The organism is Citrobacter sp. wls613, from assembly GCF_005281195.1.
In the GTDB taxonomy this organism is placed as follows: domain Bacteria; phylum Pseudomonadota; class Gammaproteobacteria; order Enterobacterales; family Enterobacteriaceae; genus Citrobacter; species Citrobacter gillenii.
Genome location: NZ_SZXN01000063.1, coordinates 1 through 53,588 on the forward strand (window position 1 = coordinate 1; position 53,588 = coordinate 53,588).

Here is a 53,588-nt window from a genome sequence, read left to right on the forward strand (position 1 = left end):
ATAAAACACTATCAATAAGTTGGAGTCATTACCACCAGATTGAATGCAATTGCCTTATTTATATAACGATATATGGGTTTATATATACTAAAAATGCCTGAGAACGAGACTATCCTTTCTAACCACGACGTGTTTACCTTGATTTACCCGCTATCGCCTACTTCAAATTCATGAAGAACTGGCCTCCTCTTGCGATTCTCATACGCTTCTCCTAACTTCTTTTGTAGCGAATTATGATATTTTGTTACTATAATGTGAATAATATTCGGCTATATATCTTCTCCATATCATAGATATTCCCTGTTGAAAAATTCTACTTCTAAATAAATACCAAATAAAACCGTCATCACTTTCATTTTTTTGATCAGCACCGTACTCCCAGCATAACGCTACGAGTTAATTATTCCATCAAGCCAGAAGGAAATAGTGGATGATAATAATCACTGCTATTCATATTTTAAAACTATGAATAGGGGATTTTAAAATGTTACTTTATTAAAATTTTTACTAACAACGTGACGAACTTCAAATTTTAAACATTAATATTCTTGCAAGATAGCCAATAGTCCACTACTTAAATCACTACTAAGATTTCGGAAACAGATTTTATTACAAATGAGTACAAGGAGTTTTTATGTCCACCGAGTTCATGGAAAAATTAAATATTCTAGCTTCAAAAATAAAACAGCAATCAATGGCGATTGAAACCGAAGAAGCGACGAAGAACGCATTTGTTATGCCATTTATTAACAATGTACTTGGTTATGATGTTTTTGACCCTACGGAAGTTATTCCAGAATTCGTATGTGACGTAGGAACAAAGAAAGGTGAAAAGATCGACTATGCTATTTTAAAAAATGGTGAAGTTCAGATCTTGATTGAATGCAAGAAGATTGGCGAGCCACTCAATATCAATCATGCCTCACAACTTTTCCGCTATTTTCATGTAACCAATGCCAGAATTTCAATCTTGACAAATGGGCAAGAGTATAAGTTTTTCACAGACTTAGATGCTCCAAACAAAATGGATGAGAAACCATTTCTCGAAATCAATCTTCTTGATTTAGATGAAATGATTGTACCAGAAATTAAAAAGCTAACTAAATCAGCTTTTGACTTAGAATCCATACTTAACGCAGCTGGTGAGTTAAAGTATGTCAGCCTAATAAAAAAACATCTTCATGCTCAAATGAGCAATCCCGAAGAGGATTTTGTAAAATTCTTTGCATCAAGAATCTATGATGGAATGTTGACACAAAAGGTTAGAGAAACCTTTACACTATTAACAAAAAAAGCAGCAACGCAATATATTAATGCTCAAGTTAATGAAAGATTAAAATCCGCCATGGGTGGGAATGTCATTCAGACCCAAGAACTCGCAATATCCGAAACAGAAAATGAAATAGATACAACAGTTAGCATAACTAAAGATGAAAGCGACATTATCACCACAATGGATGAACTTGAGGGATTCCATATCGTCAAAGCTATTACGCGAGTGGTAATAGATGCACCAAGAATAATGCATAGAGATACGAAAAGCTATTTCGGTATTTTGATTGATGATAATAACAGAAAACCACTCTGTCGCTTGCATTTTAATCGAAATCAGAAATATATCGGTATATTTGATATAGAAAAAAATGAAACACGTCATCCTATTGAATCACTAGATGACATTTATAAATTTAGCAATGAGCTGCAAGCTACGGCAGCCTTGTACAATTGAAAATAGGCAGCATTACTACTGCCTATTTATTGTATTAAAACAGCCCCAGCGGTTTATCAGAGTAGCTCACCAGCAGGCACTTGGTCTGCTGGTAGTGGTTCAGCATCATCTTGTGAGTTTCCCGCCCGATACCCGATTGTTTATAGCCGCCAAACGCCGCATGTGCCGGGTAGGCATGGTAGCAGTTGGTCCAGACGCGTCCGGCCTGAATACCACGTCCCATCTTGTAGGCCAGATTACCGTTACGGCTCCAGACGCCGGCACCCAGTCCGTATTGGGTATCGTTGGCGATCTCCAGCGCGTCTTCCATAGTTTTAAAGGTTGTGACCGCCAGCACCGGGCCGAAGATCTCTTCCTGGAAAACGCGCATATTGTTCTTGCCGTACAGGATGGTTGGCTCGAGGTAGTAGCCCTCTTTTAACTCCCCATCCAGCTGCTTACGCCGCCCGCCGGTCAGGACATCCGCCCCTTCTTTCTTACCGATATCAATGTAGTTCAGAATGGTTTCTAACTGCCCATGCGAGACCTGCGCGCCCATCTGCGTGACGCTATCAAGCGGGTTACCGCTGCGGATACTCTCCACACGGCGAATGGCTCGCTCCATAAAACGTTCGTATATAGATTCCTGCACCAGCGCACGACTCGGGCAAGTACACACCTCGCCCTGGTTGAAGGCAAATAGCGCAAAGCCTTCCAGCGCCTTGTCAAAGAACGCATCTTCCTCATCCATAACGTCGGCAAAGAAGATATTCGGCGACTTGCCACCCAGTTCCAGCGTGACAGGGATAATATTCTGTGTGGCGTACTGCATGATCTGCTGGCCGACTTCCGTCGATCCGGTAAACGCCACTTTCGCAATGCGTTTTGATGTCGCCAGATATTCGCCGATTTCTCCGCCTGCACCGTTGACCACGTTCACCACGCCCGGTGGCAGCAAATCGCCGATAACTTCCATCAGCAGCAGCACCGACAGCGGCGTCAGACGAGCTGGCTTCAGCACCACGCAGTTACCCGCTGCCAGGGCCGGCGCCATCTTCCAGCTCGCCATCAGCAACGGGAAGTTCCACGGGATAATTTGCCCGACTACGCCGAGCGGTTCATGGAAATGATACGCCACCGTATCGCTGTCGACTTCACTGATCCCCCCTTCCTGGGCTCGAATACAGGAGGCGAAATAGCGGAAATGGTCAATGGCCAGCGGCACATCTGCCGCGCTGGTTTCGCGGATTGGCTTACCGTTATCCCAGGTTTCTGCCGTCGCCAGCAGCTCCAGGTTTTGCTCCATGCGATCGGCAATCTTGAACAGGAGCGCAGCACGATCCTGAACGGACGTATGCGCCCATTTATCTTTGACTTTGTGCGCAGCATCCAATGCCAGGTCGATGTCTTTTTTGCCGGAAGAGGCCACTTCGCACAGTAACTGCCCGGTGACCGGCGTCAGGTTCTGGTAATACTCACCGTCCACCGGTGCCACCCAATCGCCGCCGATAAAGTTATCGTATCGGGCTTTTAACTTCAGGGGATAACCATACTCGCCGGGATGAATACGCGTTGAAGGGGGGTTATTGGTCATGACCGTCTCCTTGCTGTAGGGGTACTACAAAGGTAGACGGGACTGGCGAATTATTCGCCAGCCATTTACTGCTTTACGACAGATGTCACGGTTTACATTGCCGCGCGATAGATCGCCATGATTTCCTCATGCGTCGCCTGAATCGGGTTGGTAAAACCACAGGCATCCTTCAGGGCGTTGGTCGCCAGAATAGCAAAATCTTCTTCCTTCACGTTCAGGTCGCGCAGGCCTGCCGGAATTACCACTTTCTGCGCCAGCTCACGGATCGCCGCGATGCAGGCCTCAGCGCCTTGCGCTTCGCTCATATCCGCCACATTCACACCCATTGCAGCCGCGCAGTCACGCAGGCGAGCCGCAGCAACCTTGCTGTTGAACACCTGAACATGCGGCAGCAGGACGGCGTTGCACACCCCGTGCGGCAGGTTATAGAAACCGCCCAGTTGGTGCGCCATTGCGTGAACGTAACCCAGAGATGCATTGTTAAAGGCCATACCGGCAAGGAACTGCGCGTAGGCCATGGCTTCGCGCGCCTGCGCGTTACTGCCCTCTTCCACGGCAACCGTCAGATTTTCAGCAATCATCGTTACCGCTTTGAGTGCACAAGCATCGGTAATCGGCGTGGCAGCAGTGGAAACATATGCTTCAATGGCGTGGGTCAGCGCATCCATACCGGTGGCCGCCGTCAGAGACTTCGGCATACCGACCATCAGCGAGGAATCATTTACCGACAGCAGCGGGGTTACGTGCTTATCAACAATCGCCATTTTAATGTGGCGTTCTTCATCAGTGATGATGCAGAAACGGGTCATTTCAGATGCCGTACCCGCCGTGGTGTTGATGGCAATCATCGGCAGCTGTGGTTTTGCAGAACGGTCAACGCCTTCGTAGTCACGAATGTCGCCGCCGTTAGCCGCCACCAGCGCAATGCCTTTCGCACAGTCGTGTGGTGAGCCGCCGCCCAGGGAAATAACGCTATCACACTGGTGTTCTTGCAGAAGTTTCAGACCCGCCGCAACGTTGCTGGTAGTTGGGTTAGGATGTGTACCATCAAAAATAACACTGAAAATATCACGTTCCTGTAAGGCCTTTTGAATATCGCCCGCCATCCCTAATTGGGTCAGCATGGCATCCGTCACGATTAACGTACGACGGAATCCATATTCCGCCATTGTATTCATGGCATCCTTCAATGCACCAGTACCGATTACGTTCACAGATGGGATAAAAAATGTTGAAGCAGCCATTGTACAATCCTTAATTACTCTAAAGAGGTAGGCAGCATACGTGTGAAAATCCCATCAAAATATGATCGTGGTTGTTATTTTAATAACACCAGAAATTAAAAAAGCACATTAGGTTTAAAATCTAATGTGCTTATATAAATCAACCGCTATTTTGTATTACTTCATGTTTTCTATGAATTAATTGTGTCATTACTTTTCGGGAAACAGTAATGCATCGCGTAATAAATGATCATTTCCCCGGCGACGGGTAAACCCAATACGGTCAAAATATTCCAGAATTTGGATAGCCAATTTACGTCCCACATTCAGCCTGTCGCGGAAATCAGCGGCACAGGTTGATCCTCTTTCCAGATCCAGTTCGCGGATCATATTGGCAAAAGCCACGATGCGATCGTTACGATAATAGCGATCTTTGACGATCGCGGTAATGATGCCCTGCTGCGCTGCCTGCCGTAGCGCCAGACGCATGGCCTGCTCATCAGTGCCCGTTTCTTTCGCCAGGTCCCGCACCCACCACGGCTCATCGCCGAAGAGAGGCTCAACTTTTTGCCAGATGGCCTGCTGCTCATCGCTAAAGCCGGCCTTATGGTCCGGTAAATGCAGCCAGCCATGGTGGCTATGGATAACGCCGCTATCGCGCATTTTTTCGATCAGCAGCAGGACCAGCGCTTCGTCTTCCATCGGCAGCGCCATGCGCCGCAGACGCTCACGCCCCGGTCCCGGCTCATCGCGATGCTGCTCGTGGTACGTCGCCAGCGTATCCAAAATTTTACGCTGCCAGCGGGCGGCGACAGAGGCATTCAACAGGCTATATCCAGCCTGAATAAAACCATGTTGCTCAATCAACGGGCGCATCCCGTCGCCGTTAAGCTGGCGCGCCCATGCGAAATCGGGGATGTTCACCGCGCCACGCGTCAGATGCACTGCCAGCGCGTCGCCGTCATTCTGTGCGTTTTCCAGCGCCGATAGCCACTGCAGATACTCCGGTTTACGCTTGCCACGACGCGGCGGGTTGAGCGTCACCACGCGTGCACCCGCAAGCGTCGTGCGGGCAGAAATATCGCGCAGCACCAGTCTGTCGTTATCGGCCAGCCACAGCGGCGTATCAAACACCAGCTCCGCCAGCGTCCCTTCGAGCAGGGAAATACGCCCGGTCACGTGGCTGGCCGCGTGGTGAATATGCAGCGGTTGCCACTGTGTCAGCGGGGCGGCGTGCTCTAAAGAGACAATGACGCGGGTCAAGGCATCCGGCGGTGCATCGGACAACAGCCAGTCACCGCGGGTGAGCTGTTCTTTCTCCGCATCGCCAGCAATATTCAGGGCAATACGCTGCCCGGCATGAGCGTACTCAGTGGCCTGGTTTTGCGCATGCAGACTACGCACGCGCATCGGTTTGTTGACCCCAGTCAGCCACAGCGTGTCGCCAACGTTCACTTCACCACTGAGCGCCGTGCCGGTAACTACCAGGCCCGCCCCCTTCACCGTAAAGGCGCGGTCAATTGCCAGCCGGAAGGTGTGATTGCGGGCCAGCTCTCGCGCAGGCAGCTGCAGCAGATGCTCACGTAATGCATCAATACCCAGCCCTTCACTGGCGGCGGTCACGAAAAGTGTCGCCCCGGCAAAACCAAAGTTTGCCAGCGTTGACTGCACCTCTGCACGCACGTCGTCAATACGCGCGTCATCCACGCGATCGGCTTTGGTCAGCGCCACGGTGAGCTGCGGATTGCCCGTCAGTTGCAGGATCTGCAAATGCTCCCGCGTTTGCGCCATCACGCCATCATCGCAGGCCACCACTAACAGCGCGTGATCGATGCCGCCGACGCCCGCCAGCATGTTGGACAGAAACTTTTCGTGTCCGGGAACGTCGATAAACCCCAGCACGCGGCCATCCGGCTGCGGCCAGTAGGCATAGCCCAAATCGATGGTCATGCCACGTTTTTTTTCTTCCGGCAGACGATCGGCATTCACACCGGTAATCGCCTGTAATAACGTGGTTTTTCCGTGGTCAACGTGTCCGGCTGTTGCAATAATCATTTCAGCATCATCTCCATAAACCGGGGCTCGTCTTCAAGACAGCGCAGATCCAGCCATAAGCGGCCATCATAAATTCGCCCAATGACCGGCACCGGTAGCGCGCGCCAGCGGGCAGCCAGGGCCTCAAGGCGGCTACCGCGCCCGTCATGCGGGGTAAAGGTTAATGCCGCGCTGGGCAGTCTATCAACCGGTAGCGAACCACTGCCAATCTGCGACAGACAAGGCATCACGTTCAGTGCAAACTCGCCGCCATAATGTTGTTCGAGCTGTGCCTGTAAGCGTTGTGCCTGTTCGCGGATCGCCTCTTCCTTACGGGTGAGCAGGCGCAGCGTGGGTAATTTTTCCGCCAGTGCTTCCGGGTGTAAATAGAGCCGCAGCGTGGCTTCCAGTGCCGCCAGGGTCATTTTATCGGCCCGCAGCGCACGTTTCAGCGGATGACGCTGCAGCCGGGCAATCATCTCTTTCTTACCGACGATAATTCCGGCCTGCGGCCCCCCCAGCAGCTTGTCGCCCGAGAAGCTGACCAGGCTAACACCCGCGGCAATCAACTGCTGCGGCATCGGCTCCTTGGGTAAACCGTACAGGCTGAGATCCACCAGCGAGCCGCTGCCCAGATCCGTCACCACCGGAATATCCAGCTCATGACCGATCGCCGCCAGCTCGGCTTCATCCACCGTTTTGGTAAAGCCTTCAATGCTGTAATTGCTGGTATGCACTTTCATCAACAGACCGGTATTTTCATTCACTGCCTGACGGTAATCGCTGGCGTGCGTCCGGTTAGTGGTACCGACCTCATGTAGAACGCACCCGGCCTGGCGCATCACGTCCGGAATACGAAATGCGCCGCCAATTTCCACCAGCTCACCGCGTGAAACCACCACCTCTTTACCATTGGCGGTTGCAGCCAACATCAGCAGCACCGCTGCCGCATTGTTATTAACGATGCAGGCATCTTCGGCTCCCGTAATGCGACACAACAGGTCCGCCAGCGCACGATCGCGATGCCCACGACCGGCGCCGTCGAGGTCATACTCCAGCGTCACCGGCGCGTGCATCACCTGCATCACCGCCTCAATCGCTTCTTGCGCCTGCAACGCACGACCCAGGTTGGTGTGCAGCACCGTACCCGTCAGGTTGATGACCGGACGCAGCGCGCTGTGCGACTCGCGTTCCAGCCGGGCGCTGGCTTCTTGCGCCCAGTCGTCACTCCACGCCGGGAGCGCCTGCGCGTCGCGAATCGTTTCCCTGGCTTCGTCGAGCATATGGCGAAGCAGCTCCACCACCCGGGTATGGCCGTGAGACTCACGTAAGGCAAGAAAGGCGCTATCGCGCAATAAACGATCGATCGCAGGAAGCTGGCTGTAGAGTGAACGCATGTCGGTTGTCATGAAAGGGCCTGGCTGTTGGTGGCCCTCTCCGCCGGGGAGAGGGATAGCAATATGGGGGGATTGTACCGTGAGTTTGCTCAGGCGGACATAATACGCATCAAGCCTTTGGCGGTTCTGTGCGGGCAAAGCTCTCACGCTGAAAGAGCGTTTCCACCAGTTTGACCAGTCGCGGTCGGTCAACACACCAGCCGGGTGCGACGCGGCGGAAATTGAGATAACCCACGGCGCAGGCGATGGCGATGGTGGCCAGATTCACCGTGTCCGTTTTCAGGGTACCGTCTGCCAGATAGCCTTCCAGCACATCCAGGCTGCGGGTAATTTTCTCACGCTGGCGCAGCAGTTCGATTTCTGACTGCTGTGCGGCTGGCCGGGCCTGTTCGCGTACGGAGACAAGTCCAGCATCCATAATACCGTCCGCCAGCGCTTCAATCTGACGCACCTTCAGCGCCGCCAGCGGATCGCGCGGTAACATGGCTGGCGCAATATCCAGCAGCTCAATGTATTCGGCGATGATTGGCGAATCGAACCAGTACTCGCCCTCATCGGTGACCAGAGCGGGTACTTTTCCTAACGGATTGTAGCGCGCCACGCCGTTTTCGGCGTTGTAGGGAAGTTCATTAACGAATTCGAAGGTGATGCCTTTTTCCAGCAACAGAATAGAGATTTTTCGCACAAAAGGGCTGGTGTAGCTGCCAATGAGTTTCATGCCGTGTCCTTTTTGCCAACAAAAATATCAGTATGGCTCAGGCCACGGCAAATGGCAGGTGACGACGGTCTCAATGATCCAAATAAAGGTAATGCATCCAGCTGGTCATACGCAGCAGTACTTTACGCATCACCGACACGTGGGCGAAATGGTCGGAGTAAACCGCCACTTGGGCATAAATGCCGTCCGGTAAGGCGTCAACTTCGGCATTCGGCTCCAGTTCAATCGTTGCCAGCACGCCATCGGTACCCGGCACCACCGTTAAGGACTGCAATGCGCCCTGAGCCTGATAAGAGCCTCCCGGCACAACCGGCAGAATGCTGGTCAATTTACCGGAGAAAACCTGGCCTGGTAGCGCATTAAACACCACTTCCGCTTCATCGCCCGGTTCAAGACGCAGCAATGAGTTCTGGCGGAACTGGGCCACAATCTGGCGTTTCTGTTCCGGAATAAAGACCATCACCGGTCGCAGAGGCAGCGCAGCGGCATAGGTCCCCGGACGGATCAGCACCTGCGTGATATAGCCATTACTTGGCGCACGCACGACGGTCTGATCCAGATTGTATTTGGCTTCAGCAAGCTGAGCACGCAGAGAAGCAACCTGCGACTGCTCACCGTTAACCATGCTGTCTAACTGACTTTGGATCTGGGTTTGTTCCGCAACGGAGCCTTTCACCAGCGCATCTTGTGCCAGGTAGTTTTGGCGGGCGTTGTCGATGTCGCTTTCAGAAAACGGGTTAACCTTCGCCTGGCTGCCTTTCAGGTAGCGTTGATAATCTTTATACAGACGATCGCGCTCGGCAGACACTCGCGTGGTGTTGGCGACCGCTTCCGAAAGTTGCGCTTTTAAATTATCGATATTGTGCGTTGCGGTAACCAGGTCGGCCTGCAGCCTGTCGACGCGCGCCTGGTAGCGGCCTGGATCGAGTTTGAACAACACCTCGCCTTTTTTAATCAGCTGATTATTTTTATCGGTAACCTCACTCACAATCCCCGTAACCTGCGGCGTAATTGGAATGGAGATCACCGCTTTTTGCGCAGTGTAGGTATACGGGTGGTTATAGTTCATTAATAAAATGAGGCCCGCAACAATAAACACGCCACCTAAAGCTGCGGTAGCAAGCGTCCATTGGTTTACCGGGATACGGAATATCTTAAAGATGGCCCAGGCAAATGCCACGTAGGTCAAAACAATCAACAGATCCATGATCAGCGCTCCTGCGTGTTCTTATCAGCGGCGGGTTGCACCGCAGCCAGTTTTTGTTCCAGATCGGCTACGCGCTTCGCAAGAGCGTCAATATCAGGGTTGCCCGTCATTGGCTGAATATGGTTTTGCATTCCCCAGCCGCGTTCGGGTTGGTAGAGCGTGGCCCAAATCCACAGGAACGGCCAAATGGCATGGAGCGTAAACAAGCTAATCCAGCCCGCCGTATGAATCGCATCGGCATGGGGATGGTTACGCTTTTTAGCCATGTTGTAGGGAATATCATGGATGGCGATGATTCCGTAGAACAGAACCAGGAAGACGAAAATGAGCACGCCCAACGCGAAATAATTTAGAAACATACCTGCCTCGAATTCACACTAATTAGAGTTTTTTTGTGCTGGCAGCCGTATGTACCCTGGCTGATGTCTTGAACATAACTGGAGTTGGCAATTTTTGCCATACCACAAAAAAAATATATTTTCTGAGTAAAAGTTGCTTTATTTTCCGCAAAAAATGGGCGGGGGAAAATCTGCTTCAGATCACACTGGGAAAAAAACAGATGAAAATTTCTTGTGATTCAGATCACAAAGACTCAACAAACACGCCAACATAAAACGTGAACCAATTCACATTTTTCTGCCTTTTTGGGTGAATTCTAACCGTGAGGTGTTTTTTTGTACTGGCATTTTGTGATGAATATCACATTAACTACCGCCATACACCCTATATTTACGTGACGAATATCACATAAAAAGGCGTCGACTGGACAGTTGAACGATTCAGTGCCAGATTTCGCAGTATCTACAGGGTCCGGCTACCTCCTGCCGCTACATTAACAAACCTCGGGCTTTCAGCCTGCGCGATAGCAAACATAAGAAGGGGTGTTTTTATGTCATCCGATATTAAGATCAAAGTGCAAAGCTTTGGTCGATTCCTCAGCAACATGGTGATGCCGAATATCGGCGCGTTTATCGCGTGGGGTATTATCACCGCATTATTCATTCCGACAGGGTGGTTGCCGAGCGAAACGCTGGCTAAGCTCGTTGGCCCTATGATCACCTATCTTCTGCCGCTGCTGATTGGTTACACCGGCGGTAAATTGGTGGGTGGCGATCGCGGCGGTGTGGTCGGTGCCATCACCACAATGGGTGTGATCGTCGGTGCCGATATGCCGATGTTCCTCGGCGCAATGATTGCCGGTCCGTTGGGCGGCTGGGCGATTAAACACTTCGATAACTGGGTTGACGGTAAGATTAAATCCGGCTTTGAGATGCTGGTGAACAACTTCTCCGCCGGCATCATCGGGATGATCCTCGCTATCCTGGCGTTCCTCGGCATTGGCCCACTGGTTGAAGCACTGTCCAAAATTCTGGCAGCAGGCGTTAACTTCATGGTTGTCCATGACATGCTGCCACTGGCGTCTATCTTTGTTGAACCGGCGAAAATCCTGTTCCTCAACAACGCCATCAACCACGGTATTTTCTCACCGCTGGGCATTCAGCAGTCCCATGAGATGGGCAAATCCATCTTCTTCCTGATTGAAGCAAACCCGGGTCCGGGTATGGGCGTCCTGCTGGCGTACATGTTCTTCGGTCGCGGTAGCGCTAAACAGTCTGCGGGCGGCGCGGCTATCATCCACTTCCTGGGCGGTATCCACGAAATTTACTTCCCGTACGTGCTGATGAACCCACGTCTGATCCTGGCCGTTATCCTCGGCGGTATGACCGGCGTATTTACGCTGACTATCCTCGGCGGCGGTCTGGTTTCTCCGGCCTCTCCGGGCTCTATCCTGGCCGTACTGGCCATGACGCCAAAAGGCGCGTACTTCGCTAACATCGCGGCAATCTGTGCGGCCATGGCGGTCTCCTTTGTGGTCTCAGCCATTCTGCTGAAAACCAGCAAAGTGAAAGAAGAAGATGACATTGATGCAGCGACCCGTCGCATGCACGACATGAAAGCAGAATCCAAAGGTTCATCTCCGCTGTCTGCGGGCGATGTCACCAACGACCTGAGCCATGTGCGTAAAATCATCGTTGCCTGTGATGCCGGTATGGGCTCCAGCGCAATGGGTGCAGGCGTACTGCGCAAGAAAGTGCAGGATGCCGGTCTGTCTCAGATCTCCGTCACCAACAGCGCGATTAACAATCTGCCGCCGGATGTGGATCTGGTCATTACCCACCGTGACCTGACCGAACGCGCTATGCGCCAGGTTCCTCAGGCGCAGCACATTTCGCTGACCAACTTCCTCGACAGCGGTCTGTACACCAGCCTGACCGAGCGTCTGGTTGCCGCACAGCGCCACAACGTTAACGAAGAGAAGGTACGTGACCACCTGAAAGACAGTTTTGATGAAGGTGATAACAACCTGTTCAAACTGGGTGCGGAGAATATCTTCCTCGGCCGTAAAGCCACCAACAAAGAAGAAGCCATTCTGTTTGCCGGTGAGCAACTGGTGAAAGGCGGCTATGTTGAGCCGGAATACGTCCAGGCAATGCTGGATCGCGAAAAACTGACCTCTACCTACCTGGGTGAGTCCATTGCGGTACCGCACGGCACCATCGAAGCTAAAGATCGCGTGCTGAAAACTGGCATCGTGTTCTGTCAGTACCCGGAAGGTGTGCGCTTCGGTGAAGAAGAAGACGACATTGCCCGCCTGGTGATTGGTATCGCCGCGCGTAACAATGAGCACATCCAGGTGATTACCAGCCTGACCAACGCGCTGGATGATGAATCCGTGATCGAACGTCTGGCGCAGACCACCAGCGTGGATGAAGTGCTGGAACTGCTGGCAGGTCGTAAGTAAGCGTTATTGCCCGGTAGGACTCATGCTTACCGGGCCTACAAAATCCTCTCCCTTGTGGAGAGGGTTAGGTTGAGGGAAAAGCCTCACCCCAGCCCTCTTGGGTAAAAACATTAATGAAGGTTAATACTATGAAAGCATTACATTTTGGCGCAGGTAATATCGGTCGTGGCTTTATCGGCAAACTGCTGGCAGACGCGGGGATACAACTGACGTTTGCGGATGTAAATCAGGTGGTTCTCGACGCCCTGAATGCCCGTCATAGCTATCAGGTTCATGTTGTCGGTGAAAATGAGCAGGTTGATACCGTTTCCGGCGTTAACGCCGTCAGCAGCATCGGCGACGATGTCGTTGAACTGATTGCCCTGGTTGATCTCGTGACCACCGCGGTTGGTCCGGTCGTGCTGGAACGCATTGCGCCTGCCATCGCCAAAGGGCTGATCAAACGTAAAGCGCAGGGTATTAGCGCTCCACTGAATATTATTGCCTGTGAAAACATGGTGCGCGGCACCACCCAGCTGAAAGGTCACGTGCTGAACGCGCTGGACGATGCGGATAAAGCCTGGGTTGAAGAACACGTTGGTTTTGTCGATTCTGCCGTAGACCGTATTGTTCCGCCTTCCGCCTCTGCCACCAATGACCCGCTGGAAGTGACCGTAGAAACCTTCAGCGAGTGGATTGTCGACAAAACCCAGTTTAAAGGCGAGTTGCCAAACATCCCGGGAATGGAATTAACTGATAACCTGATGGCATTTGTCGAACGTAAGCTCTTCACGCTGAACACGGGGCATGCTATAACCGCGTACCTCGGAAAATTGACCGGTCATCAGACCATCCGTGACGCGATTCTCGACGAGAAAATCCGCGCAGTGGTAAAAGGTGCGATGGAAGAGAGCGGCGCGGTACTGATCAAACGCTATGGCTTTGATGCGGCAAAACATGCAGCATACATTCAGAAAATCCTCAGTCGTTTCGAAAACCCGTACCTGAAAGATGACGTTGAGCGCGTGGGCCGCCAGCCGCTGCGTAAACTGAGCGCAGGCGACCGTTTAATCAAGCCGCTGCTCGGCACGCTGGAGTACGGCCTGCCGCACGTTAATCTGGTGCAGGGTATTGCTGCGGCGATGCATTACCGCAGTGAAGAAGACCCGCAGGCGCAGGAACTGGCAGCGCTGATTGACGAAAAAGGCCCACAGGCCGCGCTGGCACAGGTTTCCGGGCTGGATGCCAACAGCGACGTGGTGGCGGAGGCGGTTAACGCATATAACGCAACCAAATGATCCACAGTGCGGCGCAGGTCAGCCTGCGCCCGAATATCAGATTGTCAGATATGCAGGCAATAATGGAACAAACGCAGGCCTTTGAAAATCGTGTGCTTGAGCGTCTGAATGCTGGCAAAACCGTACGCAGCTTCCTCATCACCGCCGTAGATTTACTCACCGAGGCGGTGAATATCCTGGTGCTTCAGGTATTTCGCAAAGACGACTACGCGGTTAAATATGCAGTGGAACCGTTGCTCGACGGCGACGGGCCGCTGGGCGATCTGTCGGTCCGTCTGAAGCTGATCTACGGCCTGGGTGTGCTCAGCCGCCCTGAGTATGAAGATGCGGAACTGCTGATGGCGCTGCGTGAGGAATTGAATCACGACGGTAATGAATATGCGTTCACCGACGACGAAATTCTCGGACCGTTTGGTGAACTGCACTGCGTGACGGCGCTCCCGCCCCCGCCCCAGTTTGATACCTCAGACTCGGGTTTGTACGCCATGCAAATCCAGCGCTACCAGCAAATGGTACGCTCAACCATGGTGCTCTCTCTGACCGAGCTGATTTCTAAAATCAGCTTAAAGAAAGCCTTTCAGAAATAACGTCATACCGATTTACTTCTCATCCTGCTGCGGTCGATACAGCTGGCGATAGTACTCCAGACGCTGCAGATACAGCGGCACGTTTTCCTGCGGGACCTCAGAAGGCACCGTGTTACGCGGCGGCGTTTTATTCAAGTACTCACGAAAAGCCTGGCTTGACGCCATAAAATCGATGGTTTTATCAATAAGAATCGAAACGTTCTCGCCTATTTTCGCCATGATGATTCATCCTCCATGTATTATCCGCGACCCGCCTGCGCGGTCGATGGTTTAAGTTTAGGATCGGATGGTTAATTATATTGAGGAAAACGTGCTTCACTATGCCGCCACCGACAAAAAGCACCATCAACGATCTTATTTCTTAAAATCCCTTTTTAATCAAACAGCTAACATTTTCATTAGCGAAATAATACTTGCAGCATTTGATTATTTATCTTCGATTAGTTGAGAATAATCCCCCTCTGCGCGCATACTATAGGATATTCATCCTATTTTTAGCAGAAGCTATCCTATGAAAGAAGTCGAAAAAAACGAAATTAAACGTCTGAGCGATCGCCTGGACGCCATCCGCCACCAGCAGGCAGACCTGTCACTGGTTGAAGCCGCCGACAAATATGCCGAGCTGGAAAAAGAAAAAGAAACGCTGGAAGCCGAGATCGTGCGCCTGCGTGAAGTTCACGGTCAGAAGTTGAGCAAAGAAGCACAAAAGCTCAGCAAGCTCCCGTTCCGTCGCGCCATCACCAAAAAAGAGCAGGCCGACATGGGCAAGCTGAAGAAAAGCGTGCGCGGTTTGGTGATCGTACACCCGATGACCGAACTGGGTCGTGAAATGGGCCTGAAAGAGATGACTGGCTTTTCAAAGACTGAGTTTTGATCACCCTCCGGGCAACGTCCGTTTGCCCGGTCTCCTATTTCCCCTGCCAATTGGCCCTACCAATTTTAGCCAGATCCGAATACCCCCTCACATTTCGTTAAAAATAACTTACAATGCCGTTGCCAATAAATAACATTTGATTAACCATTCGTTGTCATTACCCCTACACAACAATATTGGCAGGGCCACTTTTACACATAGTGTGACGACGAGATGAGCACAGACTCATTGCATTATGTCGGCGGCCCCCAGGAGACCTGCAATGAATCTCTGGCAACAAAACTACGACCCGGCCGGTAACATCTGGCTTTCAAGCCTGATTGCCTCACTCCCTATTCTGTTCTTTTTCTTCGCGCTGATTAAGCTCAAGCTGAAAGGTTATGTCGCTGCGACGTGGACGGTAGGGATTGCCCTGTTGGTCGCCTTGCTGTTCTACAAAATGCCGGTCGATCACGCGCTGGCATCCGTGGTGTACGGCTTCTTCTATGGTCTGTGGCCGATTGCCTGGATAATCATCGCCGCCGTATTTGTCTATAAGATTTCGGTCAAGACCGGGCAGTTCGACATTATCCGTTCCTCAATCCTGTCGATTACCCCTGACCAGCGTCTGCAGATGCTGATTGTAGGCTTCTGCTTTGGCGCATTCCTCGAGGGGGCTGCAGGATTTGGCGCCCCGGTGGCGATTACCGCCGCACTGCTGGTTGGCCTGGGCTTCAACCCGCTGTACGCCGCAGGTCTGTGCCTGATTGTAAACACCGCGCCGGTGGCGTTTGGCGCAATGGGTATTCCGATCCTGGTTGCTGGTCAGGTTACCGGGCTGGACAGTTTTGAAATCGGCCAGATGGTAGGCCGCCAGCTGCCGTTCCTGACGATTATCGTGCTGCTCTGGATCATGGCGATTATGGACGGCTGGCGCGGCGTGAAAGAGACCTGGCCGGCGGTAATGGTCGCAGGCGGCTCCTTTGCCATCGCGCAGTACCTCAGCTCTAACTTTATCGGGCCAGAACTGCCGGACATCATCTCTTCTCTGGTGTCACTGGTGTGTCTGACGCTGTTCCTGAAACGCTGGCAGCCGGTACGCATCTTCCGCTTTGGTGACATGGGTGCTTCACAGGTCGATCAAACGCTGGCCCGCACTCACTACACCGCCGGCCAGGTGGTTCGCGCCTGGTCACCGTTCCTGTTTCTGACAGCAACGGTCACGCTGTGGAGCATCCCACCGTTTAAAGCGCTGTTTGCCCCTGGCGGCGCGATGTATCACTGGGTGGTGAATGTTCCGGTACCGTTCCTCGACAAACTGGTGGCCCGCATGCCGCCGGTGGTACACGAAGCCACGGCCTACGCGGCGGTATACAAGTTTGACTGGTTCTCAGCGACCGGCACCGCCATTCTGTTTGCCGCCCTGCTGTCTATTGTCTGGCTGAAAATGAAGCCCTCTGCCGCCCTGCAAACCTTCGGCAGCACGCTGAAAGAGCTGGCGTTGCCCATCTATTCCATCGGGATGGTACTGGCATTCGCATTTATCTCTAACTACTCAGGCCTGTCTTCGACGCTGGCATTAGCGCTGGCACACACCGGCAGCGCCTTTACCTTCTTCTCGCCGTTCCTCGGCTGGCTGGGCGTATTCCTGACCGGGTCAGATACCTCTTCTAACGCACTGTTCGCAGCCCTACAGGCAACGGCAGCGCAGCAAATCGGTGTCTCCGATGTACTGCTGGTGGCGGCAAATACCACCGGTGGCGTAACCGGCAAGATGATCTCCCCGCAATCTATCGCCATCGCCTGTGCGGCCGTGGGGCTGGTGGGTAAAGAGTCTGACCTGTTCCGCTTTACCGTGAAACACAGCCTGATATTCACCTGTATGGTGGGTGTGATTACCACGCTTCAGGCCTATGTCTTAACCTGGATGATCCCATGATAGTGATGCCCAGACGCCTGTCCGACGAGGTCGCTACTCGCGTGCGGGCGCTGATTGAAGAACAACAGCTGGAGGCGGGCATGAAGTTGCCCGCCGAGCGCCAGCTGGCCGTACAGCTCGGCGTGTCGCGTAATTCACTGCGCGAGGCGCTGGCAAAGCTGGTCAGTGAAGGCGTGCTGCTCAGCCGTCGCGGCGGCGGGACGTTTGTCCGCTGGCAGCATGAAGCCTGGTCCGAACAAAACATCGTTCAGCCGCTGAAAAGCCTGATGGCGGATGACCCGGATTACAGCTTCGATATTCTCGAAGCCCGCCACGCCATTGAGGCCAGCACCGCGTGGCATGCCGCGATGCGCGCTACAACTGCCGACAAAGAGAAAATCAGGCTATGTTTTGAGGCCACGCAGAGTGAGGACCCGGATCTCGCCTCACAAGCAGACGTTCGCTTTCACCTCGCCATTGCGGAAGCGTCGCACAACGTGGTGCTGCTCCAGACCATGCGCGGTTTCTTCGACGTATTGCAGTCCTCGGTAAAACAGAGCCGCCAGCGTATGTACCTGGTGCCACCTGTGTTTTCACAGCTCACAGCACAGCACCTTGCCGTGCTGGACGCGATTGTCGCCGGGGACGCTGATGGCGCGCGTAAGGCGATGATGGCGCACCTCAGCTTTGTCCACACCACCATTAAACGCTTTGATGAAGACCAGGCCCGCCAGGCGCGTATTACCCGTCTGCCCGGTGACCATAATGAAATTAGCAGGGAGAACAACTCATGATTATTTCAGCAGCCAGCGATTATCGCGCCGCAGCCCAGCGCATTCTGCCCCCCTTCCTGTTCCACTACATCGACGGTGGTGCCTATGCAGAGCATACCCTGCGCCGTAACGTCGAAGATTTATCGGAGGTGGCACTACGCCAGCGCGTGCTGAAGAACATGGCCGACCTGAGTTTGGAAACCACCCTGTTCAACGAAAAACTGTCGATGCCGGTGGCATTAGCGCCGGTTGGCTTGTGCGGCATGTATGCCCGCCGGGGCGAAGTTCAGGCCGCCGCTGCCGCTGACGCCAAAGGCATTCCGTTTACGCTTTCGACGGTTTCCGTCTGCCCGATTGAAGAAGTTGCCCCGACCATCAAGCGTCCGATGTGGTTCCAGCTGTACGTCCTGCGCGATCGCGGTTTTATGCGTAACGCGCTGGAACGTGCTAAAGCAGCGGGTTGCTCCACGCTGGTCTTTACCGTCGATATGCCCACGCCCGGCGCACGCTACCGTGACGCACATTCCGGGATGAGCGGTCCGAATGCCGCGCTGCGCCGTTACTGGCAGGCGGTAACCCATCCGCAGTGGGCGTGGGACGTTGGCCTGAACGGTCGTCCGCATGATTTAGGCAATATCTCGGCCTACCTGGGTAAACCCACCGGCCTGGAGGATTACATCGGCTGGCTGGCAAACAACTTCGATCCGTCCATCTCCTGGAAAGACCTCGAGTGGATCCGTGAATTCTGGGACGGTCCGATGGTGATCAAAGGGATCCTCGATCCAGAAGATGCTCGCGATGCCGTACGCTTTGGCGCCGACGGCATCGTGGTCTCGAACCACGGCGGCCGCCAGCTGGACGGCGTGCTGTCTTCTGCACGTGCGCTGCCCGCCATTGCCGACGCGGTGAAAGGCGATATTGCGATTCTGGCAGACAGCGGCATCCGTAACGGTCTGGACGTGGTGCGCATGATTGCACTGGGTGCAGATACCGTACTGCTGGGCCGTGCTTACCTGTATGCACTGGCGACCCACGGTCAGGCGGGTGTCGCCAACCTGTTGAACCTTATTGAGAAAGAAATGAAAGTGGCGATGACGCTGACCGGTGCAAAATCCATTCGTGAAATCAGCCGTGACTCACTGGTACAAGAGCTGGGAAAGCAACTGCCCGCCGCACTGGCACCTCTCGTCCAGGGTAGCGCCGCGTAACCGTACCCCCGTAAAACCCTACACTCTGAATGGTCGGCCTGTTCTCAGCCCGGCCATTTTTTATGCAAAAATAACGACCAGTTAACATTTACACTCAATATATTTGACAACTTTTTATTCACCTGCCAAATGTATATACAAGCTAATACAACAACAACCCACACAATAATAATCCACACGACAACAACCATCATAACGGGCGAGGGTGACATGGTTTATTCCGGTAAAGTGAATATCCCGCAGGCGATAGATGACAGTCCTTTTTCACGCTTTCATTGGGTCATCATCGTCCTTGGCTTTCTGGTGCTGGCCATTGATGGCTTCGACACGGCGGCGATGGGCTACATTGCCCCTACCCTCTCAGCCGACTGGGGGATCAAGAAACAAGATCTCGGGCCGGTATTAAGCGCCGCGCTGCTGGGGCTCTCATTTGGCGCCCTGCTGGCCGGGCCAATTTCCGATCGCATGGGACGTAAACGCGTACTGGTTTTTTCCTGCCTGTTCTTTGGTCTCGCCAGTCTGGGCACCGCCTATGCCCAGACGCTGAATATGTTAACGTTTTGGCGGTTTCTCACCGGACTCGGGCTGGGTGCAGCAATGCCGAACGCCATCACGTTGGTGTCAGAATTTGCGCCAAAACGCTGCCGCTCGATGGCGATTAACACCATGTACTGCGGTTTCCCGCTCGGTGCAGCAGGTGGCGGGGTTATCTCCTCCTGGCTGATTCCTAACTACGGCTGGCACAGCGTCCTGCTCGCCGGGGCAATTGCCCCGCTGGCGCTGACCATCCTCCTGGTGTTATTTCTGCCGGAGTCGGTCAAGTATCTGGTCCATCGCGGGAAAGAGATCGCACAAGTCAAACGAATTGCCCGTCGCTTTATGCCAGGTGATATAGACCAGGTCACCCATTTTTATCTGGATGAAGAACGGACTGACGTCAAAAAAGGCAGCGTGGCGCAGTTGTTCAGCATGCCGTGGCTGCCGGGCACGTTGATGCTGTGGATGACCTACTTTATGGGGCTGGTTATCTATTATGTGCTGCTGAGCTGGATGCCGACGCTGATGCTGGGAATGGGTTACCCGCTGGCAGAATCTGCCTGGCTGACATCACTGTTCACCTTCGGCGGTACCGCGGGGATCCTGCTGGCCGGCTGGCTGATGGATCGCTGGGAAGCGCACAAAGTCGTCTCCATCGGTTTTATCCTGACAATGCTGTTTGCACTGGCGCTCGGGTTTGAACATAACCACATCATTCTGTTTGGCGCCCTGATCTTCCTGATGGGGATCACCATGAACGGTGCACAGTCCGGACTACAGACGCTGGCGGCAACGTTTTACCCGACCCACTGTCGCGCAACAGGTATTGCCTGGATGCAGGGCGTGGGCCGCTTTGGTGGCGTCGCCGGGACCATGACCAGCGCCCAATTACTTTCTCTGCAATGGCAGGCTGACAGCATATTGATGTTCCTCAGCGTTCCCGCGCTGCTGGCTGCTGCCGCAACGCTTTATAAGCTGCAACGCTATAAACCGCAGCCTCTGACCGTCGCATAGTACCCGTCCTTTCTGCTATCCTGCCCCCCGTTATTAAGGGGGCAGTATGCTTAACATCGTTTTATTCGAACCAGAAATCCCGCCAAATACCGGCAATATCATCCGCCTTTGCGCCAATACCGGCTTTCGTCTGCATATTATTGAGCCCATGGGCTTTACCTGGGACGACAAGCGCCTGCGTCGCGCGGGGCTGGATTATCACGAATTTACCGCCGTACTGCGCCACCCTGATTACGCCGCCTTTGTGGCTGCAGAAAATCCGCAACGTCTTTTTGCGCTGACCACCAAAGGGACACCGGCCCATAGCGCGGTAAGCTATCAGGATGGTGATTATCTGATGTTTGGCCCGGAAACGCGCGGCCTGCCCGCCAGCATTCTCGACGCGCTGCCTGCAGAACAAAAAATTCGTATTCCGATGATGCCGGACAGCCGCAGCATGAACCTGTCTAACGCGGTGTCGGTGGTAGTGTATGAGGCCTGGCGCCAACTGGGGTATCCGGGCGCCGTATTACGCAGTTGATTTTGTCGGATGGCAGCTGAAGCCATATCCGACCTACATTAATTTGATGTTATTCGTTTCGAGCGTTATCGGCGCAGACAGATTGAACACGGACTGCGCACAGTCACCGGAGCGTACACGCAGTACGTGAGGATGACGAGCACAGCCCAGGTTCAATATGGCAAGTAAGATAGCTCGAAATCAGATGCCATCGCCGCATTCGAACGTATGATGTATCCCGTTGAAATGCTGATCCATATCCATGGACGGCTTATCGCTGTCAGGTTTACCGACAATCCGTGCCGGAACGCCTGCGGCGGTGGTATGTGGCGGTACGGGCTGTAAGACGACAGAACCCGCGCCAATTTTCGCCCCGCGCCCAACCTCGATGTTGCCGAGAATTTTTGCGCCCGCGCCAATCATCACGCCTTCACGAATTTTTGGGTGACGATCGCCGCCCGCTTTACCGGTCCCGCCTAAGGTGACGGATTGCAGGATCGAGACGTCGTTTTCGATCACCGCGGTTTCACCCACCACAATTCCGGTGGCATGATCGAGCATGATCCCACGACCAATTTTTGCCGCCGGATGAATGTCGACCTGGAAAGTCACGGACACCTGATTTTGCAAGAAGATCGCCAGTGCCTGACGCCCCTGATGCCACAGCCAGTGGCCGATGCGGTAAGCCTGCAGCGCATGGAAGCCCTTCAGGTACAAAAGCGGGGTGGAATATTTGTCGACAGCCGGGTCACGCGTGCGCACTGCCTGGATATCGCAGGCCGCCGAGGCAATCATTTCCGGATCGGCGGCGTAGGCTTCTTCCACCACTTCACGAATAGCAATCGCCGGCATGATTGGCGACGCAAGCTTATTCGCCAGCATATAGCTTAGCGCGCTGCCGAGATTCTCATGCTTGAGCAGCGTTGCGTGGTAAAAACTGGCCAGCATTGGCTCACAATCCGCCAGTGCCCGGGCTTCTGCTTTAATATTTTTCCAGACGATATCCAGTTCTTCACACGGCATTGCGTACTCCACAGAAGGTAGCAAAACGACCAACCCGTTCTACGCGGGTCGGGTCGTTATAGTAAAACGGTTCCTTACGGCTAGTGGCTGCTCCGCTCGTCCTTGCGTGCACGACCTAATAACGTCAATGCTGCCTCGCGCGCATTTTTTCCGCAATACAATACTTGATAAATTTCCTCGGTTATTGGCATTTCGACACCAAAACGGTGCGCCAATTCACGAACTTCTTTCGTATTGCGATAGCCTTCAACCACTTGGCCAATCTTGTCCTGCGCGCCCTGAACATCCATGCCCTGACCGAGCATCATGCCAAAACGACGGTTACGCGACTGGTTGTCGGTACACGTCAGCACCAGATCGCCCAGACCCGCCATGCCCATGAAGGTCGCCGGATCGGCACCCAGCGCCGCGCCAAGGCGTGACATTTCGGTCAACCCGCGGGTGATCAATGCCGTACGGGCATTAGCACCAAAGCCGATGCCGTCAGACATCCCTGCGCCAATGGCAATCACGTTTTTCACCGCGCCGCCAAGCTGTACACCAATGAAGTCCGGGTTACTGTAAACGCGGAAACTTTTGCCGCAGTGCAGCAGTTGCTGGAGATCGTCAGCAAACGTCTCGTCCGTTGACGCCAGCGAAATCGCCGTAGGCATGCCTGCAGCCAGTTCTTTGGCAAACGTAGGACCGGAAATCACCGCCAGCGGAATGGCATCCCCCAACGCTTCACGCGCGACATCCTGTAACAGGCGTCCCGTTTCTGCTTCCAGACCTTTTGTCGCCCAAACCAAGCGCGCATCAGAGCGCATCAACGGTTTGATCTGACGCAGCACTTCGCCAAAGACGTGGCTCGGCACCACCACCAGAATATTACGGCTGGCGGCCAGCGCAGTGGCTAAATCACTTTCCAGGCGCAGCGTATCGGGAAAAGGCACATCAGGAAGGAACGCAACGTTGCAGCGATCGTGCTCGAGCGTTGCGATATGTTTGGGATCGTGGCCCCACAGGATAACCGGGTGGCCGTTTCTTGCCAGGGTAATGGCAAGAGCGGTGCCGTACGAGCCGGCACCAATCACAGTCATTGAAGCATTACTTTGATTCATCAGGCATCCTGATGTTCTTCAGTACCTTCGCCAGTCTGCTGCTGTAAATAGTTCATGAACAGCGCATCAAAGTTGACCGGTGCAAGGTTCAGCTGCGGGAACGTACCGCGTGATACCAGGCTGGTGATGCATTCACGGGCATACGGGAACAGGATGTTCGGGCAGTATGCACCCAGGCAATGCGCCATCTGAGTCCCTTCAATTCCGCTGATGGAGAAAATCCCGCCCTGCTGAACTTCGCACAGGAACGCCGTTTCTTCACCCAGAGAAGCCGTTACGGTGACACGCAGCACAACTTCATACACGTCATCTGCCAGTTGGGTAGATGCAGTATCAAGATCAAGTTTAACCTCTGGCTGCCAATCTTTCTGGAAAACATGCGGTGCATTTGGCGCTTCGAAAGACACATCCTTGGTATAAATACGTTGGATCTGGAAAGCCATTTCAGTGTTATTTTGTTCTGACATGTTTAGAAAACCCTTTAGTGTTGTCCTTTAAATACTATCCGTACGCCTTAACGCAGCAGGGGATCCAGTCCACCACGCGCATCCAACGCATACAAGTCGTCACAACCACCAATGTGCTGTGCATCAATAAAAATCTGCGGAACCGTCGTACGACCACTGCGTTTGATCATCTCTTCGCGCTTCACGGCGTCGCCGTCAATCGGAAGTTCCTGGAAACTCACGCCCTTGCTGTTCAATAGCGCTTTTGCGCGATGGCAAAATGGGCAGGTTGCTTTGGTGTAGATCTCGATGTTGGCCATGACTTATCTCCGATATTAACTTACGGTGTTACTTGCCACGTACCAGCGGGAGGTTTTCACCACTCCAGCCTGCTACGCCGTCTTTCAGCACGGACACCTGCTCAAAACCCGCTTTAATCAGCGCAGTTGCAGATTCCTGGCACTGCATGCCAGAACCGTCAACCACAATAACCGGTTTGGCTTTGTGTTTTTCAAGCTCGCCGAAGTTGTTGGCTTTAATTTCGCTCGGCAGCAGGTTAGTTGAACCGGCGATATGGCCTTTGCGGAAGTCATCACGCTGACGTAAATCCACAATAACCGCATCTTCTTTATTGAGAAGACGAGTGGCTTCGCCGCGGGTAATCACCTTCACTTTCGAGGTCAGGCTTTTGATGGTCGTAAATAATACAGCCGCCAGTAACGCAATCCAGGCGATACTCAAGACAGGGTGGCGACTAACAAATTGCATAATTTCTTGCATGGGGGGTAACAACTCCCGACTCAGTGATTAAAAAAACCAGGGAAAGAGTATACCTGCGCGTTGGCGCAAATACAGCCAGAGCGTGTATTGGATTGCATTTTTGCGGGGCGCTACGGAAAAAAAAACGTAAATCCGAGTCCTCCCTGACGTGCTATACCCCATTATTTGATCTTCGGGGGCTACTTTATCGATTCAGCTGTAGTAAAATTACGCAATTATTTTTATCTATTAAGTGTGAGGTTGTCGCAATGTCGGTTTCTAAAAAACCTATGGTACTGGTGATTCTGGATGGCTACGGCTATCGCGAAGACAGCCAGGATAACGCCATTTTTAATGCTAAAACCCCGGTTATGGATGCTCTGTGGGCCAAACGTCCACATACCCTGATTGACGCATCTGGTCTGGAAGTCGGCCTGCCTGACCGCCAGATGGGTAACTCCGAAGTGGGTCACGTCAACCTGGGCGCGGGCCGTATCGTGTATCAGGACCTGACCCGTCTGGATGTTGAAATTAAAGAACGGACTTTCTTCACTAACCCGGTACTGACCGATGCGGTCGACCAGGCGAAAAATAGCGGCAAAGCAGTACACATCATGGGTCTGCTGTCTGCGGGCGGCGTACACAGCCACGAAGATCACATCCTGGCGATGGTTGAGCTGGCGGCAGAACGCGGCGCAGAAAAAATCTATCTGCACGCCTTCCTCGATGGCCGTGACACACCACCGCGCAGCGCTGAAAAGTCGCTGCAAAAATTCGAAGAAAAATTTGCCGCGCTGGGCAAAGGTCGCGTTGCGTCCATTATTGGTCGTTACTACGCCATGGACCGCGACAACCGTTGGGATCGCGTTGAAAAAGCGTATGACCTGATGACGCTGGCCCAGGGTGAATTCCAGGCTGACACCGCAGTAGCAGGTCTGCAGGCCGCTTATGCTCGTGATGAAAACGACGAATTCGTAAAAGCGACCGTGATCCGCGCAGAAGGCCAGGCCGATGCCGCAATGGAAGACGGCGATACGCTGATTTTCATGAACTTCCGTGCTGACCGTGCGCGTGAAATCACCCGCGCGTTTGTGAACGCTGACTTCGATGGCTTCGCGCGTAAGAAAGTGGTTAACCTCAACTTTGTGCAGTTGACCGAATACGCGGCCGACATCAAAACAGCGGTAGCTTACCCACCAACGTCTCTGGCGAATACCCTCGGCGAGTGGATAGCGAAGCACGACAAAACCCAGCTGCGTATTTCCGAAACTGAAAAATATGCACACGTGACCTTCTTCTTCAACGGTGGCGTAGAAGAGCCGTTCAAAGGCGAAGACCGTATCCTGATCAACTCGCCGAAAGTAGCCACCTACGATCTGCAGCCAGAAATGAGCTCCGCAGAGCTGACCGAGAAGCTGGTTGCCGCGATTGAGAGCGGGAAATACGACACCATCATCTGTAACTACCCGAACGGCGACATGGTCGGTCATACCGGGGTAATGGATGCTGCGGTTAAAGCGGTTGAAGCGCTGGATCACTGCGTTGAGCAAGTGGCCAAAGCGGTTGAGTCCGTTGGCGGCCAATTGCTGATCACCGCAGACCACGGTAACGCTGAGCAAATGCGCGATCCGTCTACCGGTCAGGCACATACTGCACATACCAACCTGCCGGTTCCGCTGATTTATGTCGGTGGTAAAAACGTCAAAGCTGTCGATGGCGGTAAACTTTCCGATATCGCCCCGACCATGCTGACGCTGATGGGCATGGAAATCCCGCAAGAGATGACTGGTAAGCCGCTGTTCATCGTGGAATAATCCCTCCCCATGAGGGGAAAGGCGATTAATACCATCACATGGGCCGCAAAACCGCGTAGGTTTTCAGTCAGGCCCTTGTTATACGCCAGCGTGATTAGCGCTGGCGTATTGTTGTGCGCCTTTTCCGCCCACGCGGACGAACGCGACCAGCTCAAATCTATTCAGGCCGATATCGCGGCAAAAGAACGCGCGGTACGCCAGCAACAACAGCAACGTTCCACCCTCCTCGCCCAGCTTAAAGCCCAGGAACAGGCCATCGCCGTTGCGGCACGACAGCTGCGCGAAACGCAAAATTCACTGGCGCAACTGAATGCGCAAATTGCCGAAATGAACGCCGCCCTCGCGAAGCTGGAAAAGCAGCGAGCAGCACAGGAACGCAGCCTGGCCGCCCAACTGGACGCCGCGTTTCGTCAGGGTGAGCACACCGGCATTCAGTTAATCCTCAGTGGCGAAGAGAGTCAGCGCGGGCAGCGCCTGCAGGCCTATTTTGGCTATCTGAACCAGGCGCGGCAGGAAACCATCGCCCAGTTGAAGCAAACCCGCGAAGAGGTCGATTCGCAGAAAGCCGAGCTGGAAGATAAACAGAGTGAGCAGCAAACGCTGCTGTACGAGCAGCGCGCTCAACAGGCCAAGCTGGAACAGGCGCGTAACGAGCGCCAAAAAACGCTCGCTGGGCTGGAGTCCTCCATTCAGCAGGGCCAGCAGCAGCTCAGCGAACTGCGCGCCAACGAATCCCGCCTACGCAGCAGCCTTGCACGGGCCGAGGCCGCCGCCAAAGCGCGCGCTGAACGTGAAGCCCGCGAAGCACAGGCGGTGCGCGATAAGCAAAAGGATGCCTCGCGCAAAGGGTCGACCTACAAGCCGACCGAAAACGAAAAATCCTTGATGTCCCGTACCGGGGGGTTAGGTTCACCGCGCGGTCAGGCATTCTGGCCCGTCCGTGGCCCAACGCTGCATCGTTATGGCGAACAGCTGCAAGGTGAGCTACGTTGGAAAGGGATGGTCATTGGCGCATCTGAAGGCACCGAAGTGAAAGCCATTGCCGATGGTCGCGTTATTCTGGCCGACTGGCTTCAGGGTTATGGTCTGGTGGTCGTGGTTGAGCACGGTAAAGGCGATATGAGCCTGTACGGCTATAACCAAAGCGCGCTGGTCAGCGTAGGTACGCAGGTGCGTGCCGGACAGCCGATTGCCCTGGTGGGTAGCAGCGGCGGTCAGGGCAGACCCGCACTCTATTTCGAAATTCGTCGCCAGGGTCAGGCGGTCAATCCACAGCCGTGGTTGGGAAGATAAGTTTTGCCTCAGTTTCGCCGCATAATATTCTCACTCGCCAGCCTGCTGGCATTCGCTCCCTCTGTTTTTGCCGGTAAGCTTGCCATCGTGATCGACGATTTCGGTTATCGTCCGCACAACGAGAATCAGGTGCTGGCGATGCCTTCTGCGATCTCCGTTGCCGTTCTGCCCAATGCACCACATGCACGGGAGATGGCGACCAAAGCGCATAACAGCGGACATGAAGTCTTAATCCATCTGCCGATGGCGCCTCTCAGCAAACAGCCGCTTGAGAAAGATACCCTGCGCCCGGAGATGAGCAGCGACGAGATTGAGCGGATTATTCGCGATGCGGTAAGCAAAGTGCCGTATGCCGTCGGGCTTAACAACCATATGGGCAGCGCGATGACCTCCAGCCTGTTTGGCATGCAGAAAGTGATGCAGGCACTGGAACGGTACGATCTTTATTTCCTGGACAGTATGACCATCGGTAACAGCCAGTCCATGCGTGCGGCAGGAGGAACGGGCGTGAAAGTGATTAAACGCAAAGTCTTCCTCGACGACACGCAAAACGAAGCGGACATTCGCCGCCAGTTTAACCGCGCGGTCGAACTGGCGCGCCGCAACGGTTCCGCTATCGCGATTGGGCACCCTCATCCTTCGACGGTACGCGTATTGCAGCAAATGGTTTATAACCTGCCCGCCGACATTACGCTGGTTCGCCCAAGCAGCCTGCTCAATGAACCACAGGTAGATACCTCTACGCCAAATCTGACGCCACCGAAAAACGGCACGCCTGATGCGCCGCGTAATCCTTTCCGCGGGGTGAAACTGTGCAAACCGAAGCAACCGTTAGAACCCGTTTACGCTAGCCGATTCTTTAGCGTGCTCGGTGAGAGCATCACCCAAAGCACGCTGGTACAATATATGCGCCTGCAGTGGCAGGGCTGGTCGTAATCAGTCTTTCAGACCCAGCGTGACATGGGCCAGACGGCGTGGCGTCAGTGATTTATCGCGCCACTTGCTAAACCGGATGGCCCATAACAGCACCTGATAACCCAGCTTAACGCTGCAAATATTGCTCACCATTCGCTTGAACATACCCGATACAAACACCTCGGCAATCATGCGCTGGCGAATCTTTTCGTCTGGCTCTTTGCGGATGCAATGGCATACGCGTAGCGCTTCGTAAATCACCTGCTGTTTGAATTCAGGGTAAATCGGAATACGCCCGGCGTAATCATGATTCATCTTATCCAGCAGGCGGGTAATTTTGATGTAGTGGCGCTGATAGGCCAGGTTCTTCTCTCCGGTACGCGGCAGGCGACTGACGGACGCGCCGTGCAGGAAATATTTATACAGCGGAACCTCCGTGTAACGCGCGCGTTTGGCGTTAAACATAAACTCCGTCGTCCAAATAATATCCTGGTGGTGCAGACCGGAAAGAAAGGTTAGCCCAGCGTCGCGGATGGTTTGATGACGGTAAACCCCCATCCAGACCACATGCCGCCAGCGACGACTGGCAAGTGCTTTGCGCAGCCAGTCCGGCCCGGTCATGACGCCGGTAGAACGAATACGATCGGTGGGAATAGATGCCCAGGTATGACCCGTTTCCGCAATACACCAGTCGGCGTTACACTGGGCAACGTCCAGATTGTCCTGCAGCGCCATATTCATCAGCGTTTCATACATTTCCGGATAGGCAATGTCGTCACCATCGACGTAAGCGATATACTCGCCCTTTGCTACCGCCATACCGGTATTTCGCGCTGCCGAGACGCCCCCGTTGCGCTGGTGCAGCAAATGGACGTGTGGATAACGATCCGCATAGGCCTGAGCAAGCTCCGCCGAGTTATCCGTAGAGCCATCATTTACGATGATGATCTCCAGATTTTTCCAGGTTTGCGCGATCAGCGAATCCATACACGCAATGAACGGTTCACCCGTATTGTAAAGCGGCATAATGACGCTCAATAGGCCGGGAGTATAGGTCATATAAAATCCTGCCAAACAATGTAATTAACGGCAATTTTTAGCATATTACGCGGCAGAAGATCAGAGAAAGTTATTCTTATCTTTGATCTAAAATGCGCCGGACAAGCGGGATCGCGCCAGAAAAAAATCCCCGGGTATTTAATGAACATAAATATCCGGGGACAGCACACAGAACCCATTAATCAGAAACGGTTAATCCCAGCTCAGGATCACTTTCCCTGACTGACCTGAACGCATCGCGTCAAAGCCCTGCTGGAACTCATCGATGGAGAACCGATGGGTGATGATTGGCGACAAATCCAGACCAGACTGGATCAGCGCAGCCATTTTGTACCAGGTTTCAAACATTTCTCGACCGTAAATACCTTTAATAAACAGCCCTTTAAAGATAACCTTCGTCCAGTCGACGGACATGTCTGACGGCGGAATACCCAGCATGGCGATGCGACCGCCGTGGTTCATGGTGTCCAGCATGGTGCGGAACGCTGGCGGCGCACCGGACATCTCCAGACCCACATCAAACCCTTCGGTCATACCCAGCTCGGCCATGACATCAGTCAGGTTCTCTTTCGCTACGTTTACCGCGCGAGTAATACCCATTTTGCGCGCCAGCTCAAGGCGATACTCATTCACATCCGTAATGACAACGTGGCGTGCACCAACGTGCTTCGCGACGGCTGCCGCCATAATCCCGATAGGACCCGCACCGGAAACCAGCACATCTTCTCCGACCAGATCGAACGACAGTGCCGTGTGAACCGCATTGCCGAAGGGATCGAAGATTGAGGCTAAATCATCGGAGATGTTATCCGGGATCTTGAACGCGTTAAACGCCGGGATCACCAGATACTCAGCAAAACAACCCGGACGGTTTACACCGACACCGGTCGTATTGCGGCACAGGTGAGTACGCCCACCACGGCAGTTACGGCAATGTCCGCAAGTAATGTGGCCTTCACCCGACACGCGATCGCCGATTTTAAAACCTTTCACTTCCTGGCCGATGCCGACTACTTCGCCGACATACTCATGCCCAACAACCATTGGAACCGGGATGGTTTTTTGCGACCATTCATCCCAGTTATAAATGTGAACGTCAGTCCCGCAGATGGCTGTTTTACGGATTTTAATCAGCAAATCGTTATGACCGACTTCCGGTTCAGGAACGTCGGTCATCCAAATGCCTTCTTCCGCTTTCAGTTTGGATAACGCTTTCATTTCACATCCTCAGGCAATAACGCCCAGTTGTTTACCAATGCGTGTGAACGCGTCAACAGCACGCGTAATCTGCTCAGGGGTATGCGCCGCAGACATCTGGGTACGGATACGCGCCTGGCCTTTCGGAACCACCGGATAGAAGAAGCCGGTAACGTAAATACCTTCTTTTTGCAGTTCACGGGAGAACTGTTGTGCAACGACTGCATCACCCAACATCACCGGAATAATCGCGTGATCGGCACCGGCTAACGTAAAGCCAGCGGCGGACATTTGCTCACGGAACTGACGAGCGTTTGCCCACAGGCGATCGCGCAAATCATGGCCGGACTCAACCATTTCCAGCACCTTAATGGACGCCGCCACAATCGCCGGAGCCAGTGAGTTGGAGAACAGGTACGGACGGGAACGCTGACGTAGCCACTCCACGACTTCTTTACGCGCTGCGGTATAACCACCGGACGCGCCGCCCAGTGCTTTACCCAGCGTACCGGTAATGATGTCGACACGCCCCATCACTTCGCAGTATTCATGGGAACCGCGGCCGTTTTCGCCGACAAAACCCACCGCGTGGGAATCATCAACCATCACCAGTGCATCGTACTTATCCGCCAGGTCGCAGACGCCTTTCAGGTTGGCAATCACGCCGTCCATCGAGAACACGCCGTCGGTAGCAATCAGCACATGACGCGCCCCAGATTCACGCGCTTCTTTCAGGCGCGCTTCCAGTTCCTGCATATCGTTATTGGCGTAACGGAAACGCTTCGCTTTACACAGACGAACGCCGTCGATGATAGAGGCGTGGTTCAGGGCATCGGAGATAATCGCATCTTCTGCGCCCAGCAGCGTTTCGAACAGGCCGCCGTTAGCATCAAAGCAGGAAGAATAAAGAATGGCATCTTCCATACCGAGGAAGGCCGCCAGTTTTTGCTCCAGCTGCTTGTGGCTGTCCTGGGTGCCGCAGATAAAGCGCACCGAAGCCATGCCAAACCCGTGAGAATCCATACCCGCTTTTGCCGCTGCAATCAGTTCCGGGTGGTTAGCCAGTCCCAGATAGTTGTTCGCACAAAAGTTAATCACGTGGCTTCCATCAGCTACCGTGATATCCGCCTGCTGCGCAGACGTAATAATGCGTTCTTCTTTAAACAGCCCTTCCGCACGTGCGGTTTCCAGGTCGTTCGTTAACTGCTTGTAAAAATTCCCACGCATTGCAATTCTCCAGACTGGGCAAATTTCAGCACATATTACCCAAAGCTATACATTGATACGAGATGACGCGTCATCACTTCTTCAAAATGAAGCATAAATCACGTGTACCCGCACGGCTTATCGGTGAATGGCTGAAGCCAGGGCCATGTAGTGATATGATAGAAGTATTCGTGTCTGAGATTGTCTCTGACTCCATAATTCGAAGGTTACATTTATGATCATCGTTACCGGCGGCGCGGGCTTTATCGGCAGCAACATCGTTAAGTCACTGAATGATAAAGGCATCACTGATATCCTGGTGGTGGACAACCTGAAAGACGGCACCAAGTTTGTTAACCTGGTGGATCTGAATATTGCTGACTACATGGATAAGGAAGACTTCCTGATCCAGATTATGGCCGGTGAAGAATTCGGCGATATCGAAGCAATTTTCCACGAAGGCGCATGCTCTTCCACCACCGAGTGGGATGGCAAGTATATGATGGACAATAACTATCAATACTCCAAAGAGCTGCTGCACTACTGCCTGGAACGCGAAATTCCGTTCCTGTACGCCTCTTCTGCAGCCACTTACGGCGGACGTACTTCTGACTTCATCGAATCCCGTGAATATGAGAAACCGCTGAACGTTTACGGCTACTCAAAGTTCCTGTTCGACGAGTATGTTCGTCAGATCCTGCCAGAAGCGGATTCGCAGATTGTCGGCTTCCGCTATTTCAACGTCTACGGACCGCGTGAAGGCCACAAAGGCAGCATGGCAAGCGTGGCTTTCCATCTCAATACCCAACTCAACAATGGCGAAACGCCAAAACTGTTTGAAGGCAGCGAAAACTTCAAACGTGATTTCGTCTATGTTGGCGATGTTGCCGCAGTTAACCTGTGGTTCCTGGAAAATGGTGTATCCGGTATCTTTAACCTCGGTACCGGTCGCGCGGAATCATTCCAGGCCGTGGCGGATGCTACGCTGGCGTACCATAAAAAAGGCAGCATTGAGTACATTCCGTTCCCGGAAAAACTGAAAGGCCGCTACCAGGCGTTTACTCAGGCGGATCTGACTAACCTGCGCGCAGCAGGCTACGACAAGCCGTTTAAGACCGTGGCCGAAGGCGTAACGGAATATATGGCCTGGCTGAACCGCGACGCGTAAGTATGAAAATTTTGGTGATAGGCCCGTCCTGGGTTGGCGACATGATGATGTCGCAAAGTCTCTATCGCACGCTCAAGGCGCGCTATCCCCAGGCGATAATCGACGTGATGGCACCGGCATGGTGTCGTCCGCTGCTGTCGCGCATGCCTGAAGTCAACGACGCGATTGCCATGCCGCTAGGACACGGTGCGCTGGAGATCGGTGAACGGCGTAAACTCGGCCACAGTCTGCGTGAAAAACGCTACGATCGTGCCTTCGTGCTGCCGAACTCATTTAAGTCAGCACTGGTGCCGTTCTTTGCGGGCATTCCCCATCGTACCGGATGGCGCGGTGAGATGCGCTACGGGCTGCTCAATGATGCACGCGTGCTGGATAAAGAAGCCTGGCCGCTGATGGTCGAGCGCTATGTAGCGCTGGCCTACGATAAAGGCGTAATGCTTTCAGCGAAAGATTTACCGCAGCCGCTGTTATGGCCGCAGCTGCAAGTCAGCGAAGGTGAAAAATCACTGACCTGTAGCCAGTTCTCTCTCTCTGCTGAACGCCCGATCATCGGTTTTTGTCCTGGGGCAGAATTTGGTCCGGCCAAACGCTGGCCGCATTATCACTATGCGGAACTGGCAAAACAGCTGATCGACGAAGGTCATCAGATCGTACTGTTTGGCTCAGCCAAAGATCATGAAGCCGGTAATGAAATTCTGGCGACACTCAACACCGAACAGCAGGCATGGTGCCGTAATCTGGCAGGTGAAACGCAGCTCGAGCAGGCCGTTATTCTTCTCGCCGCCTGTAAAGCGGTAGTCACCAATGACTCAGGATTAATGCACGTAGCCGCCGCGCTGAACCGTCCGCTGGTCGCCCTGTACGGCCCCAGCAGCCCGGATTTTACTCCGCCTCTTTCCCATAAAGCACGTGTGATCCGCCTGATAACGGGTTATCACAAAGTGCGTAAGGGCGATGCGGCGCAAGGGTATCATCAGAGCCTGATTGACATCACTCCTCAGCGCGTTCTGGAAGAACTGAACGACCTGTTGTTACAAGAGGAAGCCTGACGGATGCGGGTTCTGATCGTTAAAACATCGTCGATGGGCGATGTACTGCATACATTGCCTGCGCTAACCGATGCGCAGCGGGCAATTCCAGGTATTCAGTTTGACTGGGTGGTTGAAGAAGGGTTCGCGCAAATCCCATCCTGGCATTCAGCCGTTGACCGGGTGATCCCCGTGGCGATTCGCCGCTGGCGTAAAGCCTGGTTTTCAGCACCGATTAAAGCCGAGCGTAAAGCGTTTCGCGATGCGGTGCGTTTACAGCAGTATGACGCGATAATCGATGCCCAAGGTCTGGTTAAAAGTGCCGCTCTGGTTACGCGTCTGGGGCGCGGCATCAAGCATGGCATGGACTGGAGCACGGCTCGCGAGCCACTGGCAAGCCTGTTTTATAACTGTAAGCATCATATTGCCAGGCAGCAGCATGCCGTTGAACGTACGCGGGAACTGTTTGCGAAAAGTCTGGGGTATACCAAACCACAGTCGCAGGGCGATTATGCTATCGCGCAGCATTTCTTGAACGATCTTAATGCTGATGCAGGCCAATATGCGGTATTTTTACACGCGACAACCCGTGATGATAAACATTGGCCGGAAGCCAACTGGCGGGAGCTGATTGGCCAGTTACATAACGCCGGAATACGCATTAAGCTGCCCTGGGGTGCCCCTCATGAAGAAGCGCGCGCCAAAAAGCTGGCTGATGGTTTTAACTACGTCGATGTCCTGCCGCGGATGAGTCTGGAAGAGATCGCAAGTGTGTTGGCGGGGGCAAAGTTTGTCGTGTCGGTGGATACAGGGCTCAGCCATTTAACCGCAGCGCTGGATCGCCCGAACATTACCCTGTATGGCCCAACAGACCCTGGGCTGATTGGTGGGTATGGGAAGAATCAATACGCACAGCAGAGTCAATCCGGTAATTTACAGGATCTCGATGCCAGCAGCATCAACGCATCATTGCTTGATATTAATTTGCTTTAACTTTAAGAGATGAACCATGCTTTGCCAAAACATGTTTTCTCGCTTTATCGATAATACAAAAAACAACCCATTTAATTTTCTATATCAGCTATTTTACACGGGGATCCTTGTCACCCTTGCGATGGTGCTGGTCAATCCCGATGAGGCACTGAAGGTATTTATTGCCTGTGCGGCCCTGTCTCTGCCGTTGATTGGCAAAAATATAAAGTATGTGCTCAGCAACAAAAAAAATCTGATCTTGCCTTTTATGCTGTTGCTTTTTGGCTTAGTGCAAATTATGTGGGTGGACATCTTTAAGCAGCCCGGCTCTGCCTTTACCGGCGCCTACCGTTCGTATCAGAACGGGGGTAAGATCATGATCTTTGCCGCACTGGTTCTCACCGCGTTAACCTCGCGAGCACCCTGCGAAACCAAAACCCGTATCACCAGTATCTGGGTTATTGTTACGGCAATTGGTCTGTATCTTTTTGCAGGCTACCAGCTAGCCGGTGCCCCTAATCCTTTGGATTATCGTGTTGCTCTTGGCTTTGAGCGCCAGACTGGTACCGCTTATGCGCTGACATTGATTGGCTTATTGGCATCTCAGGCCATTATCAACCTGCGTATAAAACATACCGTTTCACTGTATCTGTTACATTTCTTAATATCGCTGGCGGTTATTATTACCACGCAAACTCGGGCGGCTATTTTAGTATACCCGATCCTGAGTATCGGCCTGTTTCTCATGCACCATCGTCACAACCGTATCATGTTGTTCAAAACATTATTGGGCTTCGTGATACTGGTAGGGGTAGCGTCAATTCCGCTTAAATCAATTATTGAAAATCGTTACCAGAACATGATGGTCGATTTGCAATCCTACAGCCAGAACAATAGTAATACCTCTATTGGCGCGCGACTTGCAATGCAACGAGCAGGTATTGAGGCAGGGAAAGAGCATTACTGGGGACAGTCACTTGAGCAACGAGGTGCAGAAATACAACAACTTGCTTTGCAAGATACCTCGCTACAAGGCGCCGTTGCATTCCTTGACGTTCATCTGCATAACGAGATAATTGATACCTTTTCGCTTAAAGGCATCCCAGGGGTTGTTGTGCTACTCTTGCTCTATGCAGTCATGTTTTTAAGAGCTTACTGGCAACGTAGTTCTCTGTTGTTTGTCATCTCAGGTGCTATCGCTATCTATGGCTTAAGTGATTTATTATTATATGCCAAAGGTGAAGCTTTGAGCAGCGTACTAGCATTGTGTATAGCAGCAATGCTGACCTCGAATCCAACGAGAGAGCGATGCCATGATTAACGCTTCAGGTTATTTACTGAGCATTATTATACCGACATACAACAATGCGGAATTCATCGCAGAAACACTGGCATCGATACACCAGAGTATCACTGACGATGTGGAGGTAATCATTGTTAATGATGGCTCAACCGATCTGACCGAAGAACGCGTTAGTACATTTTATCGTGAAAAAAATTGCAAGAACATTAGATATATAAGCAAAAATAATCAAGGTGTTGCAATCGCCCGTAACGTTGGACTGGCCCATGCGACGGGAAAATATATTGGTTTTGTGGACAGCGATGATATTGTCTGCCGTGATTATTTTTCTATTCTCCTCCCTAAATTAAGAGACGAAAAATATGATATTATTGAATTTAACCTAACCCGTAATATAAAAAATCTGCATAAGAATACTTCTGATACGGAAAAGACTATCGTCCAGCACGAAGTGACTTTAGAAAATGACAACTATGCGCCACTATTCCCAATTTTTCGTGCCGGTCAGTGGCACTTAATGACGAAGATTTTTCATCGTGATGTGATCGGTGAAGATAGATTTGAAGAGTATCGCCGTTATGAAGATGTTATCTTTTGCCCATTTCAGTATTTCAAATGCCATAAAATTTTAAAAATAGAGAATAAACTCTATTACTACCGGATAAATGATAAAAGCATTACCGAGAACATTATCGACAGTGACGCTGACAGTATCTTTTTTGCTATGCGAAAAATGTATAATTACATCAATGAAAATAGTGCAACGCGTACTATCGCTACGTTAATGATCGTTAATTGCTTTCTGGAAGGGCGTAAACTCTTACGTAAGAAAAAAGGTTACTATCGCTATAACGAAAGCATGATAAATGATATTCACAATGCACTTACATGCTGTGATACGAAAGTCATTAAGAAAAAAGTATTTTATAAAATGAAATATCCACACATTGACCGGCATATTTCTGAAATACGCTATACGATAATAAACGCCTGTAAGAACTTACTTGTTCGAAAGGGATTTTAACATGTTTAAGAAACTAGACCGCGTTCTCATTTGCAAACTTAAATTTTATGGCGACGTTCTGTTAATTACCCCTGTAATTGAAAGTATTAAAGCACGTTACCCAAATGCTAAAATTGATCTACTCCTATATAAAGATACCAAGGCAATCTTAGCTGCCAATAAAGATATCAACGTTTTTTATCTTATCGAGAAAAAAAAAGGTCTGCTGGCAACTGCGAAAAATTACATATCGGTACGTCAACAACTGAAAAAAAATCAGTATGATCTGATCATTAACTTAACCGAACAATGGCCGATTGGTGCACTCATCGCTTCTTTACGCCGTCCCTCCATTGCATTTGAGCATAAGAAAAAACTATGGAACAACCTGTTTTCACGCGTCATACCAATGACTGGTACACACATTGTTGAACAAAATTTATCCATTTTAAAAGGCATTGGTTTTGGTGAATCAGAACTAAAGAAAGAAATGTCGCTTTGCTATCGCCAAGAAGACTATCAGCATTTAACCTCCCAACTACCTGCGCTATCTTCAAAAAACTATGTCGTTATTCAACCCACAGCGAGGCAAGAGTTTAAATGTTGGGATGATGATAAATTCGCACACGTCATAGACCACCTGCATCAACGAGGCCTGGATGTGTATCTTACCTGCGGACCGGCACTCAATGAGCAACAGCAGGTACAGCGCATAGCGGCGCTGTGTAAATTATCTCCGGACCTAACATTGGCGGGTAAAACCACCTTCCTGCAGCTGGCTGCATTGATTGACCATGCTGTTCTCTATATTGGTGTTGATTCGGCACCGATGCATATGGCTGCTGCATTAGGAACCCCGCAGGTCTGTCTGTTTGGTGCGACTAATTACCAACAATGGAGACCATGGTCAGACAAAGCAGTATTGATTTGGGCTGGCAATTATCACCCAATGCCTTCAAGAGATGAACTTGACAGGTCAAAAAAATATTTAACATGGATACCAGAACAAGCCGTGATTGACGCTATCGATACGGTACTTCATGATAGTGGCACTGATAAAGGTAATGAGAAGGCATAAATGGACAACAAAAATAATGTTATTAATATTGCTTACTGTACGGATGATAATTATCTGGAGTACGTAGCAGTGTCCATTATGTCCGTCATAATGAACAACCCAGGACAAGAACTTTCATTTTTCGTCTTTGTCTATGATGTCTCAGAAGACGAAATCAATAAACTGTGTTCAACCACTGATAAAATTCAGGTTATCAATATCGATAAAGAAGAGATTGAAAAGTACAACAATGACTTTGCAATCAAACACCTGAATCGTTCAATCTATATGAGGCTGACCGTACCGCGTCTGCTTAAAGATAAAGTAGAGCATTTTATCTATTTAGATGCTGATACTCTGTGCTTCGATAAAATCCATGAAATTAATAGCATTGATATTAGCGAAGTAATTTGTGCTGCCAGTCATGATTCGTTAAATAACAATGATAATATAAATGCTAAACGCTTAAAGCTGAGCACTTCTTCTTATTTTAACTCCGGATTTCTGTATATAAACATAAAAAACTGGCTTAAAAATGATATTGAAACAAAAGCCAATCAGATTTTATTTGATCAAGGGGAAAGTCTTCCCTATCCCGACCAAGATGCCTTGAACATTGCAATGGAGGGCAACGTCAAATTCATTGATAATAGATGGAATTTTTTATTTAATTGGTTTAACGACCAACAAAAAGATAGCTTCTTCTATCAAAAAGATACTCTGCCCCGAATCATCCATTTCACCGGCGGAAGAAAGCCTTGGTACAAAGAACACACTGGACTTTCACAGCAACTTTACCTCTTCTACCATCATTTCACACCATGGCGATACACAGAAATGCGTTCCTACGCTCCGCGCATGAGACCTACTGATTATAGAGTTTACTCGCGTCAGGAAGCCAAAAGGGGAAATTACTGCGGTTCTATCAAATGGTATATAAAATATCTCAAGACAAAACTGCGCTAAATAAAAAACTCCCTTTCGGGAGTTTTTTTACTTACTTTGTAACTTTGCACGTAAATAGCCGATATAGCTAATTACTGAAGCACAATATTTTCCTTGCAGCCGTTCATGCCTTGATTTCTTTTTATATTGCTTTGGCGTTCTGGCTGGCAACAACGGAACATCCGCCCATGGTGAAGCCTTCCACGCTTCAACAAAGTACTGTGCCGAAGGATAGTTTGCCCAAGAGTTCCACGGCTTAGTCACGCCAACATAATGGATTAGAATAGTATCAGGTGTTATATATTCTTTATATTTTGCAAGATCTTTGCTTTTTAATTCTTGTTTAATACCATAGATAGCATTAAACCTTCTTTCCAAAAAGATCACTTTCTTTAAGAAGAGAATATTCAAAACATCCTGATCTGGGAATGAAAGTTTGTTCTTTTTATCCAATAAAATATCAAAGGCTGCGTTGATAAAGTTTTGTTCTTTCCACTTTTTAAGGTTTGCAAAAATGACACCAGAATTGAAATAATCTCTATTCTCCTCAATATCTCTAGCAGGGCTATCATCAACATCAGTAATTACAGCAGCAACATACTCACCAAGATCTATTTGGGTTAGTTCTTCAAGTGAGCCTTTGCAAATCACATCTGCATCAATGTATAAAAGCGAATTTATTTTCTCAGCAAGATATTCAAACGCAATGAATCTAAAGTACATTGCATGCGACCAGGCATTACCACTCGGTAACATTTTTAACCCATTAGCATCCATAATATAAATTGAGATGTTAGTAGCAAATTGCTCTGCTAATTTTGCAGTGCATTGCTGGTAATCAGCATCAATATAATCAGTAAAAAGATGAAAATGGATATTCAGATCTTTATTATGCAAAAGTACTGATGTCATCGAGATTGCAGCACCAAGCATAAAGTTTTTATCCACACCCCAAGCGATATTGAGTTGTGTTTGTTGTTCAGATGGAGCTTGATTAAAATCAAGGATCTTTTTTATAGACTGATGGCAATCAAAGTTCATTCGCTACACCTATTTAATTTATTATCAATAAGTTACTATTTTTAATTTCAATATGCCTTAGGGCTATGTAACTTATTTTTTATATACATAACATGACTGAGCACAGAACGGATATATTTTCGCTGCACTCTTTCATGTCGTGACTTACGTTTATATAGCTTGGCTGTGTTTGCGTTTAACAGAGATTTTTCTGCCCATGCGGATTTCTGATATGCCTCAATAAAATACTTAGCCACCGGGTATTTGGCCCATGAATGCCATGGTTTAGTGACACCAGTATAGTGAATTAAAACCGTATCATCGGTAATGAAATCCTGATAGACCTTATCGTTTTTATTTTTGAGTTCTCGATCGACTTCATAAATACAGTTAAAGTCCCTTCTCAGGAAAATAACATTTCCAACAAACAAAATATTGAGCACGTCCTGGTCAAAATAAAGTAATTCTTTTTGGCGTTTTTCCAATATAGAAAATGCTTTGGCTAACAACTGCTGCTCACGCCATACTTCGAGATTCGCAAGTACAACACCAGAATTAAAATACCCATTACTCAGTTCAGGGATACCGAGCCTGGTTCCAGATTTAACCCGCACTTCATCAATATCATTGATGACGGCAGCATATTCCCCACAAAAATTAACCTCGGTAAACTCTCGTAGAGAACCTTTACAAATAACGTCGGCATCGAGATACAGTACCGAGCTTAATTCGGTGCTTAAATATTCAAATGCAAAATAACGATAGTACATTGCATAGGTCCATGATTTCGTACTCGGCAGTTCACGAAAAACCGCATTATCGAAAACAAGGACAGTCACGGTCGTACTGTACATTTGTGTCAGTCGTTTTATGCTTTCCAGATAGTCGTCATCGATATAGTCAGTGGCGATATAAAAATGGATATCAATATCAGGATTATTCACTAATACTGAGGTCATAGAAATGCCGGATCCAAACAAAAAATTACGATCGACACCATACGCAACGCTTAGTTTTTTACTCTTGTCATGCGTAGAGCTGTCGATGATATGTTTTTGGATGATCAACTTCTGGAAATCGTTGTTCATAATAAAATAGCCTCAAACTTCATGTGTAATTTATAGCGCTTTTCTTATTGTTCTTTGTCTTATTTTTTGCGCTTTTGTGACAGCCTGTTCAAAGAACCTGACTTCCTGACGAAAGATTTCACGTAATGGCATCGAAAAATAGACACGTAAAAATCGATAGATATCTCTTGATGTCAGCCCGATTTCAAGTGATGAGAAATAGAGCCCAATCAAATCTTTATCGCGCCAACGGCGAGGTACATGTTGGCGTATTTGCGCACGATGCAGATCGATCACCGAGAGTTTAATATCCTCAATTTTTGAGGGCATAGGTTGTTGAAGCAAAAAGTGACAGATATAACAGTCACGATGGTTCACCCCACCACGATGCATTTTACCCACCATTTCTGCCACGCGGGTGATAATGGTCCGTTTTAATACAAAATTAGGGCGTTCAACACTCCAACTAGCGCAAAAATCTTCGAGGCTGATAGCAGGAGAGAGATCTTCAGTGATAATAAATGACGTACGCTCTAATGGATTCAGTCCTTTCTGTCCAAACGCCACCCCGGTCATGGTATCAACATTCAACGCTTGCAAACGATGAATAGCTAACCACTCTCGATCGGCCCCCAGCACTGGCATACGTAACGAAATCAGGTTTTTCACCACTTCTTTGAGCGTGGTTCCATGATGATATTTAAGAAAATATCCTTTCCCCATCATCTCAAAACGTAGAGTACGTCGCGTTTCCAACGCACGAAAAACCTCACCATCCAGTTTAGCGACTTCAGTAAACGGATCTTTTCCCTGCCACTGCGTGGCAAAGGGTTCTTTTAATTCAATCATTCTCAATGCCTAAAATGATGTCTGCAGCCCTGTCAGCCAGACTATAGAGATCTTCTGTATCAGCAAAATGCCGTGCATTGCCAGCCCAGCGACTTCTTTGCTCATTGTTTTGCAACGCATCGAAAAGTGCTGTATTCAAGTTGTTCTGCTCAAACGGTTCAGGAATAACCACGCCACATTGGGCAGCATTGATATAGTCAGCATACCCGCACACCTCCGTGGTTAACACCGGCAACCCTGCAACGACTGCCTCTAATAAGACAATCCCAGCAGCTTCCTGAACAGCAGGATGCAGTAACAAATCCGCAGCAGACATCAATTCGGAGATATCATCCCGCCCCGAGAAAAACTGTACTTGTTTTTCAATACCCAATTGGCGAGCCTGAGCACGGTAACGATCTGCTTTATCCTGACCGACGACCATCAACCGCGTACGCTGGCGTAGAGGTTCAGGCAAAGACACCAGAGCCTGCAATGTACGCAGCACACCTTTACGCTTGAAATCTGAACCTACCTGCAGAAGGAAGAACTGATCGAGACCAATATCATTTTTTTCCCTGACAATCTGTCTACTGTTTTCAGGCTGCTGGCTGTACTTTCGGTCAGGGTAAATACCCGGTGGTAAAATACGAAAACGTGGATTCTCGGTATGATAATGACGTTTAAAATCGCCAATTTGTTTGTTGGTTAACATCAGTAATGTGGTATGAGAACCTTGCTGAAATACCGCCTTTTCAAACGAGGCATAATGGCGATAACGCCGCGTCAGCTTGTAAAAAAAACCTTTTTCACGGGCAACTTTTTCGGCATAACAGACATCGGCTGCATAATACACATCCAGCCCAGGCATTTTATTAAAACCAACAACACGATCAACAGGATGTTGGCTAAAATACTTTTGAACCCATTGATGATATTGCTCATTTTTCCCATGATTTGTTCTGGATGTAACTGGAACGAGTATAATTTCCAAGCCTTCAGGGCGCTCCCCCTGCCATTGTTGGGTAAAGACCTGAACATGATGTCCCCGTGCAGCAACCGTCTGCGCAACCCGCAGAAAATCACGCTGCAATCCACCATAAGGAAAATACTTGTACAAACAAAAAGCAATGATCATGCATTAATATCCGCATCGTGTCGCCAGGCATACCAAGCCAGATACATAAGGGGACTGTAATCCTTACTTGCGCTACCCAAAGATTACTCCACATGCTTCGGCCGCAAACTACCAGAAATTGCGCAATAGTATATCATTGATTATCACTCAATCCGAACTGAATGTTTTTTGAACAAAAAATTAAATTTAATATAAAAAACATATACATAACATAAATTCAATTTCATCGTAAAAGTCGTATCGCACGAGAAGTTAAGCCCTAATATTGGAAGCAGGTGTTTTTTGAAACGACCGCCAGGCATAACAATGCCTTGTCAACACAAGCGTTTTGGTACAACCTGGATAAAAATGATGGTAAAGCCACAGTTAAATACATAGAATCCCCAGCACATCCCTAGGTTAGCCACTATTATGCTCGAATTGCTTTACACCGCCCTTTTCTACCTTATTCAGCCCTTGATCTGGATACGGCTTTGGGTGCGCGGTCGTAAGGCTCCGGCCTACCGTAAACGCTGGGGTGAACGCTACGGATTTTACCGTCGTCCGCTAAAGCCAGGCGGCATCATGCTGCATTCTGTGTCCGTGGGCGAAACACTGGCGGCGATCCCATTAGTCCGCGCCCTGCGACATCGTTATCCGGACCTGCCGATCACGGTTACCACCATGACACCAACCGGCTCAGAGCGCGTCCAGTCTGCATTTGGTACTGACGTTCAACACGTCTATTTACCTTACGATTTACCCGATGCACTCAACCGTTTCCTGAACAAAGTTGACCCCAAACTGGTGTTAATCATGGAAACCGAGTTGTGGCCAAATCTGATCGCGGCACTCCACAAACGTCATATTCCTCTGGTCATTGCTAACGCCCGACTTTCCGCCCGCTCGGCCGCAGGCTACGCGAAACTGGGTAAATTTGTTGGCAGATTACTACGTCGTATTACGTTGATTGCCGCACAAAATGAAGAAGATGGTGCACGCTTTATTACGCTTGGCGCAAAGAGCAATCAGGTGACCGTCACCGGCAGTCTAAAATTTGATATTTCCGTCACCCCGCAGTTGGCCGCTAAAGCGATCACGTTACGTCGCCAGTGGGCACCACATCGCCCGGTATGGATTGCTACCAGCACACACGATGGTGAAGAAAGCATTATCGTCGCCGCGCATCAGGCATTATTAAATCAGTTCCCGAATCTGTTACTGATTCTGGTTCCACGTCATCCGGAACGTTTTCCGGATGCCATTAACCTCGTACGCCAGGCTGGGCTAAGCTATACCACACGGTCCTCGGGAGAAGTCCCGTCTTCAGGTACTCAGGTGGTTATTGGCGATACGATGGGCGAACTGATGCTGCTGTACGGCATTGCCGACCTGGCATTCGTCGGCGGCTCACTGGTTGAACGTGGGGGTCATAACCCATTAGAAGCTGCAGCGCATGCGATTCCCGTACTGATGGGACCACATACCTTTAATTTTAAAGATATTTGCGCCCGACTTGAGCAGGCAAGTGGATTGATCACCGTCACCGATACCACCACGTTGGTGAAAGAGATCTCGTCGTTGCTGACCGATGCAGATTATCGTAATTTCTATGGTCGTCATGCAGTTGAAGTTCTGTATCAAAACCAGGGCGCGCTACAGCGTCTGCTGCAGCTGCTGGAACCTTACCTGCCACCCAAAACGCACTGAGGGTTGTCATGCAAAAACGGGCAATTTATCCAGGAACCTTCGATCCCATTACTAACGGCCATATCGATATCGTGACGCGTGCAACAAGCATGTTCGATCACGTGATTCTGGCGATTGCCGCAAGTCCCAGTAAAAAACCGATGTTTACTCTGGAAGAGCGTGTTGAGCTGGCACAGCAGGCAACGGCGCATCTCGACAATGTCGAAGTACTGGGGTTTAGCGACTTAATGGCAAACTTCGCCCGCGATAAACAGGCAAATGTTCTGATTCGTGGGCTGCGTGCCGTGGCAGATTTTGAGTATGAAATGCAGTTGGCGCACATGAATCGCCACCTGATGCCGCAGCTGGAAAGCGTCTTTTTGATGCCTTCCAAAGAATGGTCATTTATCTCATCATCGCTGGTTAAAGAAGTCGCCCGCCATCAGGGGGACGTGACCCACTTTTTACCGGCGAACGTGCACCAGGCGTTAATGGTCAAGCTGAAGTAAAGGCGTTATCTACGCTATTTCTGGCAGCGACGGCAGTAGAATGTCGTTCGCTGTGCATGTTTTGTCGCAACGATCGGCGCGCCGCATGCACGGCAAGGCTCACCTTCTCGCCCATAGACTTGCAACTCCTGGGCAAAATAGCCCGGCTTGCCGTCACTTTGCAGAAAATCCTTCAGCGTCGTTCCCCCTTGCTCGATAGAGCGAAGCAAAACCGCCTTGATAACGCGCACCAACAGCTCACACTCAGATACCGACAGCGACGATGCCAGGCGGTCAGGATGGATACCAGCCGCAAACAGCGACTCGCTGGCATAGATGTTGCCAACCCCCACCACTAACTTGTTGTCCATCAGCCAGGGTTTAATCGCCGTTTTCTTCTTCGCGCATTTCTGCTGGAGATAACTGGCGTTGAAATCATCGCTCAGCGGCTCCGGGCCAAGATGCGCGAGAACATTGTGTCCCGCCAGTTCTTTGGTCCATAGCCACGCCCCAAACCGCCGGGGATCGGTATAGCGTAGGACTTTGCCATTGCTCATCACCAAATCCACATGGTCGTGTTTTTCTGCCGGGCGTTCTTCAGGAAGAATACGTAAACTGCCTGACATGCCCAGATGAATGATAATCCAGCCATCCGCTAGCTCTAAAAGCAGATACTTCGCACGACGTTGTACGCTAAGCACAGGCTTATCACTAAGACGATAGATTTCTTCTGATACCGGCCAACGCAGACGCCCATTACGCACAATGGCGTGCAGAATCGTTGCCCCAACGAGATGCGGCTCAATACCACGGCGACTGGTTTCGACTTCAGGTAATTCAGGCATAGCATCTCCGGCGGTGTATCAGGTCTCATTAATATGGGGACGGCCAGAAAACAAAAAACCCCGCCGAGGCAGGGTTTTTCTTTACATCAAAGTGAAAATTATTTGATTTTCGCTTCTTTGTATAAAACGTGCTGACGGACAACTGGATCGAATTTTTTCAGTTCCAGTTTTTCCGGCTTAGTACGCTTGTTCTTCGTGGTGGTGTAGAAGTGACCAGTACCAGCAGAAGAAACCAGCTTGATTTTCTCACGAATACCTTTAGCCATGATTTATTTCCTCTTAGTACTTAGTACTTTTCGCCACGGGCACGCAGTTCAGACAGAACTGTTTCGATGCCTTTCTTATCAATAACACGCATACCTTTAGCAGATACACGCAGGGTGACAAAACGCTTCTCGCTCTCAACCCAAAAACGGTGAGAGTGCAGGTTAGGCAGGAAACGGCGTTTAGTCGCGTTCAGTGCGTGGGAACGGTTGTTACCGGTCACCGGACGCTTGCCAGTAACTTGGCAGACTCGGGACATGTCTATTCTCCAAAAATCAAATTAGCTCGAGCTTCGTATGGGGTATTGGCGCCTCGTCAGGCTTCTCAGCCCGGTTATCGCAGTTCAATACACTCAATCTTTCATACTGCATCAACGTTGGATACCGAATGAATGATTTCGTATATTTGCGAACTCTCGATTGCCAGGCCCAAATGCCAAACCCGAGATTCTCAAAGGTGGCGTAGTATACGCTGAGTCAGCGATGTGCTCAAGTCCCGAACAGACAAAGATCCCGATGGATCGCGTAAAGTGCGTTAAATCCAACCGCGTTCCGCAAAAGAAACGTACTCTCCGCGCCCAATTACTAGATGATCAAGCACCCGGACATCCATGAACTGACAGCATTTCACAACACGCTCGGTGATAAGTTTATCTGCTTTACTCGGCTCTGCACACCCCGAAGGGTGATTATGCGCAAGGATCAGCGCCGACGCATTCATTTTTATCGCCTCACGGACAATTTCTCGCGGATGTACCTCGACATGGCTGAGCGTGCCAGAAAAAAGTGTGCTGTGTTTAATCACACGATGCTGAGCATCAAGAAAGATCACCAGAAAGATCTCTCGTTCCTCTTGCGAGAACTGGCTTTGCAGAAACTCACGCGCCATTTCGGGACTCAGTAGCGAACGTTCTTCCATCACGCGCACGTTGTAGTAACGCTTTGCCAATTCGGCAATACCTTTTAGCTGGGCATACTTCGCCACGCCAATACCCTGAACCTGGCTGAAATCCATGTAATCGGCCGATAACAGACCATACAGAGAACCAAAATTTTGCAGTATCTCTTTTGCCAGCGTCAGGACATCTTTCCCTCGCGAACCGGTACGTAAAAAAAGTGCCAATAGCTCAACATCCGTCAGTGAATCTACCCCCAGCGCCATCATTTTTTCCCGGGGCATCGAACATTCCATCTCTTCCATGCATCTCCTCCCTTAGCCCGCGAATGGTTACATAACACCCGCCATGAAGCGACGTCCTGTTTTCACTTCTTCGTGACGCCTCGCAAAGTGCTTCCCGGCAAAAGCACGTCGCATTGAGGATTGTGATAAAATATCCGCCTTCTGGTGAAATCCAACAGGAAAGATCATGATGAGCCTGGCCGGTAAAAAAATCGTAATTGGTGTCAGTGGCGGTATTGCTGCATACAAAACCCCCGAGCTGGTACGCCGTTTACGGGAACGTGGCGCAGACGTCCGCGTGGCAATGACCGAGGCGGCAAAAGCGTTTATTACGCCCCTGAGCTTACAGGCGGTTTCGGGCTACCCCGTTTCCGACAGCTTGCTTGACCCCGCAGCAGAAGCTGCGATGGGTCATATTGAACTGGGGAAATGGGCCGATTTAGTTATCCTGGCCCCCGCCACGGCAGATTTGATTGCGCGCGTTGCCGCTGGCATGGCCAACGATCTGGTGTCAACGATCTGCCTGGCAACGCCTGCGCCTGTTGCCGTCTTACCGGCCATGAACCAGCAGATGTACCGCGCCGCCGCAACACAGCACAATCTCGGCGTTCTCGCGTCACGTGGCTTGCTCATTTGGGGACCCGACAGCGGCAACCAGGCCTGTGGCGATGTTGGCCCTGGCCGTATGCTGGATCCGTTAACCATTGTGGATATGGCGGCGGAACATTTTTCACCTGTCAATTCCCTGCAACATCTCAACATCATGATTACGGCTGGCCCAACACGCGAGCCGCTTGATCCGGTGCGCTACATTTCTAACCACAGTTCCGGAAAGATGGGTTTCGCCATCGCCGCTGCGGCAGCAAAGCGCGGCGCTAATGTCACGCTGGTGTCAGGTCCCGTGTCATTAGCCACGCCGCCTTTGGTGCAGCGTATTGATGTCGTTACGGCGCTCGAAATGGAAGCTGCCGTGCAATCAGTCGTACAGCAACAGCATATTTTTATCGGCTGTGCCGCCGTCGCTGATTATCGCGCAGAAACCGTAGCCCATGAAAAAATCAAAAAGCAGGCGACGCAGGGTGATGAATTCACAGTAAAAATGGTCAAAAACCCGGATATTATCGCCGGGGTTGCCGCACTCAATGCTAATCGTCCTTTTGTCGTTGGGTTTGCCGCCGAAACAAATAATGTGGAAGAATATGCCCGGCAAAAACGTATCCGCAAAAACCTTGATGTGATTTGTGCAAACGATGTTTCACTATCTACTCAAGGATTTAACAGCGACAGCAACGCATTACACCTTTTCTGGCAGGATGGAGATAAAGTCTTACCGCTTGAGCGTAAAGAACTCCTGGGCCAATTATTACTCGACGAGATCGTGACCCGTTATGATGAAAAAAATCGACGTTAAGATTCTGGACCCACGCGTAGGGCAACAATTTCCGCTCCCGACGTACGCCACCTCTGGCTCTGCCGGACTTGACCTGCGCGCATGTCTTGATGACGCCGTAGAACTGGCTCCGGGCGCGACGACGCTGGTGCCAACCGGGTTAGCCATTCATATCGCCGACCCTTCGCTGGCGGCGGTAATGCTTCCACGCTCCGGATTGGGCCATAAGCACGGTATCGTCCTCGGCAACCTGGTCGGCTTGATTGACTCCGATTATCAGGGCCAACTGATGGTATCTGTCTGGAACCGTGGCCAGGACAGCTTCACTATCGAGCCGGGTGAGCGTATTGCACAGATGGTCTTTGTGCCGGTCGTGCAGGCTGAATTTAATCTGGTGGAAGAATTTGAAGCCACCGATCGTGGCGAAGGCGGCTTCGGCCATTCCGGGCGCAAGTAACCCGTAGAGAAGTATCCCACAGCGTAATAACGCAATAACATACCGCAAACAGTTGTTTGCGGTCGCTGTGTGGATGCCTGCCTGGCAAGTGCTTATTTTCAGGGGTATTTTGTAACATGGTAGAAAAGCAAACTGCGAAAAGGAATCGTCGCGAAGAAATACTTCAGTCTCTGGCGCTGATGCTGGAATCCAGCGATGGAAGCCAACGCATTACGACAGCAAAACTGGCAGCCTCTGTTGGCGTTTCCGAAGCGGCATTGTATCGCCATTTTCCCAGCAAGACCCGCATGTTCGATAGCCTGATTGAGTTTATCGAAGATAGTCTGATTACCCGTATCAACCTGATTTTGAAAGATGAAAAAGACACCGGCGCACGCCTGCGTCTGATCGTGTTGCTGATTTTAGGGTTCGGTGAACGTAACCCCGGCCTGACGCGTATTCTGACCGGTCACGCACTGATGTTTGAGCAAGATCGTCTGCAGGGCCGCATTAATCAGTTGTTTGAACGCATCGAGGCCCAGCTGCGCCAGGTTCTGCGAGAAAAACGGATGCGTGAAGGTGAAGGTTACGCCATGGATGAAACGCTGCTGGCCAGCCAGTTACTGGCTTTCTGTGAAGGTATGCTGTCTCGTTTTGTGCGCAGCGAATTTAAATACCGTCCAACGGACGATTTTGACATCCGCTGGCCGCTGATAGTCGCACAATTGCAGTAATCGCTGATTGCCCGGTGGCGCTACTACGCTTACCGGGTCTACAGAAAGTGCGTAGGCCGGATAAGCGTAGCGCCATCCGGCAGTTCTGATTATACGCCGTACGTTTCGCGATACGCCCGCACTGCGGCCAGATGTTCCGCCATCTCCGGCTTCTCTTCCAGATACGCAATCAGGTCTTTCAGGGTAATGATTGAAATGACCTTGCACCCATAATCACGCTCCACCTCCTGGATAGCGGAAATCTCACCACGACCCCGTTCCTGACGATCGAGAGAAATCAGAACCCCAGCTAACATCGCACCATTCGCCTGGATTATCTCCATCGACTCACGAATCGCCGTACCGGCGGTGATCACATCATCCACCAGCATCACACGGCCCTGCAATGCGCTGCCGACCAGGTTACCGCCTTCGCCGTGGGTTTTCGCCTCTTTACGGTTAAAGCAGTACGGCAAATCTTTATCGTGGTGTTCTGCCAGCGCAACGGCGGTCGTTGTGGCAATAGGAATACCTTTGTACGCCGGGCCAAACAGCAAATCGAAATCAATACCGGAATCCACCAGCGCTTCGGCATAAAAACGGCCTAACATTGCCAGGTCACGCCCGGTATTAAACAGTCCAGCGTTGAAGAAATAGGGGCTCTTACGCCCGGATTTCAGCGTAAACTCGCCGAACTTTAGTACCTGCTTGCTAAGCGCAAACTCAATAAACTGGCGCTGATACGGTTTCATGGATTCGCTCCTCATCTCACTTTATAACAGACAAAAAAAAGGCGACTCATCAGTCGCCTTTAAAATTAATTTTCTAACGCCGCCTTCTGCGTCGTTATGATGGATTCAATTCCCCCTCGGGCCAGTGCCAGTAGGGTGAGAAGTTCTTCATGACTGAACGGTTCGCCTTCCGCCGTGCCCTGCACTTCAATAATGCGACCGTCTTCGGTCATCACCACGTTCATGTCGGTTTCTGCCGCAGAGTCTTCAACGTACTCTAAATCGCAGAGCGCTTCGCCATTCACAATACCCACGGACACCGCAGCAACCATCCCTTTCATTGGGTTGGTTTTCAGCTTACCGCTGGCAACCAGTTTGTTCAGCGCATCAGCCAGCGCAACACAAGCACCGGTAATGGATGCAGTACGGGTACCGCCGTCTGCCTGAATCACGTCGCAGTCCAGGGTGATAGTGAATTCGCCAAGCGTTTTCAGGTCAACGGCAGCGCGCAGCGCACGCGCGATCAGACGCTGAATTTCCATGGTACGGCCGCCCTGCTTACCTTTCGCCGCTTCACGTGCGTTACGGGTATGAGTCGCACGCGGTAACATGCCATATTCTGCGGTGATCCAGCCTTGCCCCTGGCCCTTCAGAAAGCGCGGCACGCCTTCATCAATCGAGGCGGTGCACAGTACTTTGGTATCACCAAATTCGACCAGCACGGAGCCTTCAGCGTGTTTTGTATAATTACGGGTCAGGGTGACGGGACGCACCTGGTTGGCACTACGACCTGCTGGACGCATGATAAAATCTCCGGCTTGAAACGAATGTGGCTGCGCATTATACGGAGTTCCGACGGTTATTCCTATCCTGACAAGACATGGATGGCTATAATCCTCCCATCTCATCTTCAAAAACAGGAACGTCTATGATCCGCAGCATGACCGCCTACGCCCGGCGTGAAATCAAGGGTGAATGGGGTAGCGCTACCTGGGAAATGCGCTCGGTAAACCAGCGTTATCTGGAAACCTATTTTCGCCTGCCGGAACAGTTCCGTAGTCTTGAGCCTGTTGTACGCGAACGCATCCGCACGCGTCTGACACGCGGTAAAATCGAATGTACGCTGCGTTTTGAGCCTGATGCCAGCGCGCAAGGTGAGTTGCTCCTGAATGAAAAACTCGCTAAACAGCTCGTCACCGCCGCAAACTGGGTCAAGATGCAGAGCGATGAAGGCGAAATTAATCCGGTTGATATCCTGCGCTGGCCGGGTGTCATGGCGGCCCAGGAACAAGACCTGGACGCTATTGCCGCAGAGATCCTTGCCGCGCTCGATGGCACGCTGGACGACTTTATTGTCGCACGTGAAACTGAAGGCCAGGCGCTAAAAGCGTTAATCGAACAACGTCTGGAAGGCGTCAGCACCGAAGTGGCGAAAGTCCGCGCGCATATGCCGGAAATCCTGCAGTGGCAGCGTGAACGTCTGGTTGCCAAACTCGAAGACGCACAGGTTCAACTGGAAAATAACCGTCTTGAACAAGAGCTGGTGCTGATGGCGCAGCGTATCGATGTGGCGGAAGAATTAGATCGTCTGGAAGCCCACGTTAAAGAAACCTACAACATCCTGAAGAAAAAAGAGGCGGTCGGCCGTCGCCTGGACTTTATGATGCAGGAATTCAACCGTGAATCGAACACCCTCGCCTCTAAATCCATCAATGCCGAAGTGACTAACTCAGCCATTGAGCTGAAGGTATTGATCGAGCAAATGCGCGAGCAGATTCAGAACATCGAATAGGTCATCTCCTCACGTAGCCCGTCGATAAAATGGCGGCGCTACGCCTGCTTTTCAACTATCCGCTTATTTTATCGCCGCTTCGGATTATATTTTCTCATCATCTATACTCAGTTTTTATAGCTTAAAGTGCATACCATCTGGCATGCTTAGTAAATTCGCATTAGCTGTAGTTATTAAAACCACTTCGCCTTAGAAAATCTCAATCGTGACAACGAGCACAAATCGCTAACCTTAGCCCCCAGGAAATCAGGGGGAATACATGCTGTTACACGTTTTATACTTAATTGGCATCACTGCTGAAGCCATGACGGGTGCACTGGCGGCAGGCCGTCGTCGCATGGATACATTTGGCGTTATTATTATTGCCACCGCGACCGCCATTGGCGGCGGG

At 51.0% G+C, this 53,588-nt stretch carries 53 protein-coding genes; 27 read left to right on the forward strand and 26 right to left on the reverse strand.

The annotated features are described in order from the left end of the window. The first annotated feature begins 634 nt into the window (after positions 1–634). Complete coding sequence (locus FDX01_RS13540) at positions 635–1,729, forward strand: type I restriction endonuclease (RefSeq protein ID WP_137399926.1); 1,095 nt, start codon at positions 635–637, stop codon at positions 1,727–1,729. 34 nt (positions 1,730–1,763) lie between these two features. On the opposite strand, the gene aldB is transcribed toward FDX01_RS13540, so the two are convergent. From aldB to FDX01_RS13575, 7 genes are all read right to left on the reverse strand, one after another. Then, complete coding sequence (gene aldB / locus FDX01_RS13545) at positions 1,764–3,302, reverse strand: aldehyde dehydrogenase AldB (RefSeq protein ID WP_096759116.1); 1,539 nt, start codon at positions 3,300–3,302, stop codon at positions 1,764–1,766. 92 nt (positions 3,303–3,394) lie between these two features. Beyond that, positions 3,395–4,546 carry an L-threonine dehydrogenase gene (gene yiaY, locus FDX01_RS13550; RefSeq protein WP_137399927.1) on the reverse strand — a complete coding sequence of 384 codons (1,152 nt, stop codon included), beginning with the start codon at positions 4,544–4,546 and terminating at the stop codon, positions 3,395–3,397. 189 nt (positions 4,547–4,735) lie between these two features. Beyond that, the gene (gene selB / locus FDX01_RS13555; RefSeq protein WP_117342535.1) at positions 4,736–6,580 is read right to left on the reverse strand and encodes a selenocysteine-specific translation elongation factor; all 1,845 of its coding nucleotides are present in this window, start codon (positions 6,578–6,580) and stop codon (positions 4,736–4,738) included. Beyond that, on the reverse strand, positions 6,577–7,968 hold the full coding sequence (gene selA / locus FDX01_RS13560; RefSeq protein ID WP_117342536.1) for an L-seryl-tRNA(Sec) selenium transferase: 1,392 nt from the start codon (positions 7,966–7,968) through the stop codon (positions 6,577–6,579). Before selA ends, selB begins: the two co-directional genes overlap by 4 nt. A 97-nt stretch (positions 7,969–8,065) precedes the next feature. After that, positions 8,066–8,674, reverse strand: coding sequence for a glutathione S-transferase (locus tag FDX01_RS13565; RefSeq protein ID WP_096759112.1), 609 nt, complete (start codon positions 8,672–8,674; stop codon positions 8,066–8,068). A 70-nt stretch (positions 8,675–8,744) separates the two neighbouring features. Then, positions 8,745–9,881, reverse strand: coding sequence for an HlyD family secretion protein (locus FDX01_RS13570; RefSeq protein ID WP_115257186.1), 1,137 nt, complete (start codon positions 9,879–9,881; stop codon positions 8,745–8,747). A gap of 2 nt (positions 9,882–9,883) precedes the next feature. Next, positions 9,884–10,240, reverse strand: coding sequence for a DUF3302 domain-containing protein (locus tag FDX01_RS13575; RefSeq protein WP_117342538.1), 357 nt, complete (start codon positions 10,238–10,240; stop codon positions 9,884–9,886). Between the two features lie 530 nt (positions 10,241–10,770). Between FDX01_RS13575 and mtlA the strand changes: the two genes are divergently transcribed. The 3 genes from mtlA (at position 10,771) to mtlR (ending at position 14,548) form a co-directional block, all read left to right on the forward strand. Then, the gene (mtlA, locus tag FDX01_RS13585; RefSeq protein WP_115257184.1) at positions 10,771–12,684 is read left to right on the forward strand and encodes a PTS mannitol transporter subunit IICBA; all 1,914 of its coding nucleotides are present in this window, start codon (positions 10,771–10,773) and stop codon (positions 12,682–12,684) included. 128 nt (positions 12,685–12,812) lie between these two features. Further along, positions 12,813–13,961 carry a mannitol-1-phosphate 5-dehydrogenase gene (mtlD, locus tag FDX01_RS13590; RefSeq protein ID WP_137399928.1) on the forward strand — a complete coding sequence of 383 codons (1,149 nt, stop codon included), beginning with the start codon at positions 12,813–12,815 and terminating at the stop codon, positions 13,959–13,961. Beyond that, positions 13,958–14,548: a mannitol operon repressor MtlR gene (mtlR, locus tag FDX01_RS13595; RefSeq protein ID WP_096759107.1), complete on the forward strand. Its 591-nt coding sequence runs from the start codon at positions 13,958–13,960 to the stop codon at positions 14,546–14,548. Before mtlD ends, mtlR begins: the two co-directional genes overlap by 4 nt. A gap of 12 nt (positions 14,549–14,560) precedes the next feature. Here the strand turns inward: mtlR and FDX01_RS13600 are convergent, their stop codons facing one another. Next, positions 14,561–14,767, reverse strand: coding sequence for a hypothetical protein (locus tag FDX01_RS13600; RefSeq protein ID WP_096759106.1), 207 nt, complete (start codon positions 14,765–14,767; stop codon positions 14,561–14,563). A gap of 292 nt (positions 14,768–15,059) precedes the next feature. On the opposite strand from FDX01_RS13600, the gene FDX01_RS13605 reads away from it, so the two are divergent. The 6 genes from FDX01_RS13605 to trmL all read left to right on the forward strand — a co-directional run bounded on the left by FDX01_RS13605 (position 15,060) and on the right by trmL (position 21,371). After that, positions 15,060–15,422, forward strand: coding sequence for a YibL family ribosome-associated protein (locus FDX01_RS13605; RefSeq protein WP_096759105.1), 363 nt, complete (start codon positions 15,060–15,062; stop codon positions 15,420–15,422). 262 nt (positions 15,423–15,684) lie between these two features. After that, positions 15,685–17,340 carry an L-lactate permease gene (gene lldP / locus FDX01_RS13610; RefSeq protein ID WP_137399929.1) on the forward strand — a complete coding sequence of 552 codons (1,656 nt, stop codon included), beginning with the start codon at positions 15,685–15,687 and terminating at the stop codon, positions 17,338–17,340. Then, positions 17,337–18,113, forward strand: coding sequence for a transcriptional regulator LldR (gene lldR, locus FDX01_RS13615; protein WP_096759103.1), 777 nt, complete (start codon positions 17,337–17,339; stop codon positions 18,111–18,113). Before lldP ends, lldR begins: the two co-directional genes overlap by 4 nt. Next, on the forward strand, positions 18,110–19,300 hold the full coding sequence (gene lldD / locus FDX01_RS13620) for a quinone-dependent L-lactate dehydrogenase (protein ID WP_137399930.1): 1,191 nt from the start codon (positions 18,110–18,112) through the stop codon (positions 19,298–19,300). Before lldR ends, lldD begins: the two co-directional genes overlap by 4 nt. A 210-nt stretch (positions 19,301–19,510) precedes the next feature. After that, on the forward strand, positions 19,511–20,851 hold the full coding sequence (locus FDX01_RS13625) for an aromatic acid/H+ symport family MFS transporter (protein ID WP_137399931.1): 1,341 nt from the start codon (positions 19,511–19,513) through the stop codon (positions 20,849–20,851). A 46-nt stretch (positions 20,852–20,897) separates the two neighbouring features. Continuing rightward, positions 20,898–21,371: a tRNA (uridine(34)/cytosine(34)/5-carboxymethylaminomethyluridine(34)-2'-O)-methyltransferase TrmL gene (gene trmL, locus FDX01_RS13630; protein WP_003827329.1), complete on the forward strand. Its 474-nt coding sequence runs from the start codon at positions 20,898–20,900 to the stop codon at positions 21,369–21,371. Between the two features lie 180 nt (positions 21,372–21,551). Here the strand turns inward: trmL and cysE are convergent, their stop codons facing one another. The 5 genes from cysE to FDX01_RS13660 all read right to left on the reverse strand — a co-directional run bounded on the left by cysE (position 21,552) and on the right by FDX01_RS13660 (position 24,699). Beyond that, a complete protein-coding gene (gene cysE, locus FDX01_RS13640; RefSeq protein ID WP_096759099.1) occupies positions 21,552–22,373 on the reverse strand; it encodes a serine O-acetyltransferase in 822 nt (273 codons plus the stop codon). Positions 22,374–22,453: 80 nt separating this feature from the next. Continuing rightward, entirely contained in the window at positions 22,454–23,473 is a 1,020-nt protein-coding gene (gene gpsA, locus FDX01_RS13645) for an NAD(P)H-dependent glycerol-3-phosphate dehydrogenase (RefSeq protein ID WP_117342542.1), read from the reverse strand. After that, positions 23,473–23,940: a protein-export chaperone SecB gene (gene secB, locus FDX01_RS13650; protein WP_096759097.1), complete on the reverse strand. Its 468-nt coding sequence runs from the start codon at positions 23,938–23,940 to the stop codon at positions 23,473–23,475. The genes gpsA and secB overlap by 1 nt, the downstream gene beginning before the upstream one ends. Positions 23,941–23,987: 47 nt before the next feature. Next, positions 23,988–24,239, reverse strand: a complete 252-nt coding sequence (grxC, locus tag FDX01_RS13655; protein ID WP_003024152.1) for a glutaredoxin 3 — start codon at positions 24,237–24,239, stop codon at positions 23,988–23,990. Positions 24,240–24,267: 28 nt separating this feature from the next. Then, positions 24,268–24,699 (reverse strand): rhodanese-like domain-containing protein, encoded by a 432-nt coding sequence (locus FDX01_RS13660; protein ID WP_096759096.1) that lies wholly within the window; start codon positions 24,697–24,699, stop codon positions 24,268–24,270. A gap of 248 nt (positions 24,700–24,947) precedes the next feature. Here FDX01_RS13660 and gpmM point away from each other — a divergent pair, with 248 nt between their 5' ends. From gpmM to FDX01_RS13675, 3 genes are read left to right on the forward strand one after another with little or no spacing between them, the layout of a single operon-like run. Then, on the forward strand, positions 24,948–26,492 hold the full coding sequence (gpmM, locus tag FDX01_RS13665; RefSeq protein WP_137399932.1) for a 2,3-bisphosphoglycerate-independent phosphoglycerate mutase: 1,545 nt from the start codon (positions 24,948–24,950) through the stop codon (positions 26,490–26,492). A 33-nt stretch (positions 26,493–26,525) separates the two neighbouring features. Continuing rightward, positions 26,526–27,785, forward strand: coding sequence for a murein hydrolase activator EnvC (gene envC, locus FDX01_RS13670; protein ID WP_232058724.1), 1,260 nt, complete (start codon positions 26,526–26,528; stop codon positions 27,783–27,785). A 3-nt stretch (positions 27,786–27,788) separates the two neighbouring features. Beyond that, positions 27,789–28,721, forward strand: coding sequence for a divergent polysaccharide deacetylase family protein (locus tag FDX01_RS13675; protein WP_137362502.1), 933 nt, complete (start codon positions 27,789–27,791; stop codon positions 28,719–28,721). Here the strand turns inward: FDX01_RS13675 and FDX01_RS13680 are convergent, their stop codons facing one another. The 3 genes from FDX01_RS13680 to kbl all read right to left on the reverse strand — a co-directional run bounded on the left by FDX01_RS13680 (position 28,722) and on the right by kbl (position 32,183). Beyond that, on the reverse strand, positions 28,722–29,759 hold the full coding sequence (locus tag FDX01_RS13680) for a glycosyltransferase (protein ID WP_135911224.1): 1,038 nt from the start codon (positions 29,757–29,759) through the stop codon (positions 28,722–28,724). Positions 29,760–29,951: 192 nt separating this feature from the next. Then, on the reverse strand, positions 29,952–30,977 hold the full coding sequence (gene tdh / locus FDX01_RS13685; RefSeq protein ID WP_137399933.1) for an L-threonine 3-dehydrogenase: 1,026 nt from the start codon (positions 30,975–30,977) through the stop codon (positions 29,952–29,954). 9 nt (positions 30,978–30,986) lie between these two features. Further along, positions 30,987–32,183 carry a glycine C-acetyltransferase gene (gene kbl, locus FDX01_RS13690; RefSeq protein WP_117342546.1) on the reverse strand — a complete coding sequence of 399 codons (1,197 nt, stop codon included), beginning with the start codon at positions 32,181–32,183 and terminating at the stop codon, positions 30,987–30,989. Positions 32,184–32,397: 214 nt separating this feature from the next. Here kbl and rfaD point away from each other — a divergent pair, with 214 nt between their 5' ends. The 7 genes from rfaD to FDX01_RS13725 are packed head-to-tail and all read left to right on the forward strand — an operon-like array spanning position 32,398 to position 39,659. Next, positions 32,398–33,330 (forward strand): ADP-glyceromanno-heptose 6-epimerase, encoded by a 933-nt coding sequence (gene rfaD, locus FDX01_RS13695; RefSeq protein WP_096759088.1) that lies wholly within the window; start codon positions 32,398–32,400, stop codon positions 33,328–33,330. A gap of 2 nt (positions 33,331–33,332) precedes the next feature. Continuing rightward, positions 33,333–34,379, forward strand: coding sequence for an ADP-heptose--LPS heptosyltransferase RfaF (rfaF, locus tag FDX01_RS13700; protein WP_135911222.1), 1,047 nt, complete (start codon positions 33,333–33,335; stop codon positions 34,377–34,379). Positions 34,380–34,382: 3 nt separating this feature from the next. Beyond that, positions 34,383–35,351: a lipopolysaccharide heptosyltransferase RfaC gene (rfaC, locus tag FDX01_RS13705; protein ID WP_137399934.1), complete on the forward strand. Its 969-nt coding sequence runs from the start codon at positions 34,383–34,385 to the stop codon at positions 35,349–35,351. Between the two features lie 16 nt (positions 35,352–35,367). Further along, the gene (locus FDX01_RS13710) at positions 35,368–36,651 is read left to right on the forward strand and encodes an O-antigen ligase family protein (RefSeq protein WP_170974776.1); all 1,284 of its coding nucleotides are present in this window, start codon (positions 35,368–35,370) and stop codon (positions 36,649–36,651) included. Continuing rightward, positions 36,644–37,657: a glycosyltransferase family 2 protein gene (locus tag FDX01_RS13715; protein ID WP_137399935.1), complete on the forward strand. Its 1,014-nt coding sequence runs from the start codon at positions 36,644–36,646 to the stop codon at positions 37,655–37,657. The genes FDX01_RS13710 and FDX01_RS13715 overlap by 8 nt, the downstream gene beginning before the upstream one ends. Position 37,658: 1 nt before the next feature. Further along, entirely contained in the window at positions 37,659–38,714 is a 1,056-nt protein-coding gene (gene rfaQ / locus FDX01_RS13720; RefSeq protein ID WP_137399936.1) for a lipopolysaccharide core heptosyltransferase RfaQ, read from the forward strand. Then, complete coding sequence (locus FDX01_RS13725; RefSeq protein WP_137399937.1) at positions 38,715–39,659, forward strand: glycosyltransferase; 945 nt, start codon at positions 38,715–38,717, stop codon at positions 39,657–39,659. It begins immediately after the preceding gene. Between the two features lie 27 nt (positions 39,660–39,686). On the opposite strand, the gene FDX01_RS13730 is transcribed toward FDX01_RS13725, so the two are convergent. The 4 genes from FDX01_RS13730 to FDX01_RS13745 are packed head-to-tail and all read right to left on the reverse strand — an operon-like array spanning position 39,687 to position 43,691. Continuing rightward, a complete protein-coding gene (locus FDX01_RS13730; RefSeq protein WP_137399938.1) occupies positions 39,687–40,679 on the reverse strand; it encodes a glycosyltransferase in 993 nt (330 codons plus the stop codon). 47 nt (positions 40,680–40,726) lie between these two features. Then, on the reverse strand, positions 40,727–41,746 hold the full coding sequence (locus FDX01_RS13735; RefSeq protein ID WP_137399939.1) for a glycosyltransferase: 1,020 nt from the start codon (positions 41,744–41,746) through the stop codon (positions 40,727–40,729). A 30-nt stretch (positions 41,747–41,776) separates the two neighbouring features. After that, the gene (gene rfaP / locus FDX01_RS13740) at positions 41,777–42,574 is read right to left on the reverse strand and encodes a lipopolysaccharide core heptose(I) kinase RfaP (protein ID WP_137399940.1); all 798 of its coding nucleotides are present in this window, start codon (positions 42,572–42,574) and stop codon (positions 41,777–41,779) included. Then, on the reverse strand, positions 42,567–43,691 hold the full coding sequence (locus FDX01_RS13745; protein ID WP_137399941.1) for a glycosyltransferase family 4 protein: 1,125 nt from the start codon (positions 43,689–43,691) through the stop codon (positions 42,567–42,569). The genes rfaP and FDX01_RS13745 overlap by 8 nt, the downstream gene beginning before the upstream one ends. 411 nt (positions 43,692–44,102) lie before the next feature. On the opposite strand from FDX01_RS13745, the gene waaA reads away from it, so the two are divergent. Further along, complete coding sequence (gene waaA / locus FDX01_RS13750; protein ID WP_115257166.1) at positions 44,103–45,380, forward strand: lipid IV(A) 3-deoxy-D-manno-octulosonic acid transferase; 1,278 nt, start codon at positions 44,103–44,105, stop codon at positions 45,378–45,380. Positions 45,381–45,388: 8 nt separating this feature from the next. Next, positions 45,389–45,868 (forward strand): pantetheine-phosphate adenylyltransferase, encoded by a 480-nt coding sequence (gene coaD / locus FDX01_RS13755; protein WP_115257165.1) that lies wholly within the window; start codon positions 45,389–45,391, stop codon positions 45,866–45,868. A gap of 14 nt (positions 45,869–45,882) precedes the next feature. Here the strand turns inward: coaD and mutM are convergent, their stop codons facing one another. From mutM to radC, 4 genes are all read right to left on the reverse strand, one after another. Continuing rightward, positions 45,883–46,692 carry a bifunctional DNA-formamidopyrimidine glycosylase/DNA-(apurinic or apyrimidinic site) lyase gene (gene mutM, locus FDX01_RS13760; RefSeq protein WP_115257164.1) on the reverse strand — a complete coding sequence of 270 codons (810 nt, stop codon included), beginning with the start codon at positions 46,690–46,692 and terminating at the stop codon, positions 45,883–45,885. A gap of 98 nt (positions 46,693–46,790) precedes the next feature. After that, on the reverse strand, positions 46,791–46,958 hold the full coding sequence (gene rpmG, locus FDX01_RS13765) for a 50S ribosomal protein L33 (protein ID WP_003024094.1): 168 nt from the start codon (positions 46,956–46,958) through the stop codon (positions 46,791–46,793). 20 nt (positions 46,959–46,978) lie between these two features. Further along, positions 46,979–47,215, reverse strand: coding sequence for a 50S ribosomal protein L28 (gene rpmB / locus FDX01_RS13770; RefSeq protein ID WP_003024071.1), 237 nt, complete (start codon positions 47,213–47,215; stop codon positions 46,979–46,981). Positions 47,216–47,490: 275 nt separating this feature from the next. Next, positions 47,491–48,156 carry a DNA repair protein RadC gene (radC, locus tag FDX01_RS13775; RefSeq protein ID WP_096759076.1) on the reverse strand — a complete coding sequence of 222 codons (666 nt, stop codon included), beginning with the start codon at positions 48,154–48,156 and terminating at the stop codon, positions 47,491–47,493. Between the two features lie 169 nt (positions 48,157–48,325). Here radC and coaBC point away from each other — a divergent pair, with 169 nt between their 5' ends. The 3 genes from coaBC (at position 48,326) to slmA (ending at position 50,695) form a co-directional block, all read left to right on the forward strand. After that, entirely contained in the window at positions 48,326–49,546 is a 1,221-nt protein-coding gene (gene coaBC, locus FDX01_RS13780) for a bifunctional phosphopantothenoylcysteine decarboxylase/phosphopantothenate--cysteine ligase CoaBC (RefSeq protein ID WP_137399949.1), read from the forward strand. Continuing rightward, entirely contained in the window at positions 49,524–49,982 is a 459-nt protein-coding gene (gene dut, locus FDX01_RS13785) for a dUTP diphosphatase (protein WP_003827259.1), read from the forward strand. Before coaBC ends, dut begins: the two co-directional genes overlap by 23 nt. A 116-nt stretch (positions 49,983–50,098) precedes the next feature. Beyond that, positions 50,099–50,695, forward strand: coding sequence for a nucleoid occlusion factor SlmA (slmA, locus tag FDX01_RS13790; protein WP_096759074.1), 597 nt, complete (start codon positions 50,099–50,101; stop codon positions 50,693–50,695). An 89-nt stretch (positions 50,696–50,784) separates the two neighbouring features. Here slmA and pyrE read toward each other — a convergent pair whose 3' ends face one another. Further along, complete coding sequence (pyrE, locus tag FDX01_RS13795) at positions 50,785–51,426, reverse strand: orotate phosphoribosyltransferase (protein WP_137399942.1); 642 nt, start codon at positions 51,424–51,426, stop codon at positions 50,785–50,787. Positions 51,427–51,491: 65 nt separating this feature from the next. Continuing rightward, the gene (rph, locus tag FDX01_RS13800; protein WP_115257161.1) at positions 51,492–52,208 is read right to left on the reverse strand and encodes a ribonuclease PH; all 717 of its coding nucleotides are present in this window, start codon (positions 52,206–52,208) and stop codon (positions 51,492–51,494) included. A 125-nt stretch (positions 52,209–52,333) separates the two neighbouring features. On the opposite strand from rph, the gene FDX01_RS13805 reads away from it, so the two are divergent. Together FDX01_RS13805 and FDX01_RS23835 are read left to right on the forward strand one after the other, a co-directional pair. Continuing rightward, a complete protein-coding gene (locus FDX01_RS13805) occupies positions 52,334–53,197 on the forward strand; it encodes a YicC/YloC family endoribonuclease (protein ID WP_096759071.1) in 864 nt (287 codons plus the stop codon). 259 nt (positions 53,198–53,456) lie between these two features. After that, positions 53,457–53,588: TRIC cation channel family protein (locus tag FDX01_RS23835; protein ID WP_001731242.1), on the forward strand; the 132-nt coding region annotated here is incomplete at its 3' end.

Excerpts from the sequence above, each read along its gene's own strand:
- FDX01_RS13625 (WP_137399931.1), top strand. The coding sequence starts at position 19,511 with ATGGTTTATTCCGGTAAAGTGAATATCCCGCAGGCGATAGATGACAGT.
- rpmG (WP_003024094.1), bottom strand. The coding sequence starts at position 46,958 with ATGGCTAAAGGTATTCGTGAGAAAATCAAGCTGGTTTCTTCTGCTGGT.
- FDX01_RS13710 (WP_170974776.1), top strand. The coding sequence starts at position 35,368 with ATGCTTTGCCAAAACATGTTTTCTCGCTTTATCGATAATACAAAAAAC.
- dut (WP_003827259.1), top strand. The coding sequence starts at position 49,524 with ATGATGAAAAAAATCGACGTTAAGATTCTGGACCCACGCGTAGGGCAA.
- slmA (WP_096759074.1), top strand. The coding sequence starts at position 50,099 with ATGGTAGAAAAGCAAACTGCGAAAAGGAATCGTCGCGAAGAAATACTT.
- FDX01_RS13565 (WP_096759112.1), bottom strand. The coding sequence starts at position 8,674 with ATGAAACTCATTGGCAGCTACACCAGCCCTTTTGTGCGAAAAATCTCT.
- FDX01_RS13680 (WP_135911224.1), bottom strand. The coding sequence starts at position 29,759 with ATGACCTATACTCCCGGCCTATTGAGCGTCATTATGCCGCTTTACAAT.
- rpmB (WP_003024071.1), bottom strand. The coding sequence starts at position 47,215 with ATGTCCCGAGTCTGCCAAGTTACTGGCAAGCGTCCGGTGACCGGTAAC.
- rfaD (WP_096759088.1), top strand. The coding sequence starts at position 32,398 with ATGATCATCGTTACCGGCGGCGCGGGCTTTATCGGCAGCAACATCGTT.
- FDX01_RS13805 (WP_096759071.1), top strand. The coding sequence starts at position 52,334 with ATGATCCGCAGCATGACCGCCTACGCCCGGCGTGAAATCAAGGGTGAA.
- FDX01_RS13605 (WP_096759105.1), top strand. The coding sequence starts at position 15,060 with ATGAAAGAAGTCGAAAAAAACGAAATTAAACGTCTGAGCGATCGCCTG.
- grxC (WP_003024152.1), bottom strand. The coding sequence starts at position 24,239 with ATGGCCAACATCGAGATCTACACCAAAGCAACCTGCCCATTTTGCCAT.
- aldB (WP_096759116.1), bottom strand. The coding sequence starts at position 3,302 with ATGACCAATAACCCCCCTTCAACGCGTATTCATCCCGGCGAGTATGGT.
- FDX01_RS13575 (WP_117342538.1), bottom strand. The coding sequence starts at position 10,240 with ATGTTTCTAAATTATTTCGCGTTGGGCGTGCTCATTTTCGTCTTCCTG.
- pyrE (WP_137399942.1), bottom strand. The coding sequence starts at position 51,426 with ATGAAACCGTATCAGCGCCAGTTTATTGAGTTTGCGCTTAGCAAGCAG.
- FDX01_RS13715 (WP_137399935.1), top strand. The coding sequence starts at position 36,644 with ATGATTAACGCTTCAGGTTATTTACTGAGCATTATTATACCGACATAC.
- yiaY (WP_137399927.1), bottom strand. The coding sequence starts at position 4,546 with ATGGCTGCTTCAACATTTTTTATCCCATCTGTGAACGTAATCGGTACT.
- tdh (WP_137399933.1), bottom strand. The coding sequence starts at position 30,977 with ATGAAAGCGTTATCCAAACTGAAAGCGGAAGAAGGCATTTGGATGACC.
- FDX01_RS13660 (WP_096759096.1), bottom strand. The coding sequence starts at position 24,699 with ATGCAAGAAATTATGCAATTTGTTAGTCGCCACCCTGTCTTGAGTATC.
- waaA (WP_115257166.1), top strand. The coding sequence starts at position 44,103 with ATGCTCGAATTGCTTTACACCGCCCTTTTCTACCTTATTCAGCCCTTG.
- kbl (WP_117342546.1), bottom strand. The coding sequence starts at position 32,183 with ATGCGTGGGAATTTTTACAAGCAGTTAACGAACGACCTGGAAACCGCA.
- secB (WP_096759097.1), bottom strand. The coding sequence starts at position 23,940 with ATGTCAGAACAAAATAACACTGAAATGGCTTTCCAGATCCAACGTATT.
- gpsA (WP_117342542.1), bottom strand. The coding sequence starts at position 23,473 with ATGAATCAAAGTAATGCTTCAATGACTGTGATTGGTGCCGGCTCGTAC.
- mtlD (WP_137399928.1), top strand. The coding sequence starts at position 12,813 with ATGAAAGCATTACATTTTGGCGCAGGTAATATCGGTCGTGGCTTTATC.
- FDX01_RS13540 (WP_137399926.1), top strand. The coding sequence starts at position 635 with ATGTCCACCGAGTTCATGGAAAAATTAAATATTCTAGCTTCAAAAATA.
- lldP (WP_137399929.1), top strand. The coding sequence starts at position 15,685 with ATGAATCTCTGGCAACAAAACTACGACCCGGCCGGTAACATCTGGCTT.
- FDX01_RS13725 (WP_137399937.1), top strand. The coding sequence starts at position 38,715 with ATGGACAACAAAAATAATGTTATTAATATTGCTTACTGTACGGATGAT.
- rfaF (WP_135911222.1), top strand. The coding sequence starts at position 33,333 with ATGAAAATTTTGGTGATAGGCCCGTCCTGGGTTGGCGACATGATGATG.
- gpmM (WP_137399932.1), top strand. The coding sequence starts at position 24,948 with ATGTCGGTTTCTAAAAAACCTATGGTACTGGTGATTCTGGATGGCTAC.
- radC (WP_096759076.1), bottom strand. The coding sequence starts at position 48,156 with ATGGAAGAGATGGAATGTTCGATGCCCCGGGAAAAAATGATGGCGCTG.
- cysE (WP_096759099.1), bottom strand. The coding sequence starts at position 22,373 with ATGCCGTGTGAAGAACTGGATATCGTCTGGAAAAATATTAAAGCAGAA.
- FDX01_RS13570 (WP_115257186.1), bottom strand. The coding sequence starts at position 9,881 with ATGGATCTGTTGATTGTTTTGACCTACGTGGCATTTGCCTGGGCCATC.
- lldR (WP_096759103.1), top strand. The coding sequence starts at position 17,337 with ATGATAGTGATGCCCAGACGCCTGTCCGACGAGGTCGCTACTCGCGTG.
- rfaQ (WP_137399936.1), top strand. The coding sequence starts at position 37,659 with ATGTTTAAGAAACTAGACCGCGTTCTCATTTGCAAACTTAAATTTTAT.
- FDX01_RS13745 (WP_137399941.1), bottom strand. The coding sequence starts at position 43,691 with ATGATCATTGCTTTTTGTTTGTACAAGTATTTTCCTTATGGTGGATTG.
- coaD (WP_115257165.1), top strand. The coding sequence starts at position 45,389 with ATGCAAAAACGGGCAATTTATCCAGGAACCTTCGATCCCATTACTAAC.
- FDX01_RS13600 (WP_096759106.1), bottom strand. The coding sequence starts at position 14,767 with ATGGCGAAAATAGGCGAGAACGTTTCGATTCTTATTGATAAAACCATC.
- rfaC (WP_137399934.1), top strand. The coding sequence starts at position 34,383 with ATGCGGGTTCTGATCGTTAAAACATCGTCGATGGGCGATGTACTGCAT.
- selB (WP_117342535.1), bottom strand. The coding sequence starts at position 6,580 with ATGATTATTGCAACAGCCGGACACGTTGACCACGGAAAAACCACGTTA.
- FDX01_RS13730 (WP_137399938.1), bottom strand. The coding sequence starts at position 40,679 with ATGAACTTTGATTGCCATCAGTCTATAAAAAAGATCCTTGATTTTAAT.
- lldD (WP_137399930.1), top strand. The coding sequence starts at position 18,110 with ATGATTATTTCAGCAGCCAGCGATTATCGCGCCGCAGCCCAGCGCATT.
- rph (WP_115257161.1), bottom strand. The coding sequence starts at position 52,208 with ATGCGTCCAGCAGGTCGTAGTGCCAACCAGGTGCGTCCCGTCACCCTG.
- coaBC (WP_137399949.1), top strand. The coding sequence starts at position 48,326 with ATGAGCCTGGCCGGTAAAAAAATCGTAATTGGTGTCAGTGGCGGTATT.
- mtlA (WP_115257184.1), top strand. The coding sequence starts at position 10,771 with ATGTCATCCGATATTAAGATCAAAGTGCAAAGCTTTGGTCGATTCCTC.
- rfaP (WP_137399940.1), bottom strand. The coding sequence starts at position 42,574 with ATGATTGAATTAAAAGAACCCTTTGCCACGCAGTGGCAGGGAAAAGAT.
- trmL (WP_003827329.1), top strand. The coding sequence starts at position 20,898 with ATGCTTAACATCGTTTTATTCGAACCAGAAATCCCGCCAAATACCGGC.
- selA (WP_117342536.1), bottom strand. The coding sequence starts at position 7,968 with ATGACAACCGACATGCGTTCACTCTACAGCCAGCTTCCTGCGATCGAT.
- mtlR (WP_096759107.1), top strand. The coding sequence starts at position 13,958 with ATGATCCACAGTGCGGCGCAGGTCAGCCTGCGCCCGAATATCAGATTG.
- mutM (WP_115257164.1), bottom strand. The coding sequence starts at position 46,692 with ATGCCTGAATTACCTGAAGTCGAAACCAGTCGCCGTGGTATTGAGCCG.
- FDX01_RS13735 (WP_137399939.1), bottom strand. The coding sequence starts at position 41,746 with ATGAACAACGATTTCCAGAAGTTGATCATCCAAAAACATATCATCGAC.